This window comes from Cognatazoarcus halotolerans (genome assembly GCF_009800965.1).
GTDB classification, from domain to species: Bacteria; Pseudomonadota; Gammaproteobacteria; order Burkholderiales; family Rhodocyclaceae; genus Cognatazoarcus; species Cognatazoarcus halotolerans.
The window spans coordinates 223,269-279,111 of record NZ_WUAF01000003.1; the positions used below are offsets into that span (position 1 = coordinate 223,269).

The 55,843-nt window shown below is 65.1% G+C and carries 51 protein-coding genes (2 of these 51 only partly in view); 26 read left to right on the top strand and 25 right to left on the bottom strand.

The genetic code is table 11. From position 1 onward, the window contains the following. The 3 genes in view from GQB03_RS05990 to GQB03_RS06000 are tightly spaced (at most 12 nt apart) and all read left to right on the top strand, a layout consistent with a single transcriptional unit that may run on beyond the window. Window positions 1–258: the end of a xanthine dehydrogenase family protein molybdopterin-binding subunit gene (locus GQB03_RS05990; protein ID WP_159686006.1), read on the top strand. It extends 1,953 nt beyond the left edge of the window; only the last 258 of its 2,211 coding nucleotides appear in the window; its start codon lies beyond the left edge, outside the window; its stop codon occupies window positions 256–258. 12 nt (window positions 259–270) lie between these two features. Further along, a complete protein-coding gene (locus tag GQB03_RS05995; protein ID WP_159686008.1) occupies window positions 271–1,293 on the top strand; it encodes an XdhC family protein in 1,023 nt (340 codons plus the stop codon). Beyond that, the gene (locus GQB03_RS06000; protein WP_159686011.1) at window positions 1,293–1,898 is read left to right on the top strand and encodes a nucleotidyltransferase family protein; all 606 of its coding nucleotides are present in this window, start codon (window positions 1,293–1,295) and stop codon (window positions 1,896–1,898) included. Before GQB03_RS05995 ends, GQB03_RS06000 begins: the two co-directional genes overlap by 1 nt. A gap of 12 nt (window positions 1,899–1,910) precedes the next feature. Here the strand turns inward: GQB03_RS06000 and GQB03_RS06005 are convergent, their stop codons facing one another. Beyond that, on the bottom strand, window positions 1,911–2,522 hold the full coding sequence (locus GQB03_RS06005; RefSeq protein WP_159686013.1) for a LysE family translocator: 612 nt from the start codon (window positions 2,520–2,522) through the stop codon (window positions 1,911–1,913). Between the two features lie 57 nt (window positions 2,523–2,579). Next, window positions 2,580–3,362, bottom strand: a complete 783-nt coding sequence (locus GQB03_RS06010; protein WP_159686016.1) for an exodeoxyribonuclease III — start codon at window positions 3,360–3,362, stop codon at window positions 2,580–2,582. Between the two features lie 32 nt (window positions 3,363–3,394). Here GQB03_RS06010 and pyrE point away from each other — a divergent pair, with 32 nt between their 5' ends. From pyrE to GQB03_RS06030, 4 genes are all read left to right on the top strand, one after another. Then, entirely contained in the window at window positions 3,395–4,042 is a 648-nt protein-coding gene (pyrE, locus tag GQB03_RS06015; protein ID WP_159686018.1) for an orotate phosphoribosyltransferase, read from the top strand. A 193-nt stretch (window positions 4,043–4,235) separates the two neighbouring features. Continuing rightward, complete coding sequence (locus tag GQB03_RS06020) at window positions 4,236–4,664, top strand: hypothetical protein (protein ID WP_235026964.1); 429 nt, start codon at window positions 4,236–4,238, stop codon at window positions 4,662–4,664. A 71-nt stretch (window positions 4,665–4,735) separates the two neighbouring features. Further along, on the top strand, window positions 4,736–6,808 hold the full coding sequence (locus GQB03_RS06025; RefSeq protein ID WP_159686021.1) for a molybdopterin-containing oxidoreductase family protein: 2,073 nt from the start codon (window positions 4,736–4,738) through the stop codon (window positions 6,806–6,808). Continuing rightward, window positions 6,805–7,674, top strand: a complete 870-nt coding sequence (locus GQB03_RS06030) for a DMT family transporter (protein ID WP_159686023.1) — start codon at window positions 6,805–6,807, stop codon at window positions 7,672–7,674. The genes GQB03_RS06025 and GQB03_RS06030 overlap by 4 nt, the downstream gene beginning before the upstream one ends. 118 nt (window positions 7,675–7,792) lie before the next feature. Here GQB03_RS06030 and GQB03_RS06035 read toward each other — a convergent pair whose 3' ends face one another. Next, the gene (locus GQB03_RS06035) at window positions 7,793–8,644 is read right to left on the bottom strand and encodes a PEP-CTERM sorting domain-containing protein (RefSeq protein WP_200832125.1); all 852 of its coding nucleotides are present in this window, start codon (window positions 8,642–8,644) and stop codon (window positions 7,793–7,795) included. A gap of 356 nt (window positions 8,645–9,000) precedes the next feature. Between GQB03_RS06035 and GQB03_RS06040 the strand changes: the two genes are divergently transcribed. Continuing rightward, window positions 9,001–9,765 (top strand): NAD-dependent deacylase, encoded by a 765-nt coding sequence (locus tag GQB03_RS06040; RefSeq protein ID WP_159686026.1) that lies wholly within the window; start codon window positions 9,001–9,003, stop codon window positions 9,763–9,765. Window positions 9,766–9,774: 9 nt separating this feature from the next. On the opposite strand, the gene ggpS is transcribed toward GQB03_RS06040, so the two are convergent. Then, window positions 9,775–12,087: a glucosylglycerol-phosphate synthase gene (gene ggpS, locus GQB03_RS06045; protein ID WP_159686029.1), complete on the bottom strand. Its 2,313-nt coding sequence runs from the start codon at window positions 12,085–12,087 to the stop codon at window positions 9,775–9,777. A 63-nt stretch (window positions 12,088–12,150) separates the two neighbouring features. Beyond that, window positions 12,151–13,401: an MFS transporter gene (locus GQB03_RS06050; RefSeq protein ID WP_159686031.1), complete on the bottom strand. Its 1,251-nt coding sequence runs from the start codon at window positions 13,399–13,401 to the stop codon at window positions 12,151–12,153. 245 nt (window positions 13,402–13,646) lie between these two features. On the opposite strand from GQB03_RS06050, the gene GQB03_RS06055 reads away from it, so the two are divergent. Next, window positions 13,647–16,982, top strand: a complete 3,336-nt coding sequence (locus GQB03_RS06055) for a DEAD/DEAH box helicase (RefSeq protein WP_159686034.1) — start codon at window positions 13,647–13,649, stop codon at window positions 16,980–16,982. A gap of 47 nt (window positions 16,983–17,029) precedes the next feature. Next, window positions 17,030–17,539: a hypothetical protein gene (locus GQB03_RS06060; protein ID WP_159686036.1), complete on the top strand. Its 510-nt coding sequence runs from the start codon at window positions 17,030–17,032 to the stop codon at window positions 17,537–17,539. A gap of 62 nt (window positions 17,540–17,601) precedes the next feature. On the opposite strand, the gene GQB03_RS06065 is transcribed toward GQB03_RS06060, so the two are convergent. The 3 genes from GQB03_RS06065 to GQB03_RS06075 all read right to left on the bottom strand — a co-directional run bounded on the left by GQB03_RS06065 (window position 17,602) and on the right by GQB03_RS06075 (window position 23,341). After that, window positions 17,602–18,579 (bottom strand): PEP-CTERM sorting domain-containing protein, encoded by a 978-nt coding sequence (locus tag GQB03_RS06065; RefSeq protein WP_159686039.1) that lies wholly within the window; start codon window positions 18,577–18,579, stop codon window positions 17,602–17,604. A 257-nt stretch (window positions 18,580–18,836) separates the two neighbouring features. Then, window positions 18,837–22,727, bottom strand: a complete 3,891-nt coding sequence (locus GQB03_RS06070) for a DUF3683 domain-containing protein (protein WP_159686041.1) — start codon at window positions 22,725–22,727, stop codon at window positions 18,837–18,839. A 263-nt stretch (window positions 22,728–22,990) separates the two neighbouring features. Further along, complete coding sequence (locus GQB03_RS06075) at window positions 22,991–23,341, bottom strand: RidA family protein (protein ID WP_159686044.1); 351 nt, start codon at window positions 23,339–23,341, stop codon at window positions 22,991–22,993. A 454-nt stretch (window positions 23,342–23,795) separates the two neighbouring features. Here GQB03_RS06075 and GQB03_RS06080 point away from each other — a divergent pair, with 454 nt between their 5' ends. Together GQB03_RS06080 and GQB03_RS06085 are read left to right on the top strand one after the other, a co-directional pair. Next, window positions 23,796–24,296: a cytochrome C gene (locus GQB03_RS06080; RefSeq protein ID WP_159686046.1), complete on the top strand. Its 501-nt coding sequence runs from the start codon at window positions 23,796–23,798 to the stop codon at window positions 24,294–24,296. 39 nt (window positions 24,297–24,335) lie between these two features. Continuing rightward, on the top strand, window positions 24,336–25,037 hold the full coding sequence (locus GQB03_RS06085) for a hemerythrin domain-containing protein (protein ID WP_159686049.1): 702 nt from the start codon (window positions 24,336–24,338) through the stop codon (window positions 25,035–25,037). Between the two features lie 9 nt (window positions 25,038–25,046). Here GQB03_RS06085 and GQB03_RS06090 read toward each other — a convergent pair whose 3' ends face one another. The 4 genes from GQB03_RS06090 to GQB03_RS06105 all read right to left on the bottom strand — a co-directional run bounded on the left by GQB03_RS06090 (window position 25,047) and on the right by GQB03_RS06105 (window position 28,532). Next, window positions 25,047–26,387, bottom strand: a complete 1,341-nt coding sequence (locus GQB03_RS06090; RefSeq protein WP_159686052.1) for a pyridoxamine 5'-phosphate oxidase family protein — start codon at window positions 26,385–26,387, stop codon at window positions 25,047–25,049. After that, complete coding sequence (locus GQB03_RS06095; protein WP_159686054.1) at window positions 26,384–26,881, bottom strand: hypothetical protein; 498 nt, start codon at window positions 26,879–26,881, stop codon at window positions 26,384–26,386. The genes GQB03_RS06090 and GQB03_RS06095 overlap by 4 nt, the downstream gene beginning before the upstream one ends. Window positions 26,882–26,953: 72 nt before the next feature. Then, window positions 26,954–27,373: a YqaA family protein gene (locus GQB03_RS06100; RefSeq protein ID WP_159686057.1), complete on the bottom strand. Its 420-nt coding sequence runs from the start codon at window positions 27,371–27,373 to the stop codon at window positions 26,954–26,956. Between the two features lie 97 nt (window positions 27,374–27,470). Further along, on the bottom strand, window positions 27,471–28,532 hold the full coding sequence (locus GQB03_RS06105) for a metallophosphoesterase (RefSeq protein ID WP_159686060.1): 1,062 nt from the start codon (window positions 28,530–28,532) through the stop codon (window positions 27,471–27,473). A gap of 207 nt (window positions 28,533–28,739) precedes the next feature. Here GQB03_RS06105 and ilvA point away from each other — a divergent pair, with 207 nt between their 5' ends. The 3 genes from ilvA (at window position 28,740) to GQB03_RS06120 (ending at window position 33,382) form a co-directional block, all read left to right on the top strand. Next, complete coding sequence (gene ilvA / locus GQB03_RS06110) at window positions 28,740–30,263, top strand: threonine ammonia-lyase, biosynthetic (RefSeq protein WP_159686063.1); 1,524 nt, start codon at window positions 28,740–28,742, stop codon at window positions 30,261–30,263. A gap of 271 nt (window positions 30,264–30,534) precedes the next feature. Continuing rightward, window positions 30,535–31,893 carry a P-loop NTPase family protein gene (locus GQB03_RS06115; RefSeq protein ID WP_159686066.1) on the top strand — a complete coding sequence of 453 codons (1,359 nt, stop codon included), beginning with the start codon at window positions 30,535–30,537 and terminating at the stop codon, window positions 31,891–31,893. After that, window positions 31,874–33,382, top strand: a complete 1,509-nt coding sequence (locus GQB03_RS06120) for a tetratricopeptide repeat protein (protein ID WP_159686069.1) — start codon at window positions 31,874–31,876, stop codon at window positions 33,380–33,382. Before GQB03_RS06115 ends, GQB03_RS06120 begins: the two co-directional genes overlap by 20 nt. A gap of 142 nt (window positions 33,383–33,524) precedes the next feature. On the opposite strand, the gene GQB03_RS06125 is transcribed toward GQB03_RS06120, so the two are convergent. The 3 genes from GQB03_RS06125 to GQB03_RS06135 form a co-directional block, all read right to left on the bottom strand. Beyond that, window positions 33,525–33,806: a hypothetical protein gene (locus tag GQB03_RS06125; protein WP_046531488.1), complete on the bottom strand. Its 282-nt coding sequence runs from the start codon at window positions 33,804–33,806 to the stop codon at window positions 33,525–33,527. Window positions 33,807–33,896: 90 nt separating this feature from the next. Then, window positions 33,897–36,020, bottom strand: coding sequence for an ABC transporter substrate-binding protein (locus GQB03_RS22935; RefSeq protein WP_200832126.1), 2,124 nt, complete (start codon window positions 36,018–36,020; stop codon window positions 33,897–33,899). 113 nt (window positions 36,021–36,133) lie between these two features. Next, window positions 36,134–37,393, bottom strand: a complete 1,260-nt coding sequence (locus GQB03_RS06135; RefSeq protein WP_159686072.1) for an Hsp70 family protein — start codon at window positions 37,391–37,393, stop codon at window positions 36,134–36,136. Window positions 37,394–37,497: 104 nt separating this feature from the next. Between GQB03_RS06135 and GQB03_RS06140 the strand changes: the two genes are divergently transcribed. Further along, window positions 37,498–38,010 carry an inorganic diphosphatase gene (locus tag GQB03_RS06140; protein ID WP_159686075.1) on the top strand — a complete coding sequence of 171 codons (513 nt, stop codon included), beginning with the start codon at window positions 37,498–37,500 and terminating at the stop codon, window positions 38,008–38,010. 29 nt (window positions 38,011–38,039) lie between these two features. Here GQB03_RS06140 and GQB03_RS06145 read toward each other — a convergent pair whose 3' ends face one another. Beyond that, window positions 38,040–38,681: a ceramidase domain-containing protein gene (locus GQB03_RS06145; RefSeq protein WP_159686078.1), complete on the bottom strand. Its 642-nt coding sequence runs from the start codon at window positions 38,679–38,681 to the stop codon at window positions 38,040–38,042. Then, window positions 38,678–39,304 carry a 5-formyltetrahydrofolate cyclo-ligase gene (locus GQB03_RS06150; RefSeq protein WP_159686286.1) on the bottom strand — a complete coding sequence of 209 codons (627 nt, stop codon included), beginning with the start codon at window positions 39,302–39,304 and terminating at the stop codon, window positions 38,678–38,680. The genes GQB03_RS06145 and GQB03_RS06150 overlap by 4 nt, the downstream gene beginning before the upstream one ends. Window positions 39,305–39,338: 34 nt before the next feature. On the opposite strand from GQB03_RS06150, the gene GQB03_RS06155 reads away from it, so the two are divergent. The 4 genes from GQB03_RS06155 to GQB03_RS06170 all read left to right on the top strand — a co-directional run bounded on the left by GQB03_RS06155 (window position 39,339) and on the right by GQB03_RS06170 (window position 45,494). Continuing rightward, complete coding sequence (locus GQB03_RS06155) at window positions 39,339–41,261, top strand: lytic transglycosylase domain-containing protein (RefSeq protein ID WP_159686081.1); 1,923 nt, start codon at window positions 39,339–39,341, stop codon at window positions 41,259–41,261. Between the two features lie 48 nt (window positions 41,262–41,309). Continuing rightward, entirely contained in the window at window positions 41,310–42,272 is a 963-nt protein-coding gene (locus GQB03_RS06160; protein WP_159686084.1) for a complex I NDUFA9 subunit family protein, read from the top strand. Window positions 42,273–42,308: 36 nt separating this feature from the next. Next, complete coding sequence (gene cca / locus GQB03_RS06165) at window positions 42,309–43,406, top strand: multifunctional CCA tRNA nucleotidyl transferase/2'3'-cyclic phosphodiesterase/2'nucleotidase/phosphatase (protein ID WP_159686087.1); 1,098 nt, start codon at window positions 42,309–42,311, stop codon at window positions 43,404–43,406. Window positions 43,407–43,487: 81 nt separating this feature from the next. After that, window positions 43,488–45,494 carry a transglycosylase domain-containing protein gene (locus tag GQB03_RS06170; protein ID WP_159686090.1) on the top strand — a complete coding sequence of 669 codons (2,007 nt, stop codon included), beginning with the start codon at window positions 43,488–43,490 and terminating at the stop codon, window positions 45,492–45,494. Between the two features lie 15 nt (window positions 45,495–45,509). Here GQB03_RS06170 and GQB03_RS06175 read toward each other — a convergent pair whose 3' ends face one another. Then, window positions 45,510–45,707, bottom strand: coding sequence for a DUF2905 family protein (locus GQB03_RS06175; protein WP_159686093.1), 198 nt, complete (start codon window positions 45,705–45,707; stop codon window positions 45,510–45,512). 114 nt (window positions 45,708–45,821) lie between these two features. Between GQB03_RS06175 and GQB03_RS06180 the strand changes: the two genes are divergently transcribed. The 3 genes from GQB03_RS06180 to GQB03_RS06190 all read left to right on the top strand — a co-directional run bounded on the left by GQB03_RS06180 (window position 45,822) and on the right by GQB03_RS06190 (window position 47,602). Next, entirely contained in the window at window positions 45,822–46,442 is a 621-nt protein-coding gene (locus GQB03_RS06180; RefSeq protein ID WP_159686096.1) for a glutathione S-transferase family protein, read from the top strand. Then, on the top strand, window positions 46,439–47,245 hold the full coding sequence (locus GQB03_RS06185; RefSeq protein ID WP_159686100.1) for an alpha/beta hydrolase: 807 nt from the start codon (window positions 46,439–46,441) through the stop codon (window positions 47,243–47,245). Before GQB03_RS06180 ends, GQB03_RS06185 begins: the two co-directional genes overlap by 4 nt. Window positions 47,246–47,407: 162 nt before the next feature. After that, window positions 47,408–47,602: a hypothetical protein gene (locus GQB03_RS06190; RefSeq protein ID WP_159686102.1), complete on the top strand. Its 195-nt coding sequence runs from the start codon at window positions 47,408–47,410 to the stop codon at window positions 47,600–47,602. 21 nt (window positions 47,603–47,623) lie between these two features. Here the strand turns inward: GQB03_RS06190 and GQB03_RS06195 are convergent, their stop codons facing one another. Then, a complete protein-coding gene (locus GQB03_RS06195; protein WP_159686105.1) occupies window positions 47,624–48,781 on the bottom strand; it encodes a class I SAM-dependent methyltransferase in 1,158 nt (385 codons plus the stop codon). Between the two features lie 146 nt (window positions 48,782–48,927). On the opposite strand from GQB03_RS06195, the gene GQB03_RS06200 reads away from it, so the two are divergent. From GQB03_RS06200 to GQB03_RS06210, 3 genes are all read left to right on the top strand, one after another. Then, window positions 48,928–49,671 (top strand): pteridine reductase, encoded by a 744-nt coding sequence (locus tag GQB03_RS06200; protein WP_159686288.1) that lies wholly within the window; start codon window positions 48,928–48,930, stop codon window positions 49,669–49,671. A gap of 53 nt (window positions 49,672–49,724) precedes the next feature. After that, window positions 49,725–50,642 (top strand): tRNA 2-thiocytidine(32) synthetase TtcA, encoded by a 918-nt coding sequence (ttcA, locus tag GQB03_RS06205; protein ID WP_159686108.1) that lies wholly within the window; start codon window positions 49,725–49,727, stop codon window positions 50,640–50,642. Between the two features lie 195 nt (window positions 50,643–50,837). Further along, window positions 50,838–51,680: an FHA domain-containing protein gene (locus tag GQB03_RS06210; RefSeq protein WP_235026966.1), complete on the top strand. Its 843-nt coding sequence runs from the start codon at window positions 50,838–50,840 to the stop codon at window positions 51,678–51,680. A 63-nt stretch (window positions 51,681–51,743) separates the two neighbouring features. Here the strand turns inward: GQB03_RS06210 and GQB03_RS06215 are convergent, their stop codons facing one another. The 6 genes from GQB03_RS06215 to lptB all read right to left on the bottom strand — a co-directional run. Further along, window positions 51,744–51,995 (bottom strand): PsiF family protein, encoded by a 252-nt coding sequence (locus GQB03_RS06215; protein ID WP_159686113.1) that lies wholly within the window; start codon window positions 51,993–51,995, stop codon window positions 51,744–51,746. Between the two features lie 80 nt (window positions 51,996–52,075). Beyond that, entirely contained in the window at window positions 52,076–53,017 is a 942-nt protein-coding gene (gene hprK / locus GQB03_RS06220) for an HPr(Ser) kinase/phosphatase (RefSeq protein WP_159686115.1), read from the bottom strand. Beyond that, on the bottom strand, window positions 52,986–53,471 hold the full coding sequence (gene ptsN, locus GQB03_RS06225) for a PTS IIA-like nitrogen regulatory protein PtsN (RefSeq protein ID WP_159686118.1): 486 nt from the start codon (window positions 53,469–53,471) through the stop codon (window positions 52,986–52,988). The genes hprK and ptsN overlap by 32 nt, the downstream gene beginning before the upstream one ends. Window positions 53,472–53,607: 136 nt before the next feature. Next, on the bottom strand, window positions 53,608–53,937 hold the full coding sequence (gene hpf, locus GQB03_RS06230; RefSeq protein WP_159686120.1) for a ribosome hibernation-promoting factor, HPF/YfiA family: 330 nt from the start codon (window positions 53,935–53,937) through the stop codon (window positions 53,608–53,610). 13 nt (window positions 53,938–53,950) lie between these two features. After that, a complete protein-coding gene (locus GQB03_RS06235; RefSeq protein ID WP_159686123.1) occupies window positions 53,951–55,399 on the bottom strand; it encodes an RNA polymerase factor sigma-54 in 1,449 nt (482 codons plus the stop codon). A gap of 18 nt (window positions 55,400–55,417) precedes the next feature. Further along, on the bottom strand, window positions 55,418–55,843 hold the 3' portion of the coding sequence (lptB, locus tag GQB03_RS06240; protein ID WP_159686125.1) for an LPS export ABC transporter ATP-binding protein. 297 nt of this gene lie beyond the right edge of the window; the window shows 426 of its 723 coding nt (coding positions 298–723); its start codon lies off the right edge, out of view; its stop codon occupies window positions 55,418–55,420.

Sequence of the window (55,843 nt, forward strand, 5' to 3'; positions counted from 1 at the left end):
GCGCTGACTGCCGCGCTGGCTGGCGAGATCAGCTTCGACGATGGCAAGGTGGTGCAGTCGAACTTTCATGACTACACCATGCTGCGCATCAACCAGATGCCGAAGGTCGAGGTGCACATCGTGCCCTCCGCCGAGAGGCCGACCGGGGTTGGCGAGCCCGGCGTGCCGCCGCTGGCGCCGGCGCTGGTCAATGCCCTCTTCGCTGCCGGTGGCAAGCGCATCCGCCGCCTGCCGATCGGCGAGCAGCTCAAGGCCTGAGGAGGCGAGGCGATGGACAGTCTCGATCTGGAAGTGCTGCGCCGCGCGCGCAGCTGGCTGGCGGAGGGCCGGCGGGTGATGCTCGCCACGGTGGTGCGCACCTGGGGTTCCTCGCCGCGGCCGCCGGGCGCGCTGCTGGCGCTGCGCGAGGACGGTCGGGCGGTCGGCTCGGTGTCGGGCGGCTGCATAGAGGACGACCTCATGGCCCGTCTTCGTAGCGAAGGCATGCCGGCCACGCCGCGGCGGGTCAGCTACGGTGTGGGCGCGGAAGAGGCGCGCCGCTTCGGCCTGCCCTGCGGCGGCACCATGGAGCTGGTGCTCGAGCCGCTTTCTTCACCCGCGCCGCTCGACGCCTTGCTGGCGCGTCTTGCCGCGGGCGAGCTGGTGGAGCGGCGGCTGCATCTTGCCAGCGGCCGCAGCACTCTCGCCATCGCCCATCCCGAGCAGGCGCCCGGGCTCGATGGGGACGCCCTGGTGAGTGTCTTCGGCCCGCGCTACCGGCTGCTGCTGATCGGTGCCGGTCAGCTCTCGGCGAGCCTCGCGCGGATTGCGCTCGACCTCGATTTTGCGGTCACGGTTTGCGACCCGCGCGAGGAGTGGAGCGACGAGTGGCGTGTGTCCGGCACCTCGCTGACCCGCGAGATGCCCGACGACGTGGTCATCGCCATGCGCCCCGACGCGCGCACCGCGGTGGTGGCGCTGACCCATGATCCCAAGCTTGACGATCTCGCGCTCATGGAGGCGCTGCGCTCGCCGGCCTTCTATGTCGCGGCATTGGGCTCGCGCCATAACAATGCGGCACGGCGCGCGCGGCTGCGCGAGTTCGATCTCGACGAAGCACAGGTGGCGGCGCTGCGCGGACCCGCAGGGCTTTACATCGGCAGCCGTACGCCCGGCGAGATCGCAGTGTCGATCGCCGCCGAACTGGTCGCCGCAAAGAACGGCGTGGCGCCCGAGCGCGTGCTGCCGGTGGCCGAAGCCAAGGCCGCGCTGGAGATCGCCGCGGATACGCTGTCAGCCTGCCGCACCGGCTGATGCCGGTTCAGGGCATTCTGCTGGCGGCCGGTTATGGGCGGCGCTTCGACGCCGAGGGCGGGCAGGACAAGCTGCTGGTGCAGATGGATGATGGCAGGCCGGTGCTGTGGCACAGCGCGCGGGCGCTCACCGCGGTATTGCCGGATTGTATGGCGGTGATCCGCCCGGGGCAGGCCCTGCGTGCGCGCTGGCTCACCGAGGCAGGCTGCCGTGTGCTCGAGAGTGCCGCGGCCGCGGCCGGCATGGGCAGCGCGCTGGCCGCCGCAGTGGCCGCCAGTCGTGGCGCCAGCGGCTGGGTGGTGGCGCTCGCCGACATGCCCTGGCTCGACGCCTCCGCGGTTGCGGCGGTCGCCGCGGGAATCGATGCGCCGCAGCGCCTGGTGGCCACGGCGCATCAGGGTCGTCGAGGCCACCCAGTGGGCTTCGGTCCCACCTGGGGTGAGCAACTGGCGGCGCTGACGGGGGACACCGGCGCGCGCGCGCTGCTTGCCGGGCAGGACATCCGGCTCATCGACTGGCCTGACGATTCGGTACTGCGCGACATCGACCGCCCGGCCGATCTGGATCGGACGCAGGCAGGTCCGCGCCGAGGCGCAGCGGCTTAGCGGCTCAATGCTTCAGCGGGTGAGCGGCAGCGCGGCGCCCATCAGCGCGAACAAACCGCCGCAGACCCGGTTGAAGCGCCGGCCGGTGCGCTCGAGCCAAGGACGGATGCGGTGGGCGAGCCGCGCGAGCAGGTATTCCACCCCGAACTCCACCAGCGCGAAGCTCGCCGCCATCACCACGAACTGCTGCCACAGGCTGCGCCCCGGATCGATGAACTGGGGCAGGAAGGCGCCATAGAAGAGCAGCACCTTGGGATTCGAGATCGCCGCCAGCAGGCCCTGGCGGAACAGGGCGCGGTTTTTTCGCGGGACGGCCGTCGCGTCGGGCGTCAGCCGGATCGGAGGGGCGCGCCACAGCTGCACGCCGAGCCATATCAGGTAGGCGCCACCCGCGAACTTGAGGATGACCAGCGCGTTTGCCGAGGCCTGGAGCAGGGCGCCGATGCCGAGCATCGACAGGGCGATGAGTAGTACGAAGCCGGCGCTGCCGCCGGCGATCGTGAACAGCGAACGGCGGTGGCCGTAGAGCGCGCCGTGGGTGAGTGCGAGCAGGCTGTTGGGGCCGGGTGTGAGTGACAGGCCGACTACGGCAAGCAGGTAGATCAGCCAGGTATGGAGCGCCATGTCAGACAATCGCCAAAGGTGTGCTGGTAGGGGGCATCGCGGGAGTGGTCGCCGGCATCACGGTGCAAAGTCGTAGTCGATGGTAAGCGGTGAGTGATCGCTGAAGCGTGCGTCCTTGTAGATCCCTGCCGCATTGGCCGTCGCCGCGATGCCTTCGGTGGCGATCTGGTAATCGAGCCGCCAGCCCACGTTCTTGGCCCAGGCCTGGCCGCGGTTCGACCACCATGTGTAACAGGCGTCGGTGGCTTCGGGATGCAGGCGGCGGTAAACGTCGATCCAGCCCTGCTCGTCGAACAGCCGTGACAGCCAAGCCCGTTCTTCGGGAAGAAAGCCGGAGTTCTTCTGGTTGGATTTCCAGTTCTTGAGATCGATTTCGCGGTGCGCAATGTTCCAGTCGCCGCACACGATCACGTCGCGGCCGGAAGCCCGCAATTCGGCCATGTGGGGCAGGAAGCGATCCATGAAGCGGTACTTGGCCTGCTGCCGTTCGTCGGAACTCGAGCCGGACGGCAGATACAGCGAGACGACCGAGAGGGGGCCGAAATCCGCCTGAAGGTAGCGCCCTTCGGCATCGAACTCGCCACAGCCGAGCCCTTCGACGACCCTGTCCGGCTCGCGCCGGGCGTAGATGCCGACACCGCTGTAACCGCGCTTCTCGGCACAATGGAAGTAACCGTACATGCCATCCGGGCTGCGCATTTCCGCGTTCATGTCGGGAAGCTGTGCCTTGAGTTCCTGGAGGCACACTACGTCTGCGCGTTGTTCGGCGAGCCACGGGAAGAAGCCTTTGCTTGCTGCCGAGCGTACGCCGTTGAGGTTGGCGGTGATGACGCGTAACATGCGGTGTCCGGTTCCCTGGGAATTAATCTAGCGTGGATTTTAGCCGCGATTTCATTCAGCTTGCCTGCGACAAGGGCGTGCTGCGCTTCGGTGAGTTCATCACCAAGGCTGGCCGCAAGTCGCCGTATTTCTTCAATGCCGGCCTTTTCAACGATGGCGAATCGTTCGGTCGCCTGTGCGATTTCTATGCGCGCGCGATCGTCGCGTCGAAGCTCGAGTTCGACATGCTCTTCGGCCCAGCCTACAAGGGTATCCCGCTGGTCGCCGGGACGGCAATGAAACTCGCCGGGATGGGACGCAACGTGCCTTTCTGCTTCAATCGCAAGGAAGCCAAGGATCACGGCGAAGGCGGCACCCTGATCGGTGCGCCGCTCGTCGGCCGGGTGCTGATTCTCGACGACGTGATCTCTGCAGGTACTTCCGTCCGTGAGTCGGTGAAGATCATCGATCAGCACGGCGCCACGACCGGCGGTGTGGTGATCGCGCTCGACCGCATGGAGCGTGGTCAGGGCGAGCTCTCGGCGGTGCAGGAGGTGCGCCAGCAGTACGGCGTGCCGGTAGTGTCGGTGGCAAGCCTGGTCGACCTGATCGGCTTCCTGTCCGACAGCGATGAACTCGCCGACAATCTCGCCGCGGTGCGGCAGTATCGTGTCACCTATGGAATCGATGCGGCGGCCTGAACTCCTCTGCGCATTGCTGCTCTGCGGCCTGCTTTCGGGCGGGGCTGCGGTCGCGGGCGGCGGAAGCATATTCTGCTGCGACGATGCCAGTGGTCGGACGGTGTGCGGCGATGTGCTGCCCGCACAGTGTTACGGGCGTGCGTATCGCGAGATCAGTCCGCAAGGCATCGTTCGCCGGGTCGTGGCGGCGCCCATGAGCCCTGCCGAACTTGCCCGCCAGCGCGAGGACGAGCGCCAGCGGCGCCTGGAGGAGGAGCGCCAGCGCATCGACCGGCTGCGCGACAAGGCCCTGCTCGAGACCTATCCGAACCTGGACGACATCGAGGTGCAGCAACGACGCGCTGAACTCGAGGTCGAGCGCGATATCGAAGCTGCGCGCAAGCGCGAGGCCGAACTCAGGCAGGCTCGTGTGGCACTGGACCGCGAGGCCGAGTTCTACGCGCGCCGGCCCATGCCGCCGAAGCTTGCCAAGGATCTGCGCGACAACGAGCTCGAGTTGCTGGCGCAGAAGAGTGTCATCGATTCGAAGCGGCGTCAGTTGGAGGCGATCCGCGCGCGTTATGAAGAGGACCGCCAGCGCTACCAGGAGATTCTCGAGCGCCGCGGCGCACACGCGCGCTGAGTCTTTGCCAACCGGCGCATCCGGATGGCCCGGTCCTGCCCTGCATCTGAATGTCCTGTCGGAGCGGCTTCATGAGTAACGACTCCCCCCGTATCGTCCGTGCCGCATGTCCGCACGATTGCCCCGACACCTGCGCGATGGAAGTGACCGTCGAGCAGGGTCGTGCAGTAAAGATCCGCGGCGCAAAGAGCCTGCCGTTCACCAACGGCGCGTTGTGCACCAAGGTCGCGCACTATCTCGAGCGGGTTTATTCGGAGCAGCGGCTGCTCTACCCGATGAAGCGCGTCGGCCGCAAGGGCGAAGGTCGTTTCGAGCGTATCGGCTGGGACGAGGCGCTCGATACGATCGCCGACAGATTCCGTGCCATCGCCGCCGATGATCCGCGCGCCATCCTCCCTTACAGCTACGCCGGCACGATGGGGCTGGTGCAGTCCTCGGGCATGGATCGGCGCTTCTTCCACCGGCTCGGCGCCTCGCTGCTGGATCGCACGATCTGTGCCTCTGCCGGTGCGGCGGGCTGGAAGGCCACCATCGGCGCGGGGGTCGGCATGGACCCCGAGGCCATCGTCGAGGCCCGGCTGATCATCGTCTGGGGCGGCAATCCGGTGGTCTCGAACCTCCACGGTTGGCGCTACATGCAGGAGGCCAAACGGCGCGGCGCACGCCTCGTGGTGATCGATCCATGGCGCTCCGAGACGGCGCTCAAGGCCGATCTGCATCTCGCACCGATGCCCGGCACCGATGCGGCGCTGGCGCTGGCGATGATGCAGGTGCTGATCGACGAGGATTTGCTCGACCACGACTACATCGCCAGCCACACGCTCGGTTTCGATGCCCTCGCCGAACGGGTACGCGAATGGACGCCCGAGGCGGCCGCCATGCATACCGGCCTGCCGGCCGAGGTCATCCGCCAGCTGGCGCGCGACTATGGCAAGGCCGCGCCGAGCGCGATCCGCCTTAACTATGGCCTCAATCGCTGTGCCGGTGGCGCTGCCGCGGTACGCGCGATCGCCTGCCTGCCCGCGCTTACCGGTGCCTGGCGGCATGCCGCGGGCGGGGCCCTGCTGTCGACCTCCGGCAGCTTCCCGGTGGACGTGCGGGCGCTCGAGCGCCCCGATCTCTATCCCGATGCGGCCGCGCGCCCGCCACGCACCGTCAACATGTCGCAGATCGGCGAGGCATTGCTTGGCGCGGACGACCCACCGATCCGCGCGATCTACGTCTACAACTCCAATCCGCTGGCGGTGGCGCCCGACAGCAACCGGGTGCGCGCGGGTTTCATGCGCGAAGACCTCTTCTGCGTGGTGCACGAACAGTTCCAGACCGACACCGCCGATTACGCCGACATCCTGCTGCCGGCCACCTCGCAGCTCGAACACCGCGACGTGCACAAGGCCTATGGGCACCTCAACGTGGTGGACAACCAGCCGGCGATCACGCCACTCGGCGAGGCGAGGCCCAACAGCGAAGTGTTCCGGCAGCTCGCGCAGCGCCTCGGCTTTTCCGAGCCGGCCCTGTTCGAATCCGACGACGAGATCGCCGCGGCGGCCTTCAAGCAGCGTGACATGCGCGCGCTCGGGCTCTCCGGCACGCTGGCGGAGCAGGGCTGGGCGCGGCTCAACCTGCCGCGGCCCTATGCGCCGTTTGCGCGTGGAGGGTTCTTCACCCCCTCCGGCAGATGCGAGTTCTTTTCGCAGGCGCTCGCCGATCAGGGCATCGATCCGTTGCCGCGCTACGTGCCGCCGCACGAATCGCCGCTGAGCAACCCCGAACTGGCGACACGCTACCCGCTTGCGATCATCTCGCCGCCGGCGCGCAATTTCCTCAATACCAGTTTTGCCAACATGCCGCGCTTCCTCGCCCAGGAGGGCCGTCCGACGCTTGCCATCCATCCCGATGACGCCGCGGCGAGAGGCATCGCCGAGGGCGACCGGCTGCGTATCTTCAACGACCGTGGCGCCTTTCATGCCCATGCCGTGCTGACCGATGGCGCTCGACCGGGTCTGGTGGTGGCGCCGTCGATCTGGTGGCAGAAGCTTTCGGGCGACGGGGAGAACGCCAATGCGGTGACCAGCTCGAGGCTCACCGACATGGGGGGCGGCCCGGTGTTCTACGACTGCCTGGTGGAAGTGGCCATCGCGTGAGCCAGCGCCCCGGGCTGCAGGCCTCGCCGTGGCTGGCGCTGCATCTTGCGGTCCTGCTGTTCGGTACCGCGGGCCTGTTTGCACGCGGGCTGTCGATTTCGTCGATCAATCTCGTGTTTGCGCGTACCGCGATCGCAGCGATTGCGCTCGCGTTGGTGTGGCGGTTCGGCGCCGCCGCGCGAGGCCGCCAGACCTTCGGCTGGTGGCTGCTGCTCACCGGCCCCTTGCTGGCGATCCACTGGGCGAGCTTCTTTCACGCCATCCAGGTCGCCTCTGTGGCGATCGGATTGCTCGGCTACGCGAGCTTTCCGCTCTTTTCGGTGAGCTTTGCCTGGCTGGCCGGCGAGCGACCGCGCCGTAGCGATCTGCTCGGAGCCGGGGCGGTCAGCGTCGGCCTGGTGCTGCTGGTGCCGCAATGGTCGATCGACAACAGCGCAGTGCAGGGCCTGATCTGGGGCCTGCTGTCGGGCGCCACCTTCGCTGCGCTGACCATGGTCAACCGGCGCCAGGTGGGCTCGGTCGATCCGGTGGCACTGGGTTACGCGCAGAATGCGGTTGCTGCGTTGTGTCTGTTGCCCTGGGTCAGCTGGCCGATCGCCGCAGGCGGCGTCGAGTGGGGTGCGCTGTTGGCCCTCGGCCTGGTGTGGACTGCGCTCTCGCATACCCTCTTCATCACCGCGCTACGCGCCGTGCCGGCGCAGGAAGCGGCCGTGGTGGCCAGCCTCGAGCCGGTGTATGGAATCGCGCTGGCGTGGTACCTGTTCGGCGAAGCACCGGGCGCGCGGGAATGGATCGGCGGAGCGATGATCGTTGGGGTCAGCGTGTGGCTGACGTGGACGCGTAGGGGTGAGCGGCGCCGAACGTGACCATTCGCGACTGGCCGCGCTCGGGCGTGTTCGTTTGCCGAGGCGGGTGCTACGTTGGGATCGATCAGGCGGATGCCGGAGTCGCAAACGGCTCCCGGCATCCGCCACCGTCGAGCCCTTAGACCGACCTCGCGGCCTTGCGCCGGCGCATTGCCCCCACGCCGAACAGGCCCAGCGCTGCCAACGCCAGGCTTCCGGGCTCGGGCACGGTACCGCCGCCGGTCGAGCCGCCACCGGCCGCAAAGCAGATGATGTCTTCGAGCGTCTGCTGGACGGTCGTGCCACCCACGTCGCTCGAACCCTGCTGCACGTAGCCGCCGCCGGTATCACCGAAGGTATAGCCGCCGAGCACGCCGCCGGTTGCCATCGTCTTGAAGAGTTCCGGAACGCCGGCCGAGGGGTCATCGGTCACCCAGCCGATCACGAAGGTGTTGGTGCTGATGGCGAGCTGGTTGGCAGCATAGGCGACGTCGTAGTCGGCCTGGTTGACCGGGGCCCCGTTCTCGGTGCCTTCGTCGCCGATGGTCACGATGGCCTTGTAGTACTTCTGTGCTCCGACCGCATCGTTGTTCCAGTTGTAGAAGTTGATCAGATCGATCACCGCCGGGCCGTTGTCTTCCGAGGAGTTGGACTGTGCGGTGCCGCCTGCACTGGAAACGAGGCTGGTGACGGATTCGTTGAAGATGCCGCTTGATCCGACGATCGACATGAATCGTGCCCGTACGAAGCAGTCGATGTTCGGGCAGCTCAGATTCTGGACGGCCGTTTGCGCCGAGGCGCCGATGGCGGCAATGTCGTCACTCATGCTGCCGCTGGTGTCGATCACGAATACGATATCGAGAATACTGTCGGCGGTCGCCTGGCTTGTTGCGTCGCCGCCTTGAATGAACGTTGCGTGCGCGGAACCGCTCAGCGCCGCAGTGGCAATTGCGCAAACTTTGAGCGCATGTCGAAATCTACTGGTCATCATGTAGGCTCTCCCTGAATTGCAACCGAATTAATTGCATGCTGCGCAATGCAAAATGCGGGCCAGATCTAAAATCTGTTAGTAAACATTGACTTGTGAGACATATAGGTGTTTTGCCTACATTTTTTGTAAGAAAATCCGACACACGAATTTGCAAGATGGATCGGCTTAAGCCTGCGGCATACCGTCATCCATTCCGGCGTATTGAGCGAGGCGCCGTTCGACGGGCTGTGCGATGCGCGCCCGGATCGAGCCCCGTCGATCCGGGGATGTGTCTCAAGTCCTGTGCCCGAGGGCCGATGTAATACGGGATAATTCCGCATCTTCGCGCGGTGCTCGCAATACGTATTTCCGGACCCATGTCAGACCCATCCATCCTCGACGAGCTCGCCGAGCTCTGCCGGCAGGCCGGGCGCATTCTTTTCGTCACTGGGGCGGGCATGTCCGCCGACTCGGGTTTGCCGACCTATCGTGGGATCGGCGGTCTCTATCACGAACGTCATACCGATGACGGGGTCCCTATCGAGGTTGCCTTGTCCGGAGCGATGCTGCGCAAGCAGCCGGAGCTGACCTGGAAGTATCTGGCCGAGATCGAGGCGGCCTGCCGTGGTGCGAAGCCCAATGCGGGCCATCGTGCGATTGCCGCGCTGGAGGGACTCGGACCCAGCGTGACGGTCTTGACGCAGAACGTGGATGGGTTGCATCGCGCGGCGGGGTCGCGCGAAGTGATCGAGATTCACGGCAGCCTGCACCGGCTGGTATGTACCGAGTGTGGTCGTGGTCGTCCGGTCGAAGACTATCGCGGCATGCAGTTGCCACCGGGCTGCCCGACCTGTGGCGGGCTGGTGCGGCCGGATGTGGTGCTGTTCGGTGAGGAGCTGCCGATGCCTGCGCTGTTGCGTCTCGAGCACGCGCTGGAGGCAGGTTTCGACCTGGTGTTTTCAGTCGGTACCACCAGTGTCTTCCCCTACATCGCGGCGCCGGTGCATTGGGCGCGGCGCGCCGGGGTGCCGACGGTGGAGATCAACCCCGGCGAAAGCAGCGTCAGCGGGATCGTCGACTTTCGTATCCGTGCGCGGGCGGCCGAGGTGCTGCCCGCACTGCTCGAGCGCTGTGCCGGCTGAAACGCGGGTTCAGTCGCGCAGCGTGGCGGCCGTTGCGGGCAGCGGGGTGATGCTCGCGCCGTGGATGTCGTCTTCCGCGTGCTTGCGCGCTTGTCGGGCGGATTCCTGCAGCGCCGCGAGGAAACCGTCGGCCCAGCGCTGAAGGTCGTTGCTGCGGACGATGTCGAACTGTTCGCGCAGTCGCGTACGAGCCTCGTTGCGATGCACCGTGGTGGCGTAATAGCACTTGTCGCGCAGATCCTTTGGGTCGTGCGGATTGGTGAGGATCGCCCCGTGGAGTTCGGCCGCGGCGCCCGCGAATTCCGACAGCACCAGCACGCCGCTGCCCTCGGTCAGTCCCTGGGTGGCAACGTATTCCTTGCACACCAGGTTGAGACCGTCGCGCAGCGGGGTGATCCACATTACGTCGGCCATCGCGTAATAGGCGACCACCTCGTCGAACGGGAAGGCGCGGAAGAAGAATTGCACCGGCGTCCAGCCGACACGTGAGTAGCGGCCGTTGATGCGTCCTACCGCCTGCTCGATCTGGGTCTGCAGGGTGCGGTAGATGGTCATCTCGCGGGCTGCCGGCACGCAGATGGTGAGCAGCGTGACCTTGCCCTGCAGTTCGGGATATTCGTCAAGGAGCTGGTCGAAGGCCTCGAGCTTCTCGAGCGTGCCCTTGGTGTAGTCGAGCCGCTCGACCGAAAGGATCATGCGCTGCCCCTTGAGGTCGCTGCGCAGGCTTTCCATGCGCCGGGTGGTTTCGGGCTGGGCCAGTGCGGCCTTCACCCGGTCGATGTCGAGCCCGACCGGATGCGCACCGAGGCCGATGCGCCGGCCGTGTACCTCGATCGCTGTGGTCATCTCCTCGAGTCCCACCGCGCAGCCGTAGGTGCGGAAGGTGGGCGCGCAGTTCTTCACCTCGAGTACCTTGACCGAGGCCACGCCGCGCGCCACGTCCACGAAATTCTCGGCCTGGCGCGGGATGTGGAAGCCGATGTAGTCGCATTGCAGCAGGCTGCCGACGATCTCGCGCCGCCATGGCAGCACGTTGAACACGTCGGCCGAGGGGAAGTAGGTGTGATGGAAGAAGCCGATCACCAGGTCGGGCCGGAACTCACGCAGGAAGGCCGGCACCATCCACAGGTTGTAGTCGTGGATCCACACCGTGGCGCCTTCGGCAGCCTCGGCCGCGGTGCGCTCGGCAAACAGTCGGTTTACCTTCAGATATACCTCCCAGTCGTCCTCGCGAAAGCGCGCACGCTCCCAGAAGGTGTGCAGCGTCGGCCAGAAGGCCTCCTTGGAGAAGCGTTTGTAGAAGATGTCGACTTCCTGCTTGGAGAGCGGCACTCGCGCGCACACCAGCTCGGGGTACTTGCGTGGTTCGACCCGGGTGTGGGTTTCGAAGGCGCCGCGCCTGGCGTCGTGCACAGACCAGGCCACCCAGGCACCCTTGCGGCCGCCTCCGAAGAAGGACAGCAGCGTGGGCAGAATGCCGTTGGGCGAGGTGTGGCGGCGGCGCACCTGCTTGCCGTCCTCCCAAGCCTCTTCATAAGGCAGGCGGTGGTAAACCATGACCAGCTCGGACTTGCCCGCCTGGTTGATGGTACGGCTGGCCGCTGCGAGGCCCCCTTCGCCGATGAAATTGAAATGCACGATGGCCTCGAGGATGCCGCCGCAGCCGGTGTGTCGGGCGTGGAAAGCGCGCGAGCGGTCGCGGGTCGCTTCCAGCAGGGCACGCTCCGATTCACCGACGCAGACGCCCTTGAAACCGGCTTCGTACATCGACAGGTCATTGAGGGTGTCGCCGGCCACCAGCACATCGTCCGGATCGATCTCGAGCAGGTCGACCAGTTTGCGCAAGGTGCTGCCCTTGTTGGTGTCCGGCGGCAGGATGTCAAGGTATCGGTCGGCCGAGTAGAGCACGTCGCAGCCGAGCTTTGCGGCGACTTCATCGATGCCGTCAGGGATCCGTCCGGGTGCGCAGAAATAGGAACAGCGACGCTGCTGCGGGACGTCCTGGCGCTCCAGGTCGGGAAACACCGACAGCGCCGAGGCGACCGCGCGCTCGCCGGGCCAGCGCTTTTCGATCTGTTGCTGGATCGGCTGCACTGGTTGCAGGGTGTTGCCTTCGACGATGGTCGCGCCCACGTCGCAGATGATGTAGTCGGGCGAGGGGATGGTCGGGTCGGTGAGCAGGGGCATCACGACCTCGAGACCTCGGCCGGTGACGAAGACCAGCTTGATGTCGCTGTGGTCGGCGATCAGTTGGTAGAGCTGGTTGCGGGATTCGGCTTCCCCCGCGAGGAAGGTACCGTCAAGGTCGGTTGCGATCAGCATGTGCGTTCTCCTCGTGCTTCCGATTGGATGGACGCCGACAGCCGTCGACGAATGTGATGTCCCTCAACGCGACGTCTTTGCCCCCGCCTGCATCGTCGCTTCGCTGCCGGGTATCATTTCCAGCACTGTCGTGGAGGTTCGCAGCATCGGCATGAAGTGGCCCGGCTCGGATATCTCGGGCTCGCTGCGGTGCAGGCTGGTGAAGGCGGTCAGGGCCAGCAGCAACTGCATCACGCCGAAGTGCAGCGGAAGTGCTTGCGGACCGATCCAGTCCATGGCCAGCCCCGCCACCAGCGGGCCGATCGCCGCCCCGACGCCATGGATCAGCAGCAGACCGCTCGAGCCGCTGACCAGATCGTCCTGCGGCAGATGGTCGACCAGCAGCGCTACCGCGATCGGGTATACCGCGAAAGCCAGCCCGCCGTAGAGCGCCACCGCGGCCACAGCCCACCGGCCCGCGAACGACGAGGCGGCAAGCCCCCCCGCCGCGAGGGCCGCGGCCAGCGCCACCACGGCCAGCGCGAAGCGTCGATCGCGGCTGTCCGAAAAGGCGCCCAAGGGCCATTGCAGCAAGGCCCCTCCGAGGATTGCGGCGCTCATGAAGAGCGCGATGCCGTCGTCGGCGAGACCGATCCGGCCGGCATAGACCGCGCCCATTCCCCAGAAGGCGCCCATGGCGAGACCCGACAAGAAACCTCCCGTCACGGCTACCGGCGCCGCGCGCATCAACGGGCGCAGCGAGAAGGATGCCGCCGTGCCTGCATGCGGCTGACTCAGGCGGGTGGCGCTGACCGGCATGACGGCGAGGCAGACCAGCAGGGAAGAGACCGCGAACAGGGTGAAGGACGAGGGTGAATCGATCCGCAGCAGTTGCTGTGCCGCGGCCAGTGCGCCCAGGTTGACCATCATGTAGATGGCGAAGATGCGTCCGCGTTGTTCGCGCGGGGCCTGACTGTTGAGCCAGCTTTCGATGATCGTGTAGAGCGCGACCAGTGCCGTGCCAGTGAAGATTCGCAGCGCAATCCAGCTGGCCGGGGTGACCAGCAGACCGTAGAGCAGGGTGGCCGCGGCCGTGGCGGCGGCGAAGAATGCAAAGGCACGGACGTGGCCGATGCCTCGGATCAGCGGTGGCGCGATGAACGAGCCCGCAAGAAAGCCCACGAAGTAGCCGGAACCGATCAGTCCGAGGAAGACGTCGCTGAACCCCTCGGCGCTGCCGCGCACGGCGAGCAGGGTGCCGAGCAGGCCGCTGCCCAGCAGGAGCAGGGCAACGCCGGCGAGCAGCGCGGTAATCGGTACCAGGTGTTTGATCATGATTGCCGCTTCAGGCGGGGGCTGCGGGGGCGTCGGGAGAGAGGCAACCGGAAGTGGGGCAGCGGTTCTTCGATGCCGTGGCGAATCGATAGTCCGACGCGTGACGCAGCAGGCCTGAAGATGGAAATAGTTTCGTACAAATATAAAACATCGATTGCTGCATTGCAAAATTAATCGCCCGGCTCCGTGTCCAGACAGCTGATTAGCCGATAGAATTTGCGATCTTCCCCAGTCATTCGACCCTCGTGGAACTCGATCGCCTGCTGGCCCAGCTCGATGAAACCGGCCTCGCCGAGTTTTTCTCCGCCAACGCCCTGGCGCGGGCGCGTGGCTATGTCGGCCGGGTCAGTCAGCTCGAGGGCACCGCGAACATCCTGCAGGCCAATGTGCAGGGCACCGAGCGGCGGCCCTACAAGGTTTGGGTACGCATCGAGCGGCGCGAGTTCTTCGGCGAGCGCTCGATCGATCTCGCCACGCGTTGCACCTGTCCAGTGGGCAACCGCTGCAAGCACGCCGCGGCGTTGATTCTTGCGGCCCGCCGCGGAGGGGCGATTGTCGACAAGCCGCGGGCCGAGATTGCCGCCTGGGCACGTGGCCTGCGTCAGCGCCTCGAGAGTGCCGCCAAGGCGCCGCGCAAGAGCCCCGCACGCGACGCCATCATCTATGTGTTTCGGGCGCGGCCGGGTGGCGACGACATGGAACTCGCGCTCGCCAAGGTACGCTTTACAGACAACGGACGCATCAGTGGCGGCATGTCCGAATGGACCGCCTACGAGCAGGCGCTGCTCAAGCCGCCCTCGTTCGTTCAGGAGTCAGACCTGCAGATACTGCGCTTGCTGAGGCAGATCGTGCGGCGCAATGGGCTTTACGCCTGGCCACTACTGCGCGGAGAGGAAGGCTGGGCGCTCTGCGAACTTGCGCTGGCATCCGGGCGGGCGTGGCTCGAGCCGGCACGGGGCGAGCCGGCGGTGCGCCTTGTTGCGGCCGAAAGTCGTCCGGCGAGGTTGGCGTGGACGCCTGTTGGCAGCGGCACCCGACCGAGGTTGATCGCTACGCCGCCGGCCGGTTTCGTGGCGCGTACCGTACCGCTAAGCTACTTCGACGCGGTCAGCGGTGAAGCCGGTACGCTCGAGATGGCGGACCCGCTGCTTGTCACCGAGCTGCTCGGCCTGCCGCCGCTGGCGCGCAGCGAACTGCCGCTGGTTGCCGCGGCGATGGCCGACATGTCCGCCTCGTTGCCGCTGCCCACTGGCGCCGAGCAAGCCAGCCTGCCTGAACTCAAAGCCCCGCTCGAGCCGGTGCTGCGGCTGGAGAGCATGGCCTGCTGGAGCTGGCGGGCCCATCGAAGTTACGCGCCGAATTTCGGTGGCCCCTATCTTCAGTACGACTGCGGCGAGCCCTGTTTCATGTATGGCGATACCTCTTTTCCGCCCGGTTCGACCGAGACCATCGCGACTCTCCCGGACGGCAGCAATGTGCGCGTCGCGCGCGACGTCGATGGCGAAGATGCTGCCTGGCGTACCTTCCTGAGGGCGGGGTTCCGGCCGCTCAAGAGTGGTTGGCTGGGAAGCGTCGATCCCCTGCCCGAGGGCCGTCATGGACTCGAGTCCGAAGAGCACTGGCGGCATTTCTTTGCCGACACCGCACCGCTACTCAAGATGGCCGGCTGGCGCATCGACGCCGCACCGGAGTTCCGTCACCGCACGCTGGCGCCCGATGCCTGGCTGGTGGACGTGGAAGAGGCCGACGGCGGCTGGCTCGATCTCGGGCTCGGTGTCGAGGTCGAGGGGCAGCGTGTCGATCTCGCGCCGCTGCTGCGCGAACTCTTCCGCCAGGATCCGCGCTGGCTCGACCCTGCCGCGCTGGCCACCATTGACGACGGCGACACGGTCGTGGTGGTGAGTGCCGATGGCGATCGCATCGCGCTGCCGGTGGCGCGGATCAAGCCACTTGCGCGCACGCTCATCGATCTCTTCGATCGGCCCGGCGATCTTCGTCTCCCGGCGCTGGATGCCGGCCGCCTTGCAGACGCGCTGGAAGGCGAGTGGCGCGCCGAGGGCATGGACACGGTCGAGCGGTGGTGCGAGCGGCTGCGGGGCGTCGGCCAGGTCGCTGCCGTGCGCACCCCGGCCGGCCTCGGCGTCAAGCTGCGGCCCTACCAGCGCGAAGGCCTCGCCTGGCTTCAGCATCTGCGGGACAACGGGCTCGGTGGCATCCTCGCCGACGACATGGGGCTGGGCAAGACCGCCCAGACGCTTGCTCACCTGCTCGTCGAGAAGCGCGCGAGGCGCCTCGACAAGCCCGCGCTGGTGGTGCTGCCGACCTCACTGGTATTCAACTGGCAGCAGGAGGCGGCCCGTCATGCCCCGGCGCTGCGGGTGCTGAGTCTGCGCGGCAGCGGTCGGCAGGCCGAATTCGAGCGGATCCCCGAACATGATGTGTGCCTGACGACCTACCCCTTGTTGTGGCGCGATCGCGAGGCGCTGGCCGCCCACGAGTATCACTACCTGATCCTCGACGAGGCGCAGACGGTCAAGAATGCGGCGAGCCAGGCGGCCAAGGTGGTGCGGACCCTGAGCGCGCGCCATCGTTTGTGCCTCACTGGCACGCCGCTCGAGAACCATCTCGGCGAGTTGTGGGCATTGTTCGATTTTCTGCTGCCCGGCTTTCTCGGAGATCGCAAGGACTTCGCCGCGCGTTGGCGCACGCCGATCGAAAAGAACGGCGACGTCGGGCGGCGCGAACTGCTCGCACGCCGTATTGCGCCCTTCATTCTGCGCCGCCGCAAGGAACAGGTCGCGCGCGATCTTCCGGCGAAGACGGTGGTGCTGCGCAGCGTCGAGCTTGAAGGCCGGCAACGCGATCTCTACGAGACGGTGCGGGCCAGCATGGACCAGCGGGTGCGTGACGAGGTGGCGGCGCGGGGTTTTGCGCGCAGCCAGATCGTGATCCTAGATGCGCTGCTCAAGCTGCGCCAGGTGTGTTGCGATCCGCGTCTGCTGCCAGGTGATCGCGGGGCGCGGATTAAGGACGGTGCCAAGCTCGACCTGCTCATGAACATCCTGCCCGAGATGGTGGACGAAGGTCGCCACATCCTGGTGTTCTCCCAATTCACCGGGATGCTGGCGCTGATCGCCGAGGCGCTCGAGGAGCGGGGCATCCGCTATCTCACGCTCACCGGTGACACCGTCGACCGCGCCGAACCGGTGCGTCGCTTCCAGTCCGGCGAGGTACCGGTATTCCTCATCAGCCTCAAGGCCGGTGGAGTGGGACTCAATCTCACTGCTGCCGACACGGTGATCCACTACGACCCGTGGTGGAACCCGGCGGCCGAGAACCAGGCCACCGACCGCGCCCACCGCATCGGTCAGGACAAGAACGTGTTCGTGTACAAGCTGGTGGTGGTGGGCAGCATCGAAGAGAAGATCCTCGCCCTGCAGGACAAGAAAGCGGGGCTCGCCGCGGGCATCCTCTCTGAGGATCATCAGGGGGCGGTCAAGTTTGGCGAGGAGGATATCCGCAACCTGCTGGCGCCACTCCCCGAACCTGATGTCGCGATGACTGCCGCCACAGACGGGTAACGCAAGGCGGGTACTCTCACCGAACGTCCATTTCACAGGAGTTTCACATGATCGCCCGCCATCTGCTTCGTCAGCATCACCTCGACGCGCTCGATAACCTCCACGCTGCCGGGCTGCTTGCAGCCGACACCTTGCAGGGTTTGTCGACCCTGTCGCTGCGGCACCTGCAATCGCAAGCCAGTGCCGGCCGCGATCAGGCCCGGGAGATCGCACTCGGCCGGGCCGTTCGTGGCGCAGACCTTGAAGCCTCGATGGTCGTGGTGCGCGAGTCGATGGAACTGCTCTCGAGCAGCTATGCGCGCTGGGTCGAACTGGTCGAGGCGCAGTTGCAGCTGATGCGACTCGGTGCCCACGAGGGTCTCGAAGATCTTCGCCGCTGGACTCCGCGCGGTACCGAATTTGCGGTGACGGCCGCCGAGCTGGCGGTGGATGCGGCGGAATCGTCGGCCGAGCTGGTCGCCGATGCCAGCGTTGCGGCCAGCAAGTTGCTCGAAGAGCAGGTCGAGGCGACTCCCGCTCGTCGCAGCACGCGCCGTCGCTCGGCTCCGGACGCCTGAAGGCGTGCCCGGTAAATGAAAACGGGGCCGCATGCGGCCCCGTTTGATTTCGCACCAGCCGATCAGCTACGACGACGCGAGCGCATCAGACCGAACAGACCGGCGCCAAGCAGGGCGAGCATGCCGGGCTCAGGCACGGTGCCGGTAGGATCTTCCGGAATGTCGATGGTCGCGAGAGAACCGCCCATCACGTACGCATAGTTGAGCACGGCTTGCTCGCCGGCAGCGAGGTCGCCGATGTTGAAGGCGATGCCGATACCGTGGTCGTTCGTCGAGGACGAGGCCTGGCCGCCAGCAAGGTATACGTCCGGATCGGTGACCGAGCAGCACGAGAACACGATGCCGGTATTGTGCGTGTATGCCGAATCCGAGAACAGGCCGAGCGGGCGGCCGGAGATCAGGCCGATGGAGCCGACGAAATCACTCTGGCTCACGTCGCCGGCGTCGACGTAATCCCCGTCGTTGTTGGCGTCGATGCCGCGCTGGTTCTGGGTTGTTGCGCTACCGGTCGCGTTGTTGTCGGGATCGGGGTCGACTGCGCGGGAGATACGCACGTTGACGAGATCGCTCAGCGCGGTGACGGTGGTGCGCATGTTGATCCGCTCGTCGCCCGCGTTCATGAAGAACAGATGCTCGATGGCCATCGTGCCTGCCATCGTACCGGTCCAGCGAATCGCGAAATCGGCGACGGTTCCGCTGACGTCGGTCAGGCTGGTCATTGCGAAGGCTTCGCTGCTACCGACGCTCCCGCCGCTGGTGCTGTTGCTGTTGAACAGCAGGCCACCGGTGCCGACGCGCACGCCAAAGCCTTCGAACGGAGTACCCGGTGCGACGTAGTCGGTATTCTGATCGAAGGTCGCAGTGCCGGAGGGGTCGTAGATCAGGCCCGGACGGATGGTGTTGTTGCCGAGCGTACCGTCATCACTGACGGTGAACTGCACATAATTGTTGTTGATGGTGATCGGGGTTGCCAGTGCTGCCGTCGAGCCCAGCAGTGCCGAACCGGCAGCCAGCGCTGCCACGAGGACTTTCAATTTCATCTGCTTCTCCTGAGTGAGTTCCGAATGAATCGTAGTCGCCGCTACGCAAATTCGGTGCCAGAGAAGTCTCGATTGGATACAAATTACTGATTTGGCGGGGCAAAAAACTTTGGCTTCGCGAAATGTGTGTCGTCCGCAACGGCGGCCATGGGCAGAATGTAAATTCTATCGACACATATTCAGCCCATGTGACCTGCTCCTGCCGCGCAAGTCGAGGCATCACGGGGCTTTGCGCGACCCCGTGATGCATCCTGCGTTCAGAGCAGAACCCGTTCTATGCCACCCGAATTGACACGCTTGACATAATCCGGCATCCAGTCCTCGCCGAGCAGGTTCCTGGCGATCTCGATGACGATGTAGTCGGCATCCACGCCGCCTGCATCGTCTGCGTAACGGCTAAGGCCCTGCAGGCAGCTCGGGCAGGAGGTGAGCACCTTGACCCTGGCGGTGACGTCGTCACCGCGCAGCGCCGCCGCGCCTTTCTCGATCTCTTCCTGCTTGCGTGAGCGCACCTGGGTCGAGATGTCGGGCCGGGCCACGGCGAGGGTGCCCGATTCGCCGCAGCAGCGGTCCGAGAGGTCCACCCGCGTGCCCATCAGCTCGTTGGCCACCTTGATGCCGGAGTGGATCTTCATCGGGGTGTGGCAGGGTTCGTGGTACATGTACTTGGTACCGGTGATGCCGTCCAGCTTGACGCCCTTTTCCATGAGGTATTCATGGATGTCGACGAGGCGGCAGCCCGGGAAGATCTTCTCGAACTGGTACTTCTGCAACTGATCCATGCAGGTGCCGCAGGACACCACCACGGTCTTGATGTCGAGGTAGTTGAGCGTGTTGGCAACGCGGTGGAACAGCACCCGGTTGTCGGTGGTGATCTTCTGGCCCTTGTCTTCCTCGCCGGCGGCGGTCTGCGGATAGCCGCAGCACAGGTAGCCCGGCGGCAGCACCGTGGTGGCCCCGACGTGGTAGAGCATGGCCTGGGTGGCCAGACCAACCTGGCTGAACAGGCGCTCGGAGCCGCAACCCGGGAAGTAGAACACCGCGTCCGATTCATCCCGCTTGACCTGCGGGTTGCGGATCACCGGGATGATCTTGTCGTCCTCGATGTCGAGCAGCGCGCGGCTGGTGCGTTTGGGCAGATTGCCCGGCATCGGCTTGTTGATGAAGTGGATCACCTGCGCCTTGAGCGGTGCCTTGCCAAGCGTGGCCGGCGGTGCCTTGACCTGTTCCTGGATGAGGCCGAGCGACTTGCCGACGTTGTGCGCCATGCGCTGCGCCTTGTAGCCCCACTCGATCATGCCGGTGCGGATCAGCTTGATGGTGGCCGGGTCCTTGACTGTCAGGAAGGCCATCGCCGCGGCCTTGCCGGGGTTGAAGGACTTCTTGCCCTGCTTGCGCAGCAGGTTGCGCATCTTGATCGAGACATCGCCGAAGTCGATGTCCACCGGGCAGGGCTTCTCGCACTTGTGGCACACCGTGCAGTGGTCGGCCACGTCCTCGAACTCGGCCCAATGGGCCAGCGATACGCCACGGCGGGTCTGCTCCTCGTAGAGCATCGCCTCGATCAGCAGCGAGGTGGAGAGGATCTTGTTGCGTGGGCTGTACAGCAGGTTGGCGCGCGGCACATGGGTGGAGCACACCGGCTTGCACTTGCCGCAGCGCAGGCAGTCCTTGATGTCATGCGCGATCTCGCCGATCTCGGTCTGCTCCATGATCAGCGACTCGTGCCCCATGAGGTTGAAGCTGGGGGTGTAGGCACGATCGAGGTTGGCGCCGGGCATGAGTTTGCCGCGGTTGAAGTGGCCTTTCGGGTCGACCTTCTGCTTGTAGTCCCGGAAGTTCGACATCTCGGCGTCGGTGAGATAGTCGAGCTTGGTGATGCCGATGCCGTGTTCGCCCGAGATGACCCCGTCGAGCGAGCGCGCCAGCGCCATGATGCGATCGACCGCCTTGTAGGCCGTCTGCAGCATCTCGTAGTTGTCGGAGTTGACCGGGATGTTGGTGTGCACGTTGCCGTCGCCAGCGTGCATGTGCAGCGCCACGAAGACGCGGCCGCGCAGCACCTCGGCGTGGATCTGCTCGATGCGCTCGATCACCGGCCCGAAGACCTTGCCTTCGAAAATCTTGTCGAGCCGCGGCTTGAGCTCGGTCTTCCAGGAGGTGCGTACCGAGTAGTCCTGCAGGCGGTGGAACAGCACCGGGTCCGCCGCGGTATTGACCAGCGCGCCGGCCGCCACGCCGTACTCGCCGAATGCCGCCTCGGCCTCGGCCAGCGGAGTGTCGAGATTGTCCAGCAGCCACTGCCAGCGCCGACGCACGCTGGCCACGTAATCGAGCGCCGATTGGCGACGGTCGCCGATGACCATGCCGCTCTCGAGCACCTCGTCGCCCTGGTCGAGCGGCAGTTCGCCGCCGAGGAGTTCGGCCAGCGCATCGCACAGGGCGAGCTTGTTCTGCGTGGATAGTTCGATGTTGATGCGCTCGATGCCGTCGCAGTAGTCGCCCATGCGCGGTAACGGAATCACCACGTCCTCGTTGATCTTGAAGGCGTTGGTGTGGCGCGAGATCGCGGCGGTGCGGGCGCGGTCCAGCCAGAAGCGCTTGCGCTGCTCGGGGCTGACCGCGATGAAGCCTTCGGAACCACGCGCGTTGGTCATGCGGACCATCTCGGAGGCCGCGGTCATCACCGCGGTCTCGTCGTGGCCGACGATGTCGCCGATCAGCACCATCTTCGGGCGGCCGTGGCGTTTGGCCTTGGTGGTGTAGCCCACCGCATTCACATAGCGCTCGTCGAGGTGTTCGAGACCGGCGAGCTGCACGCCGAGGCGGTGGCCTTCGCCGCCCGGCTTGAACCAGTCGGTGATCTCGACGATCGCCGGCACCGCCTCGCGGACCTGGCCGAAGAACTCGAGGCACACGGTGCGGGTGACCGGTGGCATCTTGTGCAGCACCCAGCGGGCCGCCACGATCAGGCCGTCGGTGCCTTCCTTCTGTACCCCAGGCACGCCGCCGAGGAACTTGTCGGTGACGTCCTTGCCGAGCCCGTCTTTGCGGCAGGCTGCGCCGGGCATCGACAGCGTTTCCTCGGCGAGCAACCGGCTGCCGGTGGGGTCGAAGCGCCGCAGGCGGAAGTGCACCGTCTCCTGCTCGTGGATCTTGCCGAAGTTGTGGTCGAGGCGCTCCACCTCAAGCCAGTTGCCGTCGGGCGTGACCATCTTCCACCACGCCAGGTTGTCCAGCGCGGTGCCCCACAGCACCGCCTTCTTGCCGCCGGCGTTCATCGCCACGTTGCCGCCGATGCACGAAGCGCTGGCGGAAGTGGGATCGACTGCGAAGACGCGGCCGGCCAGCGTGGCCGCCTCGGCCACGCGCTCGGTCACCACGCCCGCGCCGGTGCGGATCGTCGCGTAGGGTTTGTCGGGGGCGCCGGGCAGGCCGGGCAGCAGGGATTCCTCGACCGGGCCGATCGAGATCAGCTTTTCGGTGTTGATGACCGCGGAGTGTGCGTCGAGCGGGATCGCGCCGCCGGTGTAGCCGGTGCCGCCGCCACGCGGGATGATGGTCAGGCCGAGCTCGATGCAGCTCTTCACCAGCGGCGCCATTTCCTCCTCGGTGTCCGGGTAGAGGACCACGAAGGGGTATTCCACCCGCCAGTCGGTTGCGTCGGTGACGTGCGAGACCCGTGCATGGCCGTCGAAACAGATGTTGTCCTTGCGGGTGTGGCGGGCCAGCGCACGCTGGGCCTTGCGGCGCAGCATCAGGGTGTCGACGAAGAAACGCTCGAAACCATCCACCGCCTCGCCGGCCGCCTTGACCAGGCGCTCCACCTTCTGCGCGCGCTCGGGGTCGTCGGCGGCGGATTCGCGGCGGCGCTTGTCGACCTCGGCGAGGCGGTGCCGCAGCGCCTTGACCAGCGCTTCGCGGCGGCCCTGGTTCTCGAGCAGGTCGTCCTGCAGGTAGGGGTTGCGCTGCACCACCCAGATGTCGCCGAGCACTTCGTAGAGCATCCGCGCCGAGCGGCCGGTCACCCGCTCCTTGCGCAGTTCGTCGACGATCTGCCAGGCATCGTCGCCGAGCTGGCGGATGACGATCTCGCGATCCGAGTAGGAGGTGTAGTTGTAGGGAATCTCGCGCAGGCGTTGGGTCATGGGTTACCTGGACTGGTGCTGCCGGGGAAACCCTCGATTTTATCGGACTGCATTGCAAGATGCAGAAAAAATCAAGACCTTACGGTGCCAGTGGGCTTTATGCCGTCAAAGGCGGGCAGCCCTTCGGCACCGGCCGGGAGCAGGCCTGTGGCGGCGCCAGCCTGCCTCGAATCCGGCCTCGGGCCGGCCGCGAATGCGATCCCCCGCGTCGCTGAGTCCGCCGGACGGGCGACGATCAGGCGCCCCGACCAGGCTTTCGACGGTCAGCCGACCGCTGCGGTCAGCGCGATCTCCACCCGCCAGCCCGGCGCCGCCAGGCCCGCGACCCGCACGCAGGCACGGCACGGAGCGGTCCCTTCCGGCAGCCAGTCGTCCCACACCTCGTTCATGCCGTCGTAGTCGGCCATCTCGGTGAGGTAGATGGTGGCCATGAGGATGCGCTCTTTGCTCGAGCCGGCGCGCGCGAGCAAGGCGTCGATGCTGGCGAGGATCTCGCGGGTCTGGGTGCGGATGTCGGTGCCCTCACTGCTGGGGACTTCCACCGTGTAGAGCGTGCCGCCGTGGGTCACGATGTCGGAATAGCGGCGGGTGGTGCCGTAGCGCTGGATGTCCATCTGCAAATCTCCAAGTGATTCAAACGATCGTTTTAGCAATTTTTTAGGGATTGGTGACTGAAGTCTTAAGAGCGCGTCGGAATGTCGAACCGTAGTCTGCATACCCATGAAGCCAGGCCTCAGCCTGACAGGAAACGACACCATGGAAGACGCGAGACGCGACATGCTAACGAAACTCCCGAGCCTTGTCGGCAGTGGTGCCGGCGATGTGACCGCGCCAGCGGCTGCAGGTAACGCCTGGTTCGCACGAGGGTTTGACCGGTGCTCCTGCCGGTCTGCGCCGCCGGCGTCCGCAGCGCGACGCTTCGTTGCGAGCGCGCCCGCTGCGTCGGGCCTTCTCATGGTGGCCGCCATCCAGATGCCGAAACCCGATTTTGCTGCCCCGGCCCATCCGCCCGGCCGGGCCGGCGAACACTTATCCAGGCGGAAACCCATCCACAAGACGGAGCGCTACATGAAGAAGTCACTCATCGCATTGTTACTGGCCACCTTTGCCCTCGGCGCTGTTGCGCATGCAGGCGGGGATGGCGGTCTGGTCGATCGCGGGCGTTACCTGCTGGCGGTCGGCGGCTGCAACGATTGCCACACCCCCGGCTTCGCCCAGCGTGGCGAGCAGATTCCCGAGACCGAGCGGCTGACCGGCATGGCGGTCGGTTTCAGCGGTCCCTGGGGCGTCAGCTACCCGGCCAACCTGCGTCTCGTCGCGGCCGGCCTTAGCGAATCGGAGTGGCTTGCGCGCAGTCGCCGTGGCGGTTTGCCGCCGATGCCCTGGGGTGCGCTGAAGGCGATGAGCGACAAGGATCAGCGTGCCGTCTATCGCTACCTGCGTCATCTCGGTGCAAGTGGCGAAGCCGCGCCGGCCGCGTTGCCACCGGGCGCGCCGATTCCGACGCCGCACTTCGTCTTCGTCCCGCAACCGCCCACCACCGTGACACTCGGCCAACTGGCCCACTGAGTAGTGCCCACCCGATTTCATTTCAAAGAGGATTTGACCATGAGTTTCATTCGTTCCGTATCCGCTGCCCGTGCCCCGCGCCATGATCTGTATGTCGGCATCCACAAGGGCATGCGCGCCTTCATGTGCGAGACACTGCGTCGTCTTGGATGCATGGACCCCGACGATGATGTAGAGCTTGCCGAGACCCTCGACGGCGTGAGCCTGTTGCTCGATTTCTGCCGCGGTCATCTGGAGCACGAGAACGCGGTGATCCACCCCGCGCTCGAAGCGCACCGGGCCGGCGCCGCGCAGCAGGCCAGCGAGGACCACGCCGATCACGAGACCAGCCTGGCCATCATCTCGGCGCAGATCGCCCAGGTTCGCGAAAGCAGCGGATGTACCCGGACGCGCGCCGCGCTGCGTCTGTACCGGCTGCTGGCGATCTTCGTCGGCGAGAACTTCCTGCACATGCATATGGAAGAAACGGACCACAACGAAGCGCTCTGGCTGGCCTGTTCGGATGCCGAGCTGATCGAACTGGAGCACCGTATCCACGCCATGATCCAACCTGCCGAGATGGCTCTGGCGCTACGCTGGATGATCCCGGCGATGACCCCGGCCGAGCGGCTCGCGGTGATGGGGCCGTTGCGCGAGGCGGTTCCGCCTGCGGTGTTCGAGTCCTTGCTCGACGATGTGCGTCCTCATCTCGATGCGCGGGCGCTGGCCAAGCTGGAGAGTGGCCTGCGCCGCGCTGCCTGAGGCGACCGTTCAGCCCTCGCCCTCGAGAACGACCGGGCGCGCCAGCGCCAGCCGGAAGCGCCCGCGTCCGGTCTTCTCGATGCGTAGATGTTCGCAGCGGTCGGCCAGGCGGCGCGACAGCAGGATCAGCCGCGCGTCGAGGTTGTCACACAGTTCAGGCAATTTGAGGCCGAGGTCGAGGCGCAGCTCACGGTTGGAGAACTCGCTGCGGCCGCTGTCGGCGTGTTCGCGCAGAAGCTTCCAGAGGATCGCGCCGGCGACGCCCTTGATGAGGTATTCGTCGTCGAGGAAGACGCTGTTGTCGCGCCCGAAGTGTCTGACCCGCAGGGCCGCCCCTTGGCCAACCGCGGCGGGTGCGGCCGGTGCGGCGCCTTCTTCCCCGGTTGTGGATTGCAGCGCGCACATGGCAAAGCCGACCTGTGCGCACAGCGCCACCAGTGCGTCCTCGAGGTCGTAGCCGAAGCGGCATTGCTGGTCGCTTTCGATGTAGAGCACCGCCATCAGGCGCTCGCCGGCGAGGATCGGCACCGCCAGCTGGCTGGATGGCTCGGCCAGGCCCGGCAGCGGGATCTCGGTTTCCAGTTCGTCGGCCAGTTCGCCCTTTTCGATCTGTTCGCGGATCGCACGTCCATAGGCGTACTCCGCAGCCGGAAATATGATGCGGATCGGTGTGCGCTCGCGCGCCGCTACGCCGATCACGCCCACGCCGACGGGAATCTCGGCGCCCGCGCCGGAGCTTGCGTAACCGCGGCTGGCGACAATGTAGAGTCGCTGGCCGCCCTCGTCGACCATCAGGAGCATCTGGTGATCCAGTGCAAAGTGGCGTTCGAGACAGCTGCCGAAGGTGTCGATGAGACCGTCCAGGCTGCGGCATTCGCGCAGCGCATCGACGCTGCGGCGCAGCGCCGGCAGCAGTGCCGGCCCGATCTCCGCAGGAGGCAGTTCCCGCCCCGGCAGCGCCTCGATGGCGAGCACCCGGTAGATGTCGGCGCCGAGCAGCCGGAACACCCCGGTCATGCCGGTCTGCGAGGCGATGCCGGCGAGCTTGGCCTTCATGCGCTCGAACAGCGCGCCGGACGTTTCGGTGCGCAGGTAGCGGATGGTGATGCGATAGCGCGCCGCGGTGTCGGGGTCCATCATCAGGACCGTTGCCTGCGGATTGGCGAGGATGTTCTCGCGGGTCTTGTTGAAGAACTGGAAGGACAGCGCGACGTGGTCCTGGTCTACGTACATCAGCTGCGAGATGTAGGTGACGTTGGGCGTGCCGTCCGGGCTGCTGGTGGCGATGCCTGACGGCACGACGCCCTCGAGGCAGTTGCGCAGCGAATCCATGCTGATGAGGCGGTTCATGGTGCCCCCGTCCCTGCCGGTAGCCGTGCCCCGGCCTGGGGGCCGGGCGTCTGGCCAAAGAGTTCCTGCGGCGTGAAGCTGACCACTGCGAACTCGCCCGGGGCGCAGGCGAGCAGGGTGCGGACCAGGGGCTCCGGCGTGTCGAAGACCTTGAGACGCCGGCTCATCTCGTCTACGTAGGGCCCGTGTATCGCCTGATCGCACTGGTCGACACTTTCAAGGCGTGCGTCGATCCCCTTGAGTTGCACCGTGCGGTGGCTTTCCGGTTCATTGAACACCGCGGCGATCCGGCCGGTCTCCTCGATCGCGCGCAATACCGGCTCGGCCTGCGGCCGCGATACCAGCAGGCGCAGCCGCGTTGGTGCCTCGGGCGCGATCCTGCAGCCCAGGCCGCGCACCAGCGTGGCCATGCCGTTGGTGCCGGTGGCGGCGAAGTGGATCGAGATGTGGCTGGTCAGGAAGGCGGCCAGCGCCGGGTTGAGCGGGGAGGTCATCGAGCGCGAAGCCTCGTCGGACGCAATGTGCAAAATCTAGCGCATCCGCGCCCGTGCGTGTGCGGGAGATTGCTAATTCAGCAGCGCCAGAATGACGCTGTAGCGCAAGGCCTTGCCGAGCGCCATCCAGCCGAGGCAGGGCAGCCAGCCGAGACGCAGCCAGCCTGCCGCAGCGCACAGCGCGTCGCCCACCAGTGGTGCCCAGGCGAGGATCAGCGCGGGGGCCCCGTGGCGCTGCAGCCAGGCCAGACGCTCGGGCGCGCCGGCCTGAGGGAACAGGCGCGCCAGCAGGTAGGTGCTCATGCCGCCCAGGGTGTTGCCGACGGTTGCGAGCACCAGCGCCGCGTTGGCCTGCCCGGGATGCAGGCTTACCAGCCCGGCGAAGACCGCCTCGGAGCCGCCGGGCAGAATGGTGGCGGCCAGAAAGCTCGCAACGAAGAGCGCAGCGAGGCCCGCATCGGGGCCGGGATCGAGCAGGGTGAGGAAATCCATGGCCGCGACTGTAACGCGATGGCGTGGGTCGCGCCTGGTACGCGCCCCACGCAGCGGCCGCGCCCCGGCGCGGGCCGGGGCGCCGGTCCCACGAGTTTCAGCGCTGCGGCGCGTTGGCGGCGACGATGTGCTGGATCACGCGGAACACGTTCTCGTCGCGCGGATCGACCTCGATCTCAACCCAGTGGATGTTCGCCGAGCCGAAGTTCTCGACCCGCGTGACGTTGGTCACCAGCGAGGTGGCACCGCTTGCGTCCGGCGCATTGAGCGGCTTGTCGACGCGGAAATAGTGGCTGTCGCCGTGGGCGATCATGACCGGTTTGCCGTAGGCGATGGCGTTGCGGGTGATCGCATCGAGCACGGCGTTGAAGCCGCGGCGCTCCAGATCGCTGGCCGGCAGATCGAAGTTGGGATTGGCCTGCATGGCGATCAGCACGCCGCTGGCGCGGGTGGCCCGCGCATGGGCAAAGATCCGCTCGATCCAGGCCAGGTTGGCCGTCTCGCGCGCCTGATACTCCGCGATGCGGTCGGCGCGCGGGTTTTCGTAGCTGTCGGAGGCGTCGATCTGGTTCCACGGGGCGAGATCGTTGTTGCTGCCGATTACGTGCAGGGTGGCGATGGTGGCGCCAGAGAAGGACCATAGCTGGTTCTCGACGAAGGTCTCGAAGCCGCGTTCGAAAGCCTGGGTGTGCACCCGCATCGGCTTGCCGCCGGTGCTCATGCCGGGTACCGGGTAGAAGATCTCGCGCAGCTTGGCGAGCCGTTCCACCGGGTTGTAGCCGCCGTTGTTGCTGCGGTGGCAGTCAGTCCAGTCGTTATCGCCCGGGGTCAGCACGAAGGCGGTGCGGAAGGTCTGGTATTGCTCGAAGCGATGCATCAGCAGGGCGTCGTCGCAGCGCTCGCTGCCGGCCTTGATGTCGCCGGTGTGGATCACGAAGCGCACTTGGCGCGCGTTGTTGATTTCCTTGATGACACGGTCGAATTTCGGTTCGGCTGCAGTACCGTAGGGCGTATCGCCGATCAGCGCGAACGAGGCGGTGTTGCGGGCGTGCTCGTTGACGCGATTGCCCCAGGGATTGTCGTCGGCGATGGCGGGCGCCGACAGGGTGAGGCTGGCGAGGGCGGAAAGCGCGAGCACGCGCAGACGTCGGGAATGCATTGGAAGTCTCCTTGATAGGATGGTCGGGCTGGGGCGCCCGGCGGTGCTTGAAACGGGTCGGGCACCGAGACTCTAGGCAGTCAATGTGTCGGTTTCGTGTCCCGAGAGAAGTGTGTCGGCCGATGATGCCGAAAGCGTGCCTTGCGGCGGTGCAGCGCGGGCTGTTACGCTCCAACCCTTTTCCCCCGTGGACGCAAGGGTTCTGGCATGACCGCGAAGCAGGCAGACGATTATCTGGAGCGCATCCTCAATGCGCAGGTTTATGACGTGGCGGAGGAAACGCCGCTCGATTACGCGCCCAACCTGTCTGCCCGAATTCACAACAGCATTTTCCTCAAGCGCGAAGACATGCAGCCGGTCTTCAGCTTCAAGATCCGCGGCGCCTACAACAAGATGGCCAAGCTCTCGCCGCAGGCGCTCAAGCGTGGCGTGATCTGCGCCTCCGCCGGCAACCACGCCCAGGGCGTGGCGCTGTCCGCGAGCTTCCTCGGCGTGCGCGCGGTGATCGTGATGCCCACCACCACGCCGCAGATCAAGATCGATGCGGTCAAGAACCGTGGCGGCGAGGTGGTGCTGGCGGGCGAATCGTATTCCGACGCCTACGCCCACGCGATCGAACTCGAAAAGGCCGAAAAACTCACCTTCGTCCACCCCTACGACGATCCCGACGTGATCGCCGGCCAGGGCACCATCGCGATGGAGATCCTGCGCCAGCACCCCAAGCCGCTGCATGCGGTGTTCTGCTGCGTTGGTGGTGGCGGCCTCATCGCCGGGGTTGCTGCCTACATCAAGCGGGTGCGGCCGGACGTGAAGATCATCGGCGTGGAGGCGGTCGATGCCTGCGCCATGACCCAGTCACTCGAGAAGGGTGAGCGGGTCGAGCTCGAGCAGGTCGGCCTGTTCGCCGACGGCGCGGCGGTCAAGCTGGTGGGCGCGGAAACCTTCCGACTTTGCCAGCAGTATGTGGACGAGATGATCCTGGTTGACAACGATGCCATCTGCGCCGCGATCAAGGATGTGTTCGAAGACACCCGCTCCATCCTCGAACCGGCCGGCGCGCTCGCCGTGGCCGGTGCCAAGGAATGGGCCAAGCGCAACAAGCTGCGCGACAAGACGCTCGTCGCGGTGGCCTCTGGCGCCAACATGAACTTCGACCGCCTGCGTTTCGTCGCGGAGCGCGCCGAGCTCGGCGAACAGCGCGAAGCGGTGCTGGCGGTGACGATCCCGGAAAAACCGGGCTCTTTCCGCAAGTTCATCGGCGTGCTCGGCAACCGCAACATCACCGAATTCAACTACCGCTACGCCAACCAGGAAGTCGCCCACATCTTCGTCGGCGTCTCGGTGCACAACCGCAGCGAGGCCGAGCGCCTGGTGGAAATGCTCGAGCGCCACGAACTGCCAGCCATCGATCTCACCGACGACGAGATGGCCAAGAGCCACATCCGCTACATGGTCGGCGGCCACGCCCCGCAGGCGGACAACGAGGTGCTCTACCGTTTCATCTTCCCCGAGCGCCCCGGCGCACTCATGAATTTCCTTTCGACTCTGCGCTCTGACTGGAACATCAGCCTCTTCCACTACCGCAACCATGGCTCCGACTTCGGCCGCGTGCTGGTCGGCATGCAGGTCCCCGAGGCCGACAAGCCGGCCTTCCAGGACTTCCTGGATCGGCTGGGTTATGAATACGTGGATGAGAGCGGCAATCCGGCCTACCGGATGTTTCTTGGCTGAGGGGCGGCAATGGGGGCGACACCGATGGTGTCGCCGTTTCTAATTGGAGCGTGTCTATTTCTTCCGAGGTGATTTTGGTCGAGAGGATTGGGCTGGGCGCCCCCTGCTTCGATCCCGGAAGGCGGCACATCAGGTCTGTTTCCTGACGCACCAACCAGTGGGTGGGTCCTGTTGTCCAACCCTACGGGGCAGGGCGGCTTATGGAGCTGGCCTTTAGTACGTAGAATCGAAACTTGCGGGTTTCGGGTAGTCGCCAGTAAAGGGGCAGCGGATGGATGACAAGAGAAAGCGGGCAAAACAGTTCTACAACGCGCTCGATTTCGACAAGCCAATCAATTTCGGGCTCGACCGGCTCGTGTCGGCTGAAAGGGCCCTGCCCGAAAAGATTTATGTGCCTTGCATCCATGGCGGTAGCGAGCGCGATCCGGTTGAAGAGCTTGCCAACCAGATTGATTTCTCGTTGAGCGCCGGCTCCTACCTTTTCTCCGGCAATCGTGGTACCGGCAAGACGACTGAACTGCTCCGCCTCGCGAGGCGCCTGGAGGAGTTGAGTTGCGAAGTCTTCTATGTAGACATGGCGGACTATCTCCCGCTTACCCAGCGCATCGAAGTCACGGATTTTCTGATCAGCGTGATAGGCGCATTCTCCGAAAAGGCCGCTGAGCGTATCGGTGAGAACCCCGCAGGAGCGGGGTATCTCGAGCGGGTCTTGCAATTTCTGCAGGCGGAGGTGTCCTTCGATGAAATCAAGCTGCCAGCCGGCCCCATCGAATTCAAGGCATCGCTCAACCAGAACCCCAGCTTCAAGCGAGAGCTTCAGAAGAAAACCCGCGGTGTCGTCGAACGGCTGGTCGAACAGGCGCGCGCCTATGTACTGGATGTAGTCGAGGCACTGCGGCAGAAGCGTAGCGATCCTGACCTGAAGATCGTCCTGATTGTCGACTCGATAGAGCGGCTACGCGGCGTTGGCGACAGTCAGGATGTCCGGGAGATTTTCAAGAGCGCCGAGACGCTGTTCGCCTCGCACGCCGACAAGTTGCGTTTTTCCGGGCTGAATACGATCTACACCGTGCCGCCATATCTGTCGGCGCTGGCGGGCGGGCTGGGCGCCTATTATGCGGGCGGCCGGATTTACACCTTGCCAAGTCTGCACATCTACACCTGTTGTCCAGAGCCAGGCAAAGCCCCAGCGACGGACGAGACCGGCATCGCGAAAATGCGCGACATCGTGGATCGACGCTTCGCCTTCTGGCGGGATTTCTTTACCGAGGCGGCACTTGCAAGGCTTGCCCAGAGTTCGGGCGGGGATCTCCGCGACTACTTCCGGATGCTTCGGTTGGCGCTCGCTCGCGCGCCGCAGTCAGCGTTGCCGCTTTCCGGCGGCATCGTGGAAGATGCCGAAAACGCGGTGCGAAACGACATGCTACCCATTGCCGACGACGACCGCGTCTGGCTTCAGGAAATCAGTCGCACCCACAAGCCAGCCCTCCCGAGTCTGGACAAGCTGCCCGACTTTGCGCGCCTGCAACAAGGCAAGTACGTGCTGAACTATCGCAACGGTGAGGACTGGTACGACCTTCATCCACTGCTGCGGATGGAACTGGACGGAAATGGCGGACGCCGGACTTGACGATCTTTGGCAGAAGCTTCGCCCTCATCTCGAGTGGGCAGAGGGTTTCAGCCTTGTTCTCTTGTTCGGCCACAACCCGAAGGCGGCGGATGCCCTGCGAGTCAGGTTGGAGGGTATTTGTAGCCTTCGTACCCAACGCCTGCAGAAGCCCGACCCGCGGCTCGATACCGGGGATCTTCTGAAGAGCATACTCAAAGCCCGCCCGAGACCTGGATCGGGGCCGCTCTGGGTCGATCTGACACCGGTTGCGCAAAGGGACGAGAAAGGCGTGGGCGATCTTCTGATGCGACTCAATGAGCGTCGCTTCCTGCTCGAATCCGAGGTCCGCCTACCGCTCGTGCTTATATTGCCCGGCGAGTTCCGGGCGCGCTTTCATGCGCTGGCGCCCGACCTATGGGCTGTTCGAAGTTTTTCCGACGCGTTGCCCCTGTTTGATCAAGATGCCTCTGCGGGCTCCCTTGGGGTATCCCGGGGGGCGCGAGATGAGGTGCCGAGCCTTGCCATATCCCGGATTCCATCGGCTTCCGAACGTGAGTGGCAACGCCTGTTTGCGGCGTCGTCTGCCGGCGAAGGGCTTGATCTAGCGGACGCGGCGCAGGCATTTGAGGCCGCTATCGAACGCGGTGCGATTTCGGACGCCAAGGTGATTGCAGCGCAGGCGCTGGCAATTGCACGGGTGCGTGCGCGCAAGACTTCGGGCAAAGGCCCACAGGTGCTGCGCGACCTGTCTATTGCTCTCGATAACGTGGGCAGGGTGGCGCGTGATCTCGGGGATCTGTCGGCGGCGCGGGTGGCCTTCGAGGAGAGCCTGTCGCTGCGCCGGCAGCTGCGCGAAGCCCTTGGCGAGGGCCCACAGGTGCTGCGCGACCTGTCTATTGCTCTCGATAACGTGGGCGGGGTGGCGGGAGATCTCGGGGATCTGTCGGCGGCGCGGGTGGCCTTCGAGGAGAGCCTGTCGCTGCGCCGGCAGCTGCGCGAAGCCCTTGGCGAGGGCCCACAGGTGCTGCGCGACCTGTCTGTTTCGCTCGATAACGTGGGCGGGGTGGCGCGTGATCTCGGGGATCTGTCGGCGGCGCGGGTGGCCTTCGAGGAGAGCCTGTCGCTGCGCCGGCAGCTGCGCGAAGCCCTTGGCGAGGGCCCACAGGTGCTGCGCGACCTGTCTGTTTCGCTCAATAACGTGGGCAGGGTGGCGCGTGATCTCGGGGATCTGTCGGCGGCGCGGGTGGCCTTCGAGGAGAGCCTGTCCCTTAGCCGGCAGCTGCGCGAAGCCCTTGGCGAGGGCCCACAGGTGCTGCGCGACCTGTCTGTTTCGCTCGATAACGTGGGCGGGGTGGCGGGAGATCTCGGGGATCTGTCGGCGGCGCGGGTGGCCTTCGAGGAAAGCCTGTCTCTGCGCCGGCAGTTGGCGGAGTCGTTTCCGGACATTCCTAGGCTTTTGCGCGACCTTGAGCGCACCACGGCACTTGTCCGGAAACTGGACGAAACTTGAGGCGCTGTGGGTAGTCGTGCGGAATCGTCGCGCTACGCGGGGGATGGCGGAATCCTGCATGGGTCATGCGTTTACGGTCCCAGCGGGGTTGAATTCCCGCGATCCCAACATCGCCGAGGCTGACGGCCCCGGACGGGATCGCTCAGCCCGCGTCGGCCAAACCCTTGGCGACGATCTCCGCCATCAGCGCGTTGATGCCGCCTTCGTGCGTGGCGCCGCGTGCCTGCAGGGTCCTGACCAGCTCCGACGGCAGTTTGCAGGCAAAGGGTACCAGCCCCAGTGCGCGCTCCTGCTGGCGCTGTTCTCGCTTGTCGAGGGTTTTGCCCGAGGCGCCGCCGAAGCGATCGGGCGTGCCGGCGGCGCCCATTCTGGCGTTGATCTTGAGACCGAGATTCTTCTGCAGGTCGGTGGGTTTCATTGTCATGACTGTGGTGATGTTCCGTTATCGCGGCAAGGACGCCGGTGGCCGGCATTATCGTCCAAAGGTGGGCCGGCGATGTGGTTGCGAGGCGCTTCAGGCAGCGTGGCCGGTACCGCTCTGAGGACCGGCGTGAGGTGGAATGTCGTAGCCGGCGAGGTGCTGGTCGAGATCGGGACCGTCCAGCACGCGGCCATCCATGAACTGATCGGGGCCGAGGCATAGCGGTCGAGGCGTTGCGTCGAGCGTCCAGTCCTGCGCATGGGCGCCCTCGGGCTTCCAGTCTTCGGGCGGTTGGGCATCGCCGAAGGCGGCCGCCTGGCGGTAGATGTCGCTGCGGTAGACGTCTGCGCACAGGCGCGCGACGTTGCGCGGCATGCGTACCTGCCCCCAGCGCACCATCTGGCCGAGCAGCCAGGCGGCATGCGAGTGCCACGGAAAGTTGGCCGCTCCGGCGTGGAAGCACTGGTGGGCATCGATGCTGCCGCCGGCCCGCGTGCCGCCGAGCGAGCGCATCAGCAGGTCCTGCGATACATTGACATAGCGGCCATGGCTCAGTATCTCGCAGGCGCTGGCGCGGTTGTCTTCCTTGTCGAGCCACCAGCAGGCGTCGAGCAAGGCCTTGATCATTGCGCGGTGGGTGTTGGGATGGGCGTCGGCCCAGGCACGGGTCACGCCGAGCACCTTCTCGGGGTGGTTGTTCCAGATCTGCCAGGTCGACACCAGCGGCTTGCCGATGCCGCCTTCGGCGGCCACGCTGTTCCATGGCTCGCCAACGCAAAAGCCGTCAAGCACGCCGGCGGCGAGGTAACCCACCATCTGCGATGGCGGCACGACGGTGAGCTGCACGTCGCGGTCGGGGTCGATACCGCTGCAGGCCAGCCAGTAGCGAAGCAGGTAGTTGTGACTGGAGTGCGGCGCGACGATGGCGAACACCATGCGCCGCTGGCGGGCAGCCCTGCGACGCTCGACCTCGCGGCGCAGGGCATGGGCAGCGCTGAGGGCATCGACCGCTTGTTCCGCTGCCTCGTCTTCAGCAAGCCCCAGGCGCGACCACAACTCACTCGAGACGGTGATCGCATTGCCATTGCGCCCAAGGCTCATGGCGGTCACCAGTGGGGTGGCCGAGGCATCGAGCGCCGCCGCGATCGGCATTGCCGCGAGCATCTGGGCGCCGTCGAGCAGGCCCAGCGAGACCTTGTCCTGGATGTTGCTCCACGAGGATTCGCGCGAGAGCCTGACGTTCAGCCCGGCGGCGTCGAAGAAGCCTTGTTCGAGCGCGATCGCCAGCGGCGCGCAGTCGATCAGCGGGATGAAACCCAGCGAGATATCGGCTTTTTCCAGCGTCTTGCCGTTACGTTCCGGCTGTGAGGCAACCCAGTCCGCCATGAAGATGACCGAGTCTTCGGCAGGCGGGATCTCGGCCGTCGTGGGAGGAGTGGGTTCGGGCAGGTAGCGACCGAGACGATCGCCGAGAACCTCGAGCAGTCGGCCTGCCTCCTCGCTGCGTTCGAGGTCGAGGCGCGCCCGCGGACGCAGCAGGTTGACGTCGATCTGGGAACTCACGACCACGCCGTCCTCAAGGTCGAGGCAGAGTATGCGATCCGACATCAGCACCGCCTGTTCGACGTCGTCGGTGGCGAACAGCATGGTGCGGGTCATGCGCGCCTGCAGGTCGAGCATCAGGTCGAGGTTCTGGCGCTTGAGGATCTCGTCGAGTCCGTCGAACAGATGGTCGAGGCACACCAGCGGCGCATCACTGACCAGCAGCCGCGTCAGTTCGACCCGTGCCAGGGCGTGCTTCGAAAGTGTCGAAAGCCGTTGCGCACCGAGGTCTTCGATGCCGGTGAGACGCAGATTGTGGTTGACCCAGGCCCGTGCTTCCGCCCGGCCGACCCGGCGGCCGAGACTCGCTGCGGCAGCGCGCTGAAGATAGGTGGTGACACGCTGCAGGAGAAAGCGCTCGGGCTTTTGCCTGACCAGTACGACCCGCCGGTTGGCCGCGCAGAGTTCGCGTCCGTCAAGCAGCACGCCACCCAGGCGCGCGGGCCGTGCAGCAACCAGCGCTTCGAGCACGGCCGAGGCAAGCCCCGGCTGGCGGGCCATGATCCCGAGCGCAGTGCCTTCGGGCAGGTGAAGGTTGAAATCCTCGAGGCGCCAGTGCCCACCCTGGCCATCGGACAGGTCGAGGGTGAGGCGGGTGGATTCGAGCTGGGGCAAGCGGATTTCCTGGCTGCGGCGGCCGGCGGGTTGTCGGCAGCGTGGTCAGAGGTCATTCTAGGCCGCATTTGCCGCACTGCAACAACCGATCGTCGCCTGGCGCTGCCAGCGCCCTAGCCGTAACGCCGTGCCGCCTCCACCGCCAGCCCCGCGCCGATGCTGCCGTAGAGATCGCCTTCGACGGATCGGGCCGCCGGCAGTTCCGCGGCGATGCGCGCGCGCAGCTGGGCGACGCCGCTTGCCCCGCCGGTGAAGTAGAGGGTATCGACCTGGTCCCTGCGCAGCCCGGTCTGGTCGAGCAGTTCACCGACGCATGCGCCAACCTGTTCGACCAGCGCGCGGGTGGCCTGGGTGAAGTCGTCGTCGCCGATCGATACCGTGAGTCCGGCTTCGAGCCGATCCAGCGCCAGCTTTGCTGCGGGTGCCTGCGACAGATCGATCTTGGCCTGCTCCACCCGCAGCGCCAGCCAGTGTCCTTCGCGCTGGCCGATTAGTTTCGAGAGGCGGTCGAGCGGCGCGCGTTCGGCTGCGTCGCGGTAGATATGCTGCAGGTCGGCCCAGACCTGCCGTGTGTAGGCGAAGTTGATGGTGTGCCAGGTGGCGAGCTGGAAGAAGATGCTCGCGGGCAGCTGCGCACCGCTTTTCATGAGACCGCGGTAGCCGAGCAGCGGCATCACGCATTCCAGGCTCAGGGCGCGGTCGAAATCGGTGCCGCCGATATGGATGCCGGCGTTGCCGAGCAGGTCTTCGTGGCGCTCGAGGCCGCGGGCGCGTTCGGGCGAGAGTCGTACGATCGAAAAGTCTGCGGTGCCGCCACCGATATCGGCGATCAGCACGAGCTCCTCGTTCGACAGGGAGCTTTCGTAGTGCAGCGCGGCGCCGATCGGCTCGAACTGGAAGCTGACGTCGCGGAAGCCCACCTGCCGGGCGATCGCCTCTAGGGTGTCCTGGGCCTTGCGGTCGGCGGCGGCGTCATCATCGACGAAATGCACCGGGCGGCCGAACACCGCCTGGTCGAAGCTGCGGCCGGCCTGTGCTTCGGCGCGCAGCTTGAGCTCGCCGATGAAGCTGGCGAGGAGGTCGCTGAAACGCAGGGCGCGGCCATGGACCTCGGTCTGGCCGTCGATCAGGCTGCTGCCGAGCAGGCTTTTGAGGGCGCGCATCAAGCGGCCTTCGTAGCCTTCCAGGTATTCATCCAGCGCGGCGCGGCCGAAGCAGGTGGTGTCTTCATCGGCGTTGAAGAACACCGCCGAGGGCAGGGTGGGCTTGCCGTCTTCGAGTGGCAACAGGGCGGGTGCGCCCGGGCGAAGCCAGCCGACCGTGGAGTTGGAGGTGCCGAAGTCTATGCCGCAGGCGCGGGCAGGCTGTTGCATTCAAGCGCTCTTCAGGCTGGATCGATTGCCGATGCTACCTGAGGGGGGCTGCAGCGGCCAGCGGCGCGCATGCCCGCGGCGCTCATCCGGAGTAGTCTTGCGCCATGTCTGCCCAGTCTCCGTTTGCCTGCCTGCCCGGCACCGGCGATGACGAAGCGCCCGAATTCGAGGTGATCATCGAAGTGCCGCGCGGCGGCTTCGTCAAGCGTGGTTCAAGCCTGGCGGTGGATTTTGTCTCTCCGCTGCCGTGTCCCTACAACTACGGGGCGATACCGGCCTACATCGGCATGGAGGGCGACCTGCTCGATGCGGTGGTGCTCGGTCCACGCCTGGCGCTCGGCAGTGTCGTGCGGGTTCGCGCCTGGGGGGCGGTCACCTTGACCGACCGCGGCATGTCCGACGACAAGCTGATCTGCGGGGCCCGTCCGCCCAGCCCGCGCGAGCGCGAGCGGGTGCTGCGCTTCTTCCGTTTCTATGCCCGTTGCAAGATGCTGCTCAACCTGTGGCGTGGGCGGCCGGGACGCAACGCCTGCGAGGGTTGGATCACGACCGCCGAGGCGATCGCGCGGGCTCGGCCCAGGGCGGATGCGTCGCCCGCGCCGTTGGTCGATTTCTAGGGTGGCAGTGTTGCCAGCGATCCTCGGCGCTATCGGTGGTCCGCACTTTGCAGCGCGCGTATGCAGCACCACAGTACGCCCGCGTTGAGCAGGTGCCAGCCGAAATGGGTACCCAGCGGAAAGCTCGCGCACACTGCCTTGTCGATGCTGCGCAGGAGAATCGACACGGCGAAAAGGGCTGCCGCAAGGCGCAGCCAGCGGCCGGCGAGATGCTGGCGGCAGCTCAGGGCGAGGGCGATCAGCGCGAGCCAGGGGCCGAGGTAGATCCCCGAGCCGTTGAGGGCCGGCGCGCGTGCCGCGAAGGCGATGCCGGCGCTCATCACCAGCATGGCGGTTACTGCAATGCTCGCGCCCGGTTCGCGCCAGCCATGCAGGCGCACGAGCGCCCGGTGCAGATAGACGATCACGAAGATCGCGATGAAGCCGACGTCGAGCGCGCTGGCCCACACCTGCGCCACGGTGTGAAAGACCAGGCTGCCCGCGCCGACCAGACCGGTCAGCCAGGCGAGCGCGCGCAGGTCGGCCGGGGCGCCACGATCCATGCCGCGCAGCAGGAGCCAGGCCGCGAACATGAAGGCGAGGTTGGAGAGGGCATTGACCGGCTCGGCCCACAGCAGGGCCGAAGTGCGTTCGCAGTACAGATCGATCGGCTCGAGCGCGTGCAGGCTCATTCGGGCGTCGCCGTACGTTCGAACACCAGGCCGGCCTCGGTGACGATGTAGTCCATCGGGTGGTCGTGCGGTTGCGGCTGCACCGAGTCGGCGCGGGCGAGCTCGAAGGCCACGCCGACACTGCGCGGTGGCGTGGCCATGGCTGCGAAGGTGCGGTCGAAGAAGCCGCCGCCGTAACCGAGGCGGTAGCCCTGCGCGTCGAAGACGTTGAGCGGAATCAGCACGAGGTCGGGTTCGACCTGCGGGCTTTGCGCAGGGATCGGGATGCCGTGGGGATCCCGCGACATCGGCGTATCCGCTGTCCACTTTCTGAATACCATGGGCGTTGCTGCCCGGGTGACGACCGGAATTGCGGCGGTGCGGCCGGGTGCGGCGGCAAGCCATGCGGTGACCAGCGCGCGCAGGTCCGGTTCGCCACGGTAGGGCCAGCAGAAGGCGAGGCAGCTTGGCGCCAGCCTGGCGAGCAGGGGCTCAAGTCCGGCGATGATCCGTCGATTCAACTGCGAATAAAGGTCGGCGGGCAGCGCTTCGCGGGCGACAATACGCTCGGTGCGCAGCTGGCGGCGGAACTGTTGGACGCGCTGGGCGTCCGCTTCATGGACGTGTCGGGTCAAAGGCGGCATCGTTGAACGAACAATATCGCAGGGATGGTAAGGGATGAAGAACAGGCTGTGGCGGTCGATCGTGGCCGCGACGCTGATGGTGGGGGCCATTGCGGCCCATGCGCAGAGCGGGGACGAGCGGATTCTCGCAGCGCGCGAGGCGCTGCGGACCGGTGACCGGCAGACCCTCGAGGCGCTGGCGGCCTTCCATGAGCCGCATCTGCTGGACGCCTACGTCGACTACTGGTTGTTGATGAACGTGCTGGCGCGCATCGAGCCGCCCGACCGCGCGCTGATCGAGGACTTCCTCTCGCGCAACCGCGGCACCGTGCTTGCCGAGCGGCTGCGCGAGGCCTGGGTGAGGCGCCTGGCCAAGGACGGCGACTGGTTGGGCGTGACGGTGGCCTATCCGGAGCTGCGCTCGTCGGATCGCGATGTGCGCTGTCACTATCTCAACGCGCGCTTGCTCACCGGCGACCAGGGGGCACTCAACGGTGCCCGGGCGATGTGGGACGAGGGTATCGAGACGGTCGAGGCCTGCCAGCCACTGATCAATGCGCTGGCGGTGGCCGGCAAGATCGACAACGATGACATCTGGTGGCGCATCCGGCGTCTCATGGAAGGGCGCAGGCCCGCGGTTGCGCGCAGCCTCAAGGCGTGGCTGCCCACCGACGAAGTGCCGGCCGAGGGTGACATGGAGCGCATGCTGGCCGGCCCGGAGAGCTATCTCGACCGCTTGCCGATCAATTTTGCGATCACTCGTGGCGGCCGCGAAATGGCGATCGCGGCGCTGGTCCGCGTGGCCCGCGAGGATGCGCTGGCTGCCTATGTGCGTTTTTCGCGGCTCAACGACCGCTTCAGCGCTGCCGAGCGTGGCTACGTTTATTCGGTCATCGGCTGGCTCGGGGCTGAGCAGCACCTGATCCAGGCGGCCGAGTGGTTCAAGGCGGCCGGCGATGTGCCGATGAGCGCCGATCAGCGCGAATGGCGTGTGCGGGCTGCGCTGCGCCTCGAAGACTGGCGGGCGGTGGCGCGGGCGATCGAGGGTATGCCCGACGAACAGCGTGCGGAAACGACATGGACCTACTGGCTTGCCCGCGCGCAGGAGAAGGCAGGGCGTCGCGAAGAGGCGCGTCGCCTTTACGCGACGATTGCCGACGAGACCGATTTCTACGGCCTGCTGGCAGCCGAGGAGTTGGGCCGGAAGTTCGAGACGGCGGCTGCCGGTGGCAAGAGTGGCGGCGAGGAAGCGGCGCGGGCGGAGTCCGATCCGGGCTTGCGGCGGGCGCTGGCGCTGTTCCGTCTGGATCTGCGGACCGAGGCGGTACGCGAATGGAACTGGGCGCTGCGCGACCGTGACGACCGCTTTCTGCTGGCCGCGGCCGATCTGGCACGGCGCAACGAGATCTATGACCGGGCCATCAACACCGCCGAGCTGGCGCGTGGCATGAGCGATTACGAACTGCGCTTTCTGGCGCCCTACCGGCAGATCATCGAGCCCCAGGCACGCCAGCAAGGCCTCGACGTGTCGTGGGTCTATGGCCTGATGCGCCAGGAGAGTCGCTTCATCAGCGTGGCGCGCTCGAACGTCGGGGCCCAGGGCTTGATGCAGGTGATGCCGGCGACCGGCAAGTGGGTTGCCGGCAAGCTCGGCCTGAAGGGCTACAGCCTGTCCTGGCTGCGTGATCCGGATACCAACGTGATGATCGGCACCAATTACATGCGTCTCATCATGGAGGGGCTGGACAACCATCCGGTGCTGGCCTCGGCCGGTTACAACGCGGGCCCCGGGCGGGCGCGGCGCTGGCGCGATACGCGACCGCTGGAGGGCGCCATCTACGCCGAGACGATTCCCTTCGACGAAACCCGCGACTACGTCAAGAAGGTGATGGCGAACTCGGTGGTCTATGGCGCCCTGTTCGAAGGCCGACCGCAGTCGCTCAAGGGGCGCCTCGGCACCGTGATGCCGGGCCAATGAGATGCAGGCCCGGCCGGACGGGAATTCGTCGAAGGTGAGAGGGGTGTCATGAAGGCGAGGGAAGTGTTGCTGGTCGGCGGTTCAGGTTTCGTGGGCAGCGCGATTGCCAACCGCCTGTCGGAAGCGGGCGTGCGGGTGCGCATTCCGACGCGGCGGCGCGAGCGGGCGCGCCACCTGTTGCTCCTGCCCACGGTCGAGGTGATCGAGGCGGATGTGCACGACCCGGCGACGCTCGCCCGGCTCACGCGAGGTGTGGATGCGGTGATCAGCCTCGTCGGTGTCCTGCATTCGCGACCTGGTTCGCCTTACGGCGCCGATTTCGAGCGTGCCCATGTGAGCCTGCCGGAGAGGCTCGTCGCAGCCTGCCGCGGAGCGGGCGTGAGCCGGCTGGTGCACATCAGCGCGCTCGGTGCTGCGAAGGACGGGCCTTCCGAATACCAGCGCTCGAAAGCCGCCGGCGAAGCGCACATCCGTGCCGGCAGTCCGGACATTGCCTGGACCATTCTGCGGCCCTCGGTGATATTCGGGCCGGGCGACAGCTTCCTGAACCTGTTTGCCGGCCTCGTGCGGCGTTTTCCGGTGATGCCGCTGGGCGGTGCGGGTGCCCGTTTCCAGCCGGTGTTCGTGGGCGATGTGGCCGACGTGGTGGCGCGCTGCCTCGATGACGAGCGCAGCGCCGGCCAGACCTGGACGCTGGCCGGCCCGACCGTCTATACCTTGCGACAGCTGGTCGAGTATGTCGGCGATCTCACCGGTTGCCGCCGTCCGGTGATTCCCCTGCCCGAGGGGTTGGCGATGCTGCAGGCCGGAATGCTCGAGATGCTCCCCGGACCGCTGATGAGTCGCGACAATGTGCGTTCGATGCGGGCCGACAACGTTGCCGATGGCGCGCCGCTGCCCTGGGATATGTGCCCGACGCCGCTGGAGGCGGTCGCGCCTGGCTACATCGGCGGGCAGCGACCACATGCGCTGCTTGGCGTGTATCGCGAATTCAAGCGTCGTCACCACTGACACGAAGGTATCTGGTAGCGCGAGGAGGCGTTGGCGGTGAAGGTCTATACGGTTGGTGGTGCGGTGCGCGACGGGCTGCTCGGACTCGAGGTCAAGGACCGCGATCATGTCGTGGTCGGTGCGACACCCGCGCAGATGCTGGCCCTCGGCTTCGCCCCGGTAGGCAAGGATTTTCCGGTTTTTCTGCACCCGGAAACCCACGAGGAATACGCCCTGGCGCGCACCGAGCGCAAGACCGCGCCGGGCTACAAGGGTTTCGTGTTCCACACCGACCCTTCGGTCACGCTGGAAGAGGACCTGGTGCGCCGCGACCTGACCATCAATGCCATGGCGCTGGATGAGAATGGTTCGTTGATCGATCCGTACGGTGGGCAGCGCGATATCGCGGCGCGCGTGTTGCGCCACGTGAGTAACGCGTTTGCCGAAGATCCCGTGCGCATCCTGCGTTTGGCTCGTTTCGCCGCGCGATTCGAAGGATTTTCGGTGGCGCCCGAGACGATGGCGCTGATGAGCTCGATGGTGGATGCGGGCGAGGTCGACGCCTTGGTGGCGGAGCGCGTGTGGCAGGAGCTCGCCAAGGGGCTGATGGAGCGCCGGCCGTCGAGAATGTTGCGAATTCTCGCCCACTGCGGCGCACTCGCGCGCCTGCTGCCTGGTTTGCCGGTCGAGGGGCCGACGCTGGAACGGCTCGATGCCGCGGCAAGCGTTGACAAGCCGTTGACCGTGCGCTGGGCGATCCTCGTCGGCGGTGCCGGCATGCTCGAGGACAAGGCGCGCGCGCTGTCGGAGAGGGTCAAGGCGCCGGGTGACTGTCGTGACCTGGCGATCTTGCTGGCGCGCGAGCGCAGCGCTCTGTCCTCGGCGGCTTCGGCCGGTGCGGCAGCGGTACTTGCCTTGCTCGAGCGCTGCGACGCATTGCGGCGTCCGGGGCGCTTTGCAGAGCTGCTCGAAGCGGCCGGCATGATGGGGGATGTCGGTGATGTCCCGGTTGCGCGCCTGCAGGCGGCGCTGGAGGCGGTCCGGGCGGTCGATGCCGGTGCCGTTGCGAGGGCGACAGGCGATCGCGGACAGATTCCGGCACGCGTGCAGGCGGCCCGCGTTGCGGCGTTGGCGGATTCGGGGGCGCTCGACTGAAGCTCGAAAAATGTTGTCTCGGCCACGTGGAAAGGGCCAAGTGCCGCTGGTGAGCCAGCGGCCTCTGCTTATACTTCCGCCATGTTGATTGCACTGCACCCCGCGCGCACGGTCCTGGTGCGCCGGCTTGTCCGTGGCGTGGCAAGCCTGATGCTGCTGTGTGCTGCCGTCGTCGCTCAGGCCATGGTGCTGCCGAGCTTCGACGAGGTCCGTGCCGCTTACCAGCCATCGACGGCCATCCTGCTCGATCGCTTCGGACAACCGATTTCGGAAGTGAGCCTTGCAGCGAGGACCCGCAGGCTCGAATGGACGCCCTTGCGCACACTCGCGCCACCGATGAAAGAGATGCTGCTGGTGGCGGAGGACCGTCGTTTCTTTCAGCATTCGGGGGTCGATTGGCGAGCCTTCGTCGCGGCCCTGTGGCAGAACCTCTGGTATGACCACAAGCGCGGTGCTTCGACCCTGAGCATGCAGCTTGCCGGTCTGCTCGATCCTGCACTGCATCCCAGCCGCGAGGAAGGAGGTCGCCGCACGCTTGTCCAGAAGTGGGACCAGACCTTTGCTGCACAGGCTCTCGAGACGCGCTGGAGCAAGGAGCAGATCCTTGAGGCCTACCTGAATCTCGTGCATTACCGCGGCAATCTCCAGGGCGTGGCGGCGGCGTCGTGGGGGCTTTTCCAGAAACTGCCAGGGGAGCTCAAGCGCCCGGAGGCCGCAATACTCGCAGCGCTGCTTCGTGCGCCCAATGCGCGCCCGGGCCTGGTCGAGCGGCGCGCCTGCGAACTGCTGGAGCGGGTTGGTGCGCGTGGCGAATGCAGCGGCATGCGGCAGGCGCTGTCCCGGCTGGACGGCACCACGCTGGCGCCACGCTGGAACGGCGCGCCGCTCCTCATGCGCAGGTTGCAACTGCATTCGGGCGACAGGCTTCGTTCGACTCTCGATCCGGCGTGGCAGGCGGCTGCCCTGGCGGCAATAGCGCAGGCCACGGATCCGGACAACGGGTCGCCCGATGCGGCCTTGTCGATCACCGTGCTTGACGGGCCGGATGCAAGTGTCAGGGCGTACGCAGGGCCGCTCGTCCCGGATGGAGGCGATGCGTTGACGGTGCGCCACGCCGCCGGGGCGATGTTGCTGCCATTTTCGGCCGGCCTGGCGATCGAGCGACAGTCGCTGACCGCGGCGACGCTGTTGCCGCCACTTCATCCGGCCGATGGCGGCGGCGTGACTGGGGGCTCGGACTGGATGAGTGTGCGCGTTGCGCTTCGTGCAGATCCGCGCCGACTGATGACGCTCCCGGGCGGGCGGTCGCTGTTCGAGTTCTCGCAAGACAGTGGCCGTCGCGCCATCGATCCCGATCAGGCGCGACTCGACTCCCTCGAACTCGGTGGACTGTATCTGGCCCTCTTCAGTGGGGGCCGCTGGGTTGCACCACGCTGGCTGTCGGACTCCCCGCGTTCGCTAGGGCATACCCTGTTGCGGCCCGAGGCCGCGTTCATTGCCGCGGACATGCTGCACAGCGCCGATCGGCTGTCCTGCGAGCGCAGTTTCGTTGCCCGTGATGACAGTGGAGCATGGTTCGTGGGCGCGCTCGGGCTTGCAACCGTGGTGCTGCGCGTCGATGGCGAAGCGGATCAGGAGCATGTGCTGCGCGACGCCTGGCGGTCGATCAGGGCATCCACCCCCGCGGTGGCATCCTGCCTGCTGCCGATGCAGGATGTGCCGCCAAGCGTGGTACAACAGATGGTCGCTTTTCGTCCCGCGGTAGAGGCGCCACGACGCGAGTGGTTCGTGCGGGGCACCGAACTGGCGGTGTCGAGCATTTCGCCCATGGCGATCCGGATAGTGCAGCCGCGACAGGGGGCAATCGTGGATGGCTCGCGGGCGGCCAGGGAGCCCGATTACCGGACGCTGTTCCTCGCTTCCGCCGATTTGCCGGAACTTCGCTGGTATCTCGACGGCAAGCTGATCGGAGAGGGGGGACGGGCCTGGTGGCGGCCTTTGGCAGGGCTGTACCGACTCGAACTGCGCGACGTCGACGGCCGGCAGATCGACACGATCGATTTCGCGGCCCGCGCCCCGCTGCATTGAGTGCGCAGTTGCAGGTTACAGCGTTCGCAGCAGCAACCAGGCGAGGAAGGACAACAGGATGGTGGTCGTGAACGGAAAGTGGAAGTGCTTGCCGCGAATGCGCAAGCTCAGATCTCCGGGCAATTGGCCGAGCTTGAGCGCTCGTGCGCCGCGAGTCTGGATGATGCCGGTGAGCACCACCACGAGAAATATCACGACAACCCACTTGAGCATCTGCATTCCTTCGAAATATGCGCCATTAGACCGTATTCAAGGAAATGCCGCCACGCAAAGAGCCTATCCGCTTTGTTATAGTGGCTGGCTCGTCACCTTGAATGCCCCCTTGCGATGATCGATCTCTACACCTGGAAAACCCCGAACGGCCGGAAAATTTCGATCATGCTCGAGGAGTGCGGACTCGCCTACGAATTCAGGGCCGTGGATATCGGTAGCGGGGAGCAGTCGGCACCGGAGTTCGTTGCGCTCAATCCGAACCGCAAGATCCCGGTGATCGTGGATCACGAGGGACCGGACGGGCGACCGATGGTGGTCATCGAGTCCGGTGCGATTCTCGTCTATCTGGCCGAAAAGTCGGGGCGATTCATGCCGCGCGATCCGCGCTCCCGATCCGAGGTGCTGCAGTGGTTGATGTTCCAGATGGGAAGCGTCGGACCAATGCTCGGACAGGTTCATCATTTTCTGCGCGCCGCGCCGGAACGGGTCCAGTATGCGGTCGATCGCTACGGGGCGGAGGCGCGACGCATTTATGGCGTACTCGAGTCTCGCTTGGATGGGCGAAGCTGGCTGGCCGGAGACGATTACAGCATTGCCGATATCGCCACGTTTCCTTGGATTGCCCGTCATGACTGGCAACGGATCGAGCTTGCCGACTATCCGCAGGTAAAACGCTGGTTCGACGCCCTTTGCGCGCGCCCAGCCGTGCAAAGAGGCATGGAGGTGCCGGCATGAACGCCAGCTTCTTTGGTGAGATCGAGGTCATTGCCCGGTTGCCGGAGGCCGATCCGGTTCGGCCCAGACCGTTGCTGTTCGTCCATGGAGCCTATGCCGCGGCATGGTGCTGGGACGAACATTTCCTGCCTTATTTCGCGAAACAGGGCTATGCGTCGTATGCCTTGTCGCTGTCGGGCCACGGTGGCAGCCGCAGGCGCGAATTGCTCGATTCCTATTCGATCGACGACTATGTCGATGATCTGGTCGAGGTGGCCAACCGCATGCCGGGCGAGCCGGTGCTGATCGGGCATTCGATGGGCGGCATGGTGGTGCAGAAATATCTCGAGCGCAGTTCCGCGCCGGCCGCGGTATTGCTGGCATCGGTGCCGCCGCAAGGGCTGCTCGGGTCGGCGCTCGGCCTGGCTTTTCGCAAACCGGGCCTGATGACCGACCTCAATCGCATGCTTGGCGGGGGACATCCGGATCCTCAGGGGCTGCGCGATGCGCTCTTTCATCAGCCGCAGGACGAAGCGAAGCTGATGCGTTACTACGAACAGATGCAGCCCGAGTCCCTGCGCGCGATCTGGGACATGACCTTGTTCAACCTGCCATCGCCCGCCGCCCTTCATCGCGTACCGATGTTGATCCTCGGCGCTGAACACGACAATCTCATTCCACCTGATCAGGTCGAGATGACTGCCCGGACCTATGAGCTCGAAGCCGAAATATTTCCCGGGATGGGGCACGGGATGATGCTCGAGGCGGGGTGGAAGGATGTCGCCAGCAGAATATGCAAGTGGCTCAAGAGCCATCGCATGTAGCCTTCCGTGCCAGGTTTGACATTCTCGTTGTGATCTTCTTCCTCGCGTAACCTTGATCCGCATACCATGCTGCCAATGCGGGCGTCGATGTTCGGCGTCGCTGGCAGGAGGTCAGGTCACGGCGGCAGCCGTCGTGCGACACGGGGGCAGAGGACAAGAACCATGACAGACGAAAACGACAGTTTCGAGATCAACGCGGATCCCTACGGCGACGAGATTCTCAACGCCAACTGGATGCCGCAACCGGAGGTCCCACTGCGCGCGGTGCGTTCGGCGGCCGCGGACGAGACCCATCAGCACGCCGGAGCGGCAGATGCCGATGCGTTCCTGAGCGGGATCTATCTCAACCAGGAATAGGCGCAGTGTGCCGGGCGATGCTCACAGCGCATGGAGCCGGTCGCCGCGTGAGAATCCGAGCAGGTTCGTCGGGATGTTGCGGCCGAGGGCCAGCACCTTGAAGAGCTCCCCCATCTCTTGCGGGGTGGTCAGGCGCTGTGCCGCGCGGGCCGCGCGGATGTAGTCACTGCTCTCGCGCGGGCCGCGCCGGTCGAGTATTTCGAGCAGCCCGCAATTGAACAGAAAATGTGCTTGGCTGGTGTAACCCAGCACATCGAGGCCCGCCTCGAAGGCGGCCTCGGCCACGGCGGTGAAATCCACAAACGCCGTGATGTCGTTCAGGCCGGGCCACAGTAGCGGTTCCGCGTGGGCATGATGGCGGTAATAGCACAGCAATGTTCCGCTCGAGCGACTCGGCAGGTAAAACTCCGATCGCGGGTAGCCGTAGTCAATCAGCAGGATGGCACCTCGCTCGAGCCGTTCGGCCACGCTGGCGATCCAGGCCCTGGCGGCGAGATTCAGCTCGCTGACATATTCTCCTGATTCCGGTAGCGCGATATCCAGTGCCCGGGCACTGTCCAGCACCTTGCCTCGTGCAGGGCGGTCGGCCCATTGCAGTGCAGTGCTTTCGTCCAGCGTGACGCCGCGCTCGAAGATGCCTTCGGATCGCCAGGCCACCAGATGTACCGGCAGGACGTCCAGCAGTTCATTGGCCAGAACGACACCCTCGAAACCGGTCGGCAGAGCGTCGATCCAGCGGACCCGGCCCGCAAGCTGCGGGACCTTCTCGGCAAGCGTATCGAACTGTCGGGCACGCAATTCACCGGAGAGTTCGAGGATGAGGTATTCCTCGGGCAGCATGCCGACACGGTCGAGTTCGGCCAGTACGTCTGCCGCGAGAAGGCCGGTTCCCGCGCCGCACTCCAGAATTCTCGCGGCCGAGGCGCTCATGATCTGGCAAAGCTGCCGCGACACGGTCTGGCCGAAAAGGGGTGTCAGTTCCGGTGCGGTGATGAAGTCGCCGCCTGGGCCGAACTTGCGACTGCCGCCGCTGTAGTAACCCAGCCCCGGTTCATAGAGGGCCATCTCCATGTATCGTGCGAATGAAATCCAGCCTTCCTCGCGAACGAGCACATGTATGCGCTCGAGGAGCTGGTGGCTATGGGATAGTGCGTCGTCCGAAGGGCTGGGTAGATTCACGACGGGTGATGCGGTTGCCAAAGGACGCGAGTTTAGCGCGGAATGACCGCGCCGCCATCGGGGGCCGTGCGAGCGGCTCGCGCACTCGCGGTATCCTTTGCGTTTGGAGAGTACTTCTCTCCGGCAATCTGGAGTGATCGATGTCGATGGATACGAACCCGCCGGTGGTGTTGATTACCGGTGCAGCACGTCGTGTCGGGGCCGAGATAGCGCGCCAGTTGCATGGCGCTGGTGCCAATCTCGTGCTCCACTATCGAAGCTCTCATGCCGAAGCGATCGCGCTTGCCGGTGCGCTCGATGCGGTGCGCCCCGGTTCCGTTGTCGCCTTGCAGGCAGACCTGCTCGATCCGGCGACGCCGGAGCGCCTTGTCGGCACGGCGCTGACTGCTTTCGGGCGACTGGACTGCGTGGTGAACAATGCGTCGACCTTCTTCCCGACACCGATCGGCGGGATTGATGAGGGGGCTTGGAACGATCTGCTCGGTTCGAATCTCAAGGCGCCTCTTTTCATCGCGCAGGCGGCCGCTCCGCACCTCAGAGCGCGTCGCGGTTGCATCGTCAACATTGTCGACATCCATGCCGAGCGGCCGCTCAAAGACTATGCGACATACTGCGCGGCGAAGGCCGGGCTGGCAGGTCTGACACGTGCCCTGGCGGTGGACCTGGCTCCTGAAGTCCGGGTAAACGGTGTCGCACCCGGTGCCATCGAATGGCCTGAGGATGGTCAGTTCGCGCCCGAGGAGCGCGACGCGATCGTGACACACAGTCTGCTCAAGCGAACCGGTTCTCCCGCGGACGTTGCCCGTACCGTGCGCTTCCTGCTGTTTGACGCGCCTTATGTTACCGGCCAGATCATTGCGGTCGACGGAGGGCGAAGCGCCCACCTGTGACCTGTCATGCCCGGCAGCGGATATAATTCCGCTTTGTTTTCCAGAGACTTGCCGTGACATCAGCCAATGCGGAGACCCCTGTCGAAGCGGGTGAGAGCAGCCATTCGAATACTTTTCTGCGCCTGAAGAAAAAGATCGAGCGCAGCGTCGGCGAAGCGATCGCCGACTTCAACATGATCGAGGACGGCGACACCGTCATGGTGTGCATGTCGGGCGGCAAGGATTCGTATTCGCTGCTTTCGGCGCTGATGGCACTTCGGTCACGGGCTCCGGTGACGTTCCGGCTCATCGCGATGAATCTGGACCAGAAGCAGCCTGGCTTCCCGGAGGACGTGCTGCCAGGCTATTTCGAATCCGTCGGTGTCGACTACCGAATCGTGACCGAGGATACCTATTCGATCGTCAAGGACAAGATCCCCGAGGGAAAGACCACTTGCTCACTGTGCTCTCGGTTGCGGCGCGGCATCATCTACCGAACCGCCAGGGAGCTGGGTGCCACCAAGATCGCACTTGGCCACCACCGCGATGACATCATTGAGACACTCTTTCTGAACATGTTCTTTGGCGGCCGGATCAAGGCAATGCCGCCGAAGCTGCTCAGTGACGATGGCCAGCACATGGTGATCCGGCCACTGGCCTACTGCGCCGAGCGTGATCTGGCGCGGTTTGCACGGGGCATGGCCTTTCCCATCATTCCCTGCAACCTCTGTGGCTCTCAGGAGAACGCCCAGCGCAAGCAGATCAAGGCGATGCTCGAGAGCTGGCAGAGCCTGTACCCGGGGCGTGTCGAATCGATCTTTACTTCCTTGCGCAACGTGGTGCCTTCACATCTGGCCGACGAGACGCTGTTCGGATTCAAGTCTCTTGCCCATGGTGCCGTAATCGACGAGGGCGATACCGTTTTCGATCGCATCGATCCGATTGCGCCTGTGCAGCCTGTACGGCTGGAATTTGGCAGGCCGGGCAACTGAGTTGCCGGGATTTGCGGCTCGTCCGGATGGCTGGAGACTATATTGCAGCGTTCCATTACAGGTATGATTGCCGCATTGCAGCGGCGCCTTGGCGCCCTAGCATCCCGGCGTCATCGCGAATTTTCAAGGGAATCGAGGCAGGCCGGCTAGAGACCGGCTTCAAGATCTATGGGCCAACGGCGAAATCGGTGCGTCTTGTTTGCGGAACTCTTCGGCGGTGCACGTGCGGGCACCCGCAGCGATTATGTCGAGCTTGCACACGCTGCGGAGCGGTCCATCAATCGTGTCGAGAGGGTGGTTGAATCCAATTCCGGGAGCGTGATCGCACGGACTCCGAATTCCCTGACGGTGCGCTTCGAGGAGTGTGATGCCGGCGTCCTCGCCGCCTGCGAAATGCAGGACCGCGTGTCTGGCATGCTCCCGGTCATGGGCGTTCGGATCATGATCCGTATCGGCGTGCATTATGGGCCTGTCGATGAGGTCTCGAATGCGACCGAGCCTGTGGCTGCTTTCGCGGAGCGTCTGGCGGGGCTCGCCCGCCCGGGTGAGGCGCTTGCCAGTGGCGAGGCCGTCATGCTGCTGGGCAGCGCGACACGGCACTTTGCCGGGGCGGAGCCGATCGCGGGGGCTCGGGCGGAGGCGCTCGAGTGGCCTGTCTACCTTCTTGGCAGGCGAATCGGCGTGACCACGTCGGCGCCGCCTGCGGCACTCATCACGCCCCGACTCCGGCTGAAGCACCAGAATGATGTCCTAATACTCGAGGAAGCCCGTCCCATCATGCTGCTGGGGCGTGAGCAGGGTAACGACATCGTGATCATCGACCCGCGTGCCTCGCGACAGCACGCGCGCATCGAGAGGCGGCGTGAAGGTTTCGTGCTGGTTGACCAGAGTACCAATGGCACGTTCGTTGCCGACGGTGAGGGGCGGGAACGCTGCATCAAGCGTGAAGACGTGGTCCTCGGTGGGCAGGGGCGGATAGGTTGCGGTTTCTCGGCAAACGATGTCGAGCGGGATCTGGTTTTCTACGAGGTCGTGTGAATTGCCAATATGGAAACGGTTCAGGGCCCCGATGGGCCCTGAACCGTTTCCGCGGGCTGTGCCTCAGGGTTTGGCTGTCGTTGCCTTGCCGGGGCCGCCCTTGGACGCCGCCGGTTTGATCGTTGCCTGAGGGGATTTCTTCGTCGACAGGCAGGATTTCATGAAGGCCTTGCGGTCGTCTCCCTTGAGTGCCTTGACCTTTGCATCCTTGTTGCACGTCTTCATGCGTTCCTGCTGGGTGCCTGCAAGGCTGGCGGATACCAGCCCGAACTGCAGCGTGGCGATGGCGCAAAGGCCGATCAGGAATTTTTTCATTTTCTCCTCCTTATTGATGAAGACTCACAATGGAGTGTTGCTGCAACTGCGCAACGAGGATGATTATGCCGAATGGTTAGCTATATGTCATTTTTTGAGTTCTCGAGGGCTCGACGCTGACGTTCGATGAAGTCCTCGGTGGTGTTGATGCCGCGGAACTTGAGGATGGTCGTGCGTACTGCCGCTTCAAGCAGAACCGCTATGTTGCGACCCGCAGCGACCGGGAGGACGATACGGGGAAGTCGAACGTCGAGGATGTTCTGGATCTCTTCTCCATCGGGCAAGCGGAGCGGATCATGGTGTCCGGGTTGTCGCTTTTCGAGATGGACGACCAGTCTCAGCCGCATTTTCCTGCGACAGGCGGTTTCCCCGAAGATCGTGCGGATATTGAGGATGCCGAGGCCGCGCACCTCGAGAAAGTCCGTCAGCAGATCGGGACTCCTTCCTTCGAGCACGGTCGGTGCGATGCGCGAAAACTCGACGACGTCATCTGCAACGAGGCCGTGCCCACGGGAGATCAGTTCAAGTGCAAGTTCCGACTTCCCACTGCCGGAGTCGCCGGTGATGAAGACACCGATCCCGAGGACATCGACCAGAACGCCGTGCAGAGATATCTTCTCGGCGAGCTGGCGTGACAAGTGAAGACGCAACAGATCGACCACGCTGGCCGCCGCGGAGCGTGTTGCTAGCAGCGCGATGCCGTGACTGTCGCAGGCGTTATTTATGAGTCCGGGGATGTCGCAACCATCTGCAACGATGACGGCCGGCGGTCGGGCCGCAAGGATTTCGTCGAGGATGTGTCCGATCTTCTCGCGGGACTGACGTTGCGCCCATGAAAGCTCTGCGGCGCCGAGAACCTGCAGCCGACCAGGATGAATCAGGTTGAGGTGCCCTACGAGATCGGCGGGCCAGACCTTGTCGTCAGAGATCGAGATGATCGAATCGAGGCTGCCGCAGACGAGCTGCAGGCCGAGCTTTTCCTGATGTGCGTCAAAGAGCCGCGCTAAGCTGGTCTGGCGCATCGCTGCCCCAGTTGGCGAACATCGAGTGGATTTCGTCGGCGTCGGCAGCCTTTAGTAGCGATTCCCTGAACTCGCGATCACTGAACATCTGGGCAAGTTCCGAAAGGAGCTGAAGGTGATGCTCGTTGGCCTGCTCGGGAACCAGAAGCACGAACATCAGGCTGACGGGTTTGCCATCAGGTGCATCGAACTGTACGGGCGACTCGAGGCGGAAGAAGCCTCCCACGGCATCCTTGAGGCCCTTTATCCTGCCGTGTGGGATGGCGATCCCTTGTCCAAGGCCGGTCGAACCCAGGCGTTCTCGCGCAAACAGGCTATCGAAGACGGTACTGCGGGCAATACCCTGGTTGTTCTCGAATAGCAGGCCAGCCTGTTCGAAAACGCGTTTCTTGCTGCTCGCCTCGAGGTCGACAACGACGTTGCTGGAGGGGAGAAGTTGGGCGATCAGGTTCATCTGCTGGATGCGAAACGGCGCCTTTCGGGAAGGCGCCGTGTGAACAGTCCTTCGGGCTTTGGCATCGCTGCGCTTTCGCGGGTCGTGAAAACGCGCGAATTATATACCCAAGCCCGGGTGAAGAGTGTGCCGTGCTTCAGGATTCCTCCGCCGCCGTGCGATGTTTGATCGCGTCGTGTCCGTGTTCCTGATTCTTCTGTTTGTATTTCAGTACCTGGCGATCAAGTTTGTCGGTCATCGCATCGAGCGCCGCATACAGGTCCTGATCCGCCGCCTCGACGAACAGATCCTTGCCGCGCACGTGTACCGTTACCTCCGCTTTCTGAACGAGTTTTTCGACCGACAGGATGACGTTTACGCTGGTCACGTTGTCGAAATGGCGGATGACGCGGTCGAGTTTGGTGGTTACATACTCGCGGATTGCGGGGGTCACTTCGACATGATGTCCGGTGATGTTCAGGTTCATGATCTTTCCTCTTTTAGATCGACTTGCGCAGACTGACCGGCGGAATATTCAGCGACTCACGGTACTTAGCGATCGTGCGTCGCGCCACCACAATACCCTGCTGGCCCAACAGTTCGGCAATCTTCGCATCGGACAGGGGCTTTTTCCTGTCTTCGGCATCCACCAGCTGGCGAATCAGCGCACGAATCGCCGTTGAAGATGCCGCTCCACCAGTGTCAGTGGCAACGTGACTGCCGAAAAAATACTTGAGTTCGTAAACGCCCCGGGCGGTCGCCATGTATTTCTGGTTCGTTACCCGGGAAATCGTTGATTCGTGCAATTCCAGAGCGTCTGCAATCTCCCGCAGGGTGAGCGGGCGCATTGCCACTTCTCCATGATCGAAGAACTGCCTTTGCTGGTCAACGATCGCCTGGGAGACCCTGAGTATGGTATCGAACCGTTGCTGCACATTCTTTAGCAGCCACTTGGCCTCCTGCAGCTGTCCGGACAAGGCCGCAGACGCACCCCTGTTCTGCTGCAGTATGCGCGCGTACATGTGATTGATGCGCAGTTTGGGCATCGCTTCAGGGTTGAGACTCGCGACCCAGTTGCCCCTGATCTTGCGGACGACCACGTCCGGGACAACATAGCGCGTTTCGGATGTGGCGAAATCAGCCGCCGGACGCGGGTTCAGACTGCAGATGAGTGCATGTGCCTCACGCAATTCGTCGTCACTGCAATGCAGGGCGCGCTTGAGTCGCGTGAAGTCACGGCTGGCTAGCAACTCGAGGTGCTGCGCGACGATTTCCCGGGCCAGGCGTGTCGTCGCATCGTCTGCCATCGCGCGAAGCTGCAGCGACAGGCACTCCTGCGGAGAGCGGGCGCCAACTCCGGCCGGCTCCAGGTTCTGTACGTGACACAGCGCGATTTGGAGATCCTCTATCTCGAGCTCGAGTTCCTCACGAAGCAGTGGCAGAAGGTCTTCCAGATCCTGGGTAAGGTACCCGTCATCATCGAGTGCTTCGATGATGAAGCGAACCAGCGCCCGGTCCGTGTCCGAAAGTGGCGTGAGGGCGATCTGACTGTCCAGGTGTTCCCGCAACGAGACCGAGGCGGCCTGGATGTCCTGGAAGTCCGAGTCGTCGTCATCGTCACGGGAGCTGCCGCTCCCGCTGCTGCTGGTGCTCATCCAGTCGCCCAGTTCCTCGTTGTCCCTGGGTTCGTCACGCGCATCGTCGTGAGCTGTCTCGCTGGCGTCGCTGCTATCCGAATTCTCCGGCGCTGCCTCGCGGGTCTCGTCCTGTGCTGTGCCATGGTCACCGTCGAACCCGTCTTCGCGCTCCAGCATGGGGTTTTCGTACAGCGCCTGTTCGATCTCCTGGTTGAGCTCGAGAGTAGACAGCTGCAGCAGACGGATGGACTGCTGAAGCTGTGGGGTCAGCGTCAGGTGCTGGGAAAGTTTTAGCTGTAGGGTGGGTTTCATTCGAGTGACAGGAGCCGGTTACATCCTGAAATGTTCGCCCAGATAGACACGACGGACCTGTTCGTTTTTCACGATATCGTCCGGCGTGCCACTGGCAAGTACCTCGCCAGCGTTGATGATGTAGGCACGGTCGCAGATGCCGAGCGTCTCCCGAACATTGTGGTCGGTTATCAGCACGCCGATTCCCTTTTCCTTGAGGAAGCGGATGATCTTCTGGATGTCCAGCACGGCGATCGGGTCCACTCCGGCAAAGGGTTCATCGAGCAGTATGAGCTGCGGGTCTGTCGCCAGCGCCCGGGCAATTTCGCAGCGCCGCCGCTCGCCCCCCGACAGAGAAAGTGCCTGACTGTCGCGCAGGTGCTCGATGCCAAGCTCCTCGAGCAGCGATTCGAGACGTTCCTGCAGGTTGGCGCCACCATGTCCCTGCAGTTCCAGCACGGCCTG

What these genes read in the sequence shown, in the direction of transcription:
- GQB03_RS06095 (WP_159686054.1), bottom strand. Translation starts at nt 26,881, where the DNA reads ATGACCTCCCCGCTCAACCCGGCGCTGGCCGCCTTCCTGACCAGCCAC.
- GQB03_RS06100 (WP_159686057.1), bottom strand. Translation starts at nt 27,373, where the DNA reads ATGGATTTCCTCACCCTGCTCGATCCCGGCCCCGATGCGGGCCTCGCT.
- GQB03_RS06065 (WP_159686039.1), bottom strand. Translation starts at nt 18,579, where the DNA reads ATGAAATTGAAAGTCCTCGTGGCAGCGCTGGCTGCCGGTTCGGCACTG.
- GQB03_RS06175 (WP_159686093.1), bottom strand. Translation starts at nt 45,707, where the DNA reads ATGCTCAAGTGGGTTGTCGTGATATTTCTCGTGGTGGTGCTCACCGGC.
- GQB03_RS06135 (WP_159686072.1), bottom strand. Translation starts at nt 37,393, where the DNA reads ATGCAACAGCCTGCCCGCGCCTGCGGCATAGACTTCGGCACCTCCAAC.
- GQB03_RS06180 (WP_159686096.1), top strand. Translation starts at nt 45,822, where the DNA reads ATGATCGATCTCTACACCTGGAAAACCCCGAACGGCCGGAAAATTTCG.
- GQB03_RS06125 (WP_046531488.1), bottom strand. Translation starts at nt 33,806, where the DNA reads ATGACAATGAAACCCACCGACCTGCAGAAGAATCTCGGTCTCAAGATC.
- GQB03_RS06080 (WP_159686046.1), top strand. Translation starts at nt 23,796, where the DNA reads ATGAAGAAGTCACTCATCGCATTGTTACTGGCCACCTTTGCCCTCGGC.
- GQB03_RS06050 (WP_159686031.1), bottom strand. Translation starts at nt 13,401, where the DNA reads ATGATCAAACACCTGGTACCGATTACCGCGCTGCTCGCCGGCGTTGCC.
- GQB03_RS06215 (WP_159686113.1), bottom strand. Translation starts at nt 51,995, where the DNA reads ATGAAAAAATTCCTGATCGGCCTTTGCGCCATCGCCACGCTGCAGTTC.
- GQB03_RS06105 (WP_159686060.1), bottom strand. Translation starts at nt 28,532, where the DNA reads ATGCATTCCCGACGTCTGCGCGTGCTCGCGCTTTCCGCCCTCGCCAGC.
- hpf (WP_159686120.1), bottom strand. Translation starts at nt 53,937, where the DNA reads ATGAACCTGAACATCACCGGACATCATGTCGAAGTGACCCCCGCAATC.
- GQB03_RS06090 (WP_159686052.1), bottom strand. Translation starts at nt 26,387, where the DNA reads ATGAACCGCCTCATCAGCATGGATTCGCTGCGCAACTGCCTCGAGGGC.
- ilvA (WP_159686063.1), top strand. Translation starts at nt 28,740, where the DNA reads ATGACCGCGAAGCAGGCAGACGATTATCTGGAGCGCATCCTCAATGCG.
- GQB03_RS06070 (WP_159686041.1), bottom strand. Translation starts at nt 22,727, where the DNA reads ATGACCCAACGCCTGCGCGAGATTCCCTACAACTACACCTCCTACTCG.
- GQB03_RS06075 (WP_159686044.1), bottom strand. Translation starts at nt 23,341, where the DNA reads ATGGACATCCAGCGCTACGGCACCACCCGCCGCTATTCCGACATCGTG.
- GQB03_RS06115 (WP_159686066.1), top strand. Translation starts at nt 30,535, where the DNA reads ATGGATGACAAGAGAAAGCGGGCAAAACAGTTCTACAACGCGCTCGAT.
- GQB03_RS06085 (WP_159686049.1), top strand. Translation starts at nt 24,336, where the DNA reads ATGAGTTTCATTCGTTCCGTATCCGCTGCCCGTGCCCCGCGCCATGAT.
- GQB03_RS06120 (WP_159686069.1), top strand. Translation starts at nt 31,874, where the DNA reads ATGGCGGACGCCGGACTTGACGATCTTTGGCAGAAGCTTCGCCCTCAT.
- GQB03_RS05995 (WP_159686008.1), top strand. Translation starts at nt 271, where the DNA reads ATGGACAGTCTCGATCTGGAAGTGCTGCGCCGCGCGCGCAGCTGGCTG.
- GQB03_RS06235 (WP_159686123.1), bottom strand. Translation starts at nt 55,399, where the DNA reads ATGAAACCCACCCTACAGCTAAAACTTTCCCAGCACCTGACGCTGACC.
- GQB03_RS06040 (WP_159686026.1), top strand. Translation starts at nt 9,001, where the DNA reads ATGTCAGACCCATCCATCCTCGACGAGCTCGCCGAGCTCTGCCGGCAG.
- GQB03_RS06005 (WP_159686013.1), bottom strand. Translation starts at nt 2,522, where the DNA reads ATGGCGCTCCATACCTGGCTGATCTACCTGCTTGCCGTAGTCGGCCTG.
- ggpS (WP_159686029.1), bottom strand. Translation starts at nt 12,087, where the DNA reads ATGCTGATCGCAACCGACCTTGACGGTACCTTCCTCGCGGGGGAAGCC.
- GQB03_RS06190 (WP_159686102.1), top strand. Translation starts at nt 47,408, where the DNA reads ATGACAGACGAAAACGACAGTTTCGAGATCAACGCGGATCCCTACGGC.
- GQB03_RS06170 (WP_159686090.1), top strand. Translation starts at nt 43,488, where the DNA reads ATGTTGATTGCACTGCACCCCGCGCGCACGGTCCTGGTGCGCCGGCTT.
- hprK (WP_159686115.1), bottom strand. Translation starts at nt 53,017, where the DNA reads ATGCGCCAGACCAGCTTAGCGCGGCTCTTTGACGCACATCAGGAAAAG.
- GQB03_RS06025 (WP_159686021.1), top strand. Translation starts at nt 4,736, where the DNA reads ATGAGTAACGACTCCCCCCGTATCGTCCGTGCCGCATGTCCGCACGAT.
- GQB03_RS06145 (WP_159686078.1), bottom strand. Translation starts at nt 38,681, where the DNA reads ATGAGCCTGCACGCGCTCGAGCCGATCGATCTGTACTGCGAACGCACT.
- GQB03_RS06035 (WP_200832125.1), bottom strand. Translation starts at nt 8,644, where the DNA reads ATGATGACCAGTAGATTTCGACATGCGCTCAAAGTTTGCGCAATTGCC.
- GQB03_RS06200 (WP_159686288.1), top strand. Translation starts at nt 48,928, where the DNA reads ATGGATACGAACCCGCCGGTGGTGTTGATTACCGGTGCAGCACGTCGT.
- GQB03_RS06010 (WP_159686016.1), bottom strand. Translation starts at nt 3,362, where the DNA reads ATGTTACGCGTCATCACCGCCAACCTCAACGGCGTACGCTCGGCAGCA.
- GQB03_RS06140 (WP_159686075.1), top strand. Translation starts at nt 37,498, where the DNA reads ATGTCTGCCCAGTCTCCGTTTGCCTGCCTGCCCGGCACCGGCGATGAC.
- ptsN (WP_159686118.1), bottom strand. Translation starts at nt 53,471, where the DNA reads ATGAACCTGATCGCCCAACTTCTCCCCTCCAGCAACGTCGTTGTCGAC.
- GQB03_RS06160 (WP_159686084.1), top strand. Translation starts at nt 41,310, where the DNA reads ATGAAGGCGAGGGAAGTGTTGCTGGTCGGCGGTTCAGGTTTCGTGGGC.
- GQB03_RS06000 (WP_159686011.1), top strand. Translation starts at nt 1,293, where the DNA reads ATGCCGGTTCAGGGCATTCTGCTGGCGGCCGGTTATGGGCGGCGCTTC.
- GQB03_RS06020 (WP_235026964.1), top strand. Translation starts at nt 4,236, where the DNA reads ATGAGCCCTGCCGAACTTGCCCGCCAGCGCGAGGACGAGCGCCAGCGG.
- GQB03_RS06185 (WP_159686100.1), top strand. Translation starts at nt 46,439, where the DNA reads ATGAACGCCAGCTTCTTTGGTGAGATCGAGGTCATTGCCCGGTTGCCG.
- GQB03_RS06155 (WP_159686081.1), top strand. Translation starts at nt 39,339, where the DNA reads ATGAAGAACAGGCTGTGGCGGTCGATCGTGGCCGCGACGCTGATGGTG.
- GQB03_RS06150 (WP_159686286.1), bottom strand. Translation starts at nt 39,304, where the DNA reads ATGCCGCCTTTGACCCGACACGTCCATGAAGCGGACGCCCAGCGCGTC.
- GQB03_RS06060 (WP_159686036.1), top strand. Translation starts at nt 17,030, where the DNA reads ATGATCGCCCGCCATCTGCTTCGTCAGCATCACCTCGACGCGCTCGAT.